Source organism: Longimicrobium sp., from assembly GCA_036389135.1.
Classification (GTDB): domain Bacteria; phylum Gemmatimonadota; class Gemmatimonadetes; order Longimicrobiales; family Longimicrobiaceae; genus Longimicrobium.
In genome coordinates, this window is record DASVQP010000044.1 from 1 (window position 1) to 57671 (window position 57671).

At 70.5% G+C, this 57671-nt stretch carries 47 protein-coding genes (1 of these 47 running past the window's edge); 25 read left to right on the forward strand and 22 right to left on the reverse strand.

Annotated features, from left to right (window positions below; all coding sequences use genetic code 11):
* Positions 1–90: 90 nt before the first annotated feature.
* Complete coding sequence (locus VF584_11275; GenBank protein HEX8210748.1) at positions 91–261, reverse strand: hypothetical protein; 171 nt, start codon at positions 259–261, stop codon at positions 91–93.
* Between the two features lie 129 nt (positions 262–390).
* On the opposite strand from VF584_11275, the gene VF584_11280 reads away from it, so the two are divergent.
* The gene (locus tag VF584_11280) at positions 391–1545 is read left to right on the forward strand and encodes a glycosyltransferase family 2 protein (protein ID HEX8210749.1); all 1155 of its coding nucleotides are present in this window, start codon (positions 391–393) and stop codon (positions 1543–1545) included.
* A gap of 420 nt (positions 1546–1965) precedes the next feature.
* Here the strand turns inward: VF584_11280 and VF584_11285 are convergent, their stop codons facing one another.
* Positions 1966–2322, reverse strand: a complete 357-nt coding sequence (locus VF584_11285) for a hypothetical protein (GenBank protein HEX8210750.1) — start codon at positions 2320–2322, stop codon at positions 1966–1968.
* 3 nt (positions 2323–2325) lie between these two features.
* Positions 2326–2838 (reverse strand): hypothetical protein, encoded by a 513-nt coding sequence (locus VF584_11290; GenBank protein ID HEX8210751.1) that lies wholly within the window; start codon positions 2836–2838, stop codon positions 2326–2328.
* A 378-nt stretch (positions 2839–3216) separates the two neighbouring features.
* Here VF584_11290 and VF584_11295 point away from each other — a divergent pair, with 378 nt between their 5' ends.
* Genes VF584_11295 through VF584_11305 form a run of 3 tightly spaced genes read left to right on the forward strand, consistent with a single transcriptional unit; the run spans position 3217 to position 6575 of the window.
* On the forward strand, positions 3217–4188 hold the full coding sequence (locus VF584_11295; protein ID HEX8210752.1) for an NAD-dependent epimerase/dehydratase family protein: 972 nt from the start codon (positions 3217–3219) through the stop codon (positions 4186–4188).
* Positions 4188–5402 (forward strand): aminotransferase class I/II-fold pyridoxal phosphate-dependent enzyme, encoded by a 1215-nt coding sequence (locus tag VF584_11300; protein HEX8210753.1) that lies wholly within the window; start codon positions 4188–4190, stop codon positions 5400–5402. The genes VF584_11295 and VF584_11300 overlap by 1 nt, the downstream gene beginning before the upstream one ends.
* Before the next feature lie 15 nt (positions 5403–5417).
* Positions 5418–6575 (forward strand): hypothetical protein, encoded by a 1158-nt coding sequence (locus VF584_11305; protein ID HEX8210754.1) that lies wholly within the window; start codon positions 5418–5420, stop codon positions 6573–6575.
* A gap of 404 nt (positions 6576–6979) precedes the next feature.
* Here the strand turns inward: VF584_11305 and VF584_11310 are convergent, their stop codons facing one another.
* The 6 genes from VF584_11310 to VF584_11335 all read right to left on the reverse strand — a co-directional run bounded on the left by VF584_11310 (position 6980) and on the right by VF584_11335 (position 11292).
* Positions 6980–7390: a hypothetical protein gene (locus tag VF584_11310; GenBank protein ID HEX8210755.1), complete on the reverse strand. Its 411-nt coding sequence runs from the start codon at positions 7388–7390 to the stop codon at positions 6980–6982.
* Between the two features lie 383 nt (positions 7391–7773).
* Entirely contained in the window at positions 7774–8466 is a 693-nt protein-coding gene (locus VF584_11315; GenBank protein HEX8210756.1) for an ATP-binding cassette domain-containing protein, read from the reverse strand.
* Positions 8418–9110, reverse strand: coding sequence for a molybdate ABC transporter permease subunit (gene modB / locus VF584_11320; GenBank protein HEX8210757.1), 693 nt, complete (start codon positions 9108–9110; stop codon positions 8418–8420). The genes VF584_11315 and modB overlap by 49 nt, the downstream gene beginning before the upstream one ends.
* Positions 9107–9856, reverse strand: coding sequence for a molybdate ABC transporter substrate-binding protein (modA, locus tag VF584_11325; protein HEX8210758.1), 750 nt, complete (start codon positions 9854–9856; stop codon positions 9107–9109). Before modA ends, modB begins: the two co-directional genes overlap by 4 nt.
* A 144-nt stretch (positions 9857–10000) precedes the next feature.
* Entirely contained in the window at positions 10001–10645 is a 645-nt protein-coding gene (locus VF584_11330; protein ID HEX8210759.1) for a hypothetical protein, read from the reverse strand.
* 35 nt (positions 10646–10680) lie between these two features.
* The gene (locus tag VF584_11335) at positions 10681–11292 is read right to left on the reverse strand and encodes a hypothetical protein (protein HEX8210760.1); all 612 of its coding nucleotides are present in this window, start codon (positions 11290–11292) and stop codon (positions 10681–10683) included.
* Between the two features lie 196 nt (positions 11293–11488).
* Between VF584_11335 and VF584_11340 the strand changes: the two genes are divergently transcribed.
* The 3 genes from VF584_11340 to VF584_11350 all read left to right on the forward strand — a co-directional run bounded on the left by VF584_11340 (position 11489) and on the right by VF584_11350 (position 15070).
* The gene (locus tag VF584_11340; GenBank protein ID HEX8210761.1) at positions 11489–12811 is read left to right on the forward strand and encodes a sigma-54 dependent transcriptional regulator; all 1323 of its coding nucleotides are present in this window, start codon (positions 11489–11491) and stop codon (positions 12809–12811) included.
* A 347-nt stretch (positions 12812–13158) separates the two neighbouring features.
* Positions 13159–14448, forward strand: coding sequence for a tetratricopeptide repeat protein (locus tag VF584_11345; GenBank protein ID HEX8210762.1), 1290 nt, complete (start codon positions 13159–13161; stop codon positions 14446–14448).
* 4 nt (positions 14449–14452) lie between these two features.
* Entirely contained in the window at positions 14453–15070 is a 618-nt protein-coding gene (locus tag VF584_11350; GenBank protein ID HEX8210763.1) for a hypothetical protein, read from the forward strand.
* A 1773-nt stretch (positions 15071–16843) separates the two neighbouring features.
* Here the strand turns inward: VF584_11350 and VF584_11355 are convergent.
* From VF584_11355 to VF584_11365, 3 genes are all read right to left on the reverse strand, one after another.
* Entirely contained in the window at positions 16844–17677 is an 834-nt protein-coding gene (locus VF584_11355; GenBank protein ID HEX8210764.1) for a DUF4344 domain-containing metallopeptidase, read from the reverse strand.
* A gap of 109 nt (positions 17678–17786) precedes the next feature.
* The gene (locus tag VF584_11360) at positions 17787–18803 is read right to left on the reverse strand and encodes a medium chain dehydrogenase/reductase family protein (GenBank protein ID HEX8210765.1); all 1017 of its coding nucleotides are present in this window, start codon (positions 18801–18803) and stop codon (positions 17787–17789) included.
* Between the two features lie 132 nt (positions 18804–18935).
* Positions 18936–19937, reverse strand: a complete 1002-nt coding sequence (locus tag VF584_11365; protein HEX8210766.1) for a hypothetical protein — start codon at positions 19935–19937, stop codon at positions 18936–18938.
* Positions 19938–20111: 174 nt separating this feature from the next.
* Between VF584_11365 and VF584_11370 the strand changes: the two genes are divergently transcribed.
* Complete coding sequence (locus tag VF584_11370) at positions 20112–20591, forward strand: flavin reductase family protein (protein HEX8210767.1); 480 nt, start codon at positions 20112–20114, stop codon at positions 20589–20591.
* A complete protein-coding gene (locus VF584_11375; protein HEX8210768.1) occupies positions 20581–22074 on the forward strand; it encodes a fused MFS/spermidine synthase in 1494 nt (497 codons plus the stop codon). The genes VF584_11370 and VF584_11375 overlap by 11 nt, the downstream gene beginning before the upstream one ends.
* A 334-nt stretch (positions 22075–22408) precedes the next feature.
* On the opposite strand, the gene VF584_11380 is transcribed toward VF584_11375, so the two are convergent.
* Complete coding sequence (locus tag VF584_11380; GenBank protein ID HEX8210769.1) at positions 22409–22738, reverse strand: hypothetical protein; 330 nt, start codon at positions 22736–22738, stop codon at positions 22409–22411.
* Positions 22739–22964: 226 nt separating this feature from the next.
* Between VF584_11380 and VF584_11385 the strand changes: the two genes are divergently transcribed.
* The 11 genes from VF584_11385 (at position 22965) to VF584_11435 (ending at position 41840) form a co-directional block, all read left to right on the forward strand.
* Entirely contained in the window at positions 22965–24119 is a 1155-nt protein-coding gene (locus VF584_11385) for an exonuclease SbcCD subunit D (GenBank protein ID HEX8210770.1), read from the forward strand.
* On the forward strand, positions 24116–26560 hold the full coding sequence (locus VF584_11390) for an SMC family ATPase (protein HEX8210771.1): 2445 nt from the start codon (positions 24116–24118) through the stop codon (positions 26558–26560). Before VF584_11385 ends, VF584_11390 begins: the two co-directional genes overlap by 4 nt.
* Positions 26561–26678: 118 nt before the next feature.
* Positions 26679–28172, forward strand: coding sequence for an anthranilate synthase component I (gene trpE, locus VF584_11395; GenBank protein HEX8210772.1), 1494 nt, complete (start codon positions 26679–26681; stop codon positions 28170–28172).
* A gap of 365 nt (positions 28173–28537) precedes the next feature.
* Positions 28538–31807 carry a SusC/RagA family TonB-linked outer membrane protein gene (locus VF584_11400; GenBank protein ID HEX8210773.1) on the forward strand — a complete coding sequence of 1090 codons (3270 nt, stop codon included), beginning with the start codon at positions 28538–28540 and terminating at the stop codon, positions 31805–31807.
* Between the two features lie 18 nt (positions 31808–31825).
* On the forward strand, positions 31826–33283 hold the full coding sequence (locus VF584_11405; GenBank protein HEX8210774.1) for a SusD/RagB family nutrient-binding outer membrane lipoprotein: 1458 nt from the start codon (positions 31826–31828) through the stop codon (positions 33281–33283).
* A gap of 151 nt (positions 33284–33434) precedes the next feature.
* Positions 33435–33890, forward strand: coding sequence for a hypothetical protein (locus VF584_11410; protein ID HEX8210775.1), 456 nt, complete (start codon positions 33435–33437; stop codon positions 33888–33890).
* Positions 33891–33968: 78 nt separating this feature from the next.
* On the forward strand, positions 33969–35993 hold the full coding sequence (gene ftsH, locus VF584_11415) for an ATP-dependent zinc metalloprotease FtsH (protein ID HEX8210776.1): 2025 nt from the start codon (positions 33969–33971) through the stop codon (positions 35991–35993).
* Between the two features lie 13 nt (positions 35994–36006).
* Positions 36007–36186 (forward strand): hypothetical protein, encoded by a 180-nt coding sequence (locus tag VF584_11420; GenBank protein ID HEX8210777.1) that lies wholly within the window; start codon positions 36007–36009, stop codon positions 36184–36186.
* A gap of 488 nt (positions 36187–36674) precedes the next feature.
* Complete coding sequence (locus VF584_11425) at positions 36675–39833, forward strand: SusC/RagA family TonB-linked outer membrane protein (GenBank protein ID HEX8210778.1); 3159 nt, start codon at positions 36675–36677, stop codon at positions 39831–39833.
* A 24-nt stretch (positions 39834–39857) separates the two neighbouring features.
* Entirely contained in the window at positions 39858–41309 is a 1452-nt protein-coding gene (locus VF584_11430) for a SusD/RagB family nutrient-binding outer membrane lipoprotein (GenBank protein HEX8210779.1), read from the forward strand.
* Between the two features lie 93 nt (positions 41310–41402).
* Positions 41403–41840 carry a hypothetical protein gene (locus VF584_11435; protein HEX8210780.1) on the forward strand — a complete coding sequence of 146 codons (438 nt, stop codon included), beginning with the start codon at positions 41403–41405 and terminating at the stop codon, positions 41838–41840.
* A gap of 291 nt (positions 41841–42131) precedes the next feature.
* Here VF584_11435 and VF584_11440 read toward each other — a convergent pair whose 3' ends face one another.
* Positions 42132–43421: a glycosyltransferase N-terminal domain-containing protein gene (locus VF584_11440; GenBank protein ID HEX8210781.1), complete on the reverse strand. Its 1290-nt coding sequence runs from the start codon at positions 43419–43421 to the stop codon at positions 42132–42134.
* Positions 43422–43523: 102 nt separating this feature from the next.
* A complete protein-coding gene (locus VF584_11445) occupies positions 43524–44378 on the reverse strand; it encodes a type 1 glutamine amidotransferase domain-containing protein (GenBank protein HEX8210782.1) in 855 nt (284 codons plus the stop codon).
* A 365-nt stretch (positions 44379–44743) separates the two neighbouring features.
* On the opposite strand from VF584_11445, the gene VF584_11450 reads away from it, so the two are divergent.
* From VF584_11450 to VF584_11460, 3 genes are all read left to right on the forward strand, one after another.
* Complete coding sequence (locus VF584_11450) at positions 44744–45676, forward strand: M23 family metallopeptidase (GenBank protein HEX8210783.1); 933 nt, start codon at positions 44744–44746, stop codon at positions 45674–45676.
* A 208-nt stretch (positions 45677–45884) separates the two neighbouring features.
* Positions 45885–47066 (forward strand): hypothetical protein, encoded by a 1182-nt coding sequence (locus VF584_11455; protein HEX8210784.1) that lies wholly within the window; start codon positions 45885–45887, stop codon positions 47064–47066.
* Positions 47066–48259, forward strand: coding sequence for a hypothetical protein (locus tag VF584_11460; GenBank protein ID HEX8210785.1), 1194 nt, complete (start codon positions 47066–47068; stop codon positions 48257–48259). The genes VF584_11455 and VF584_11460 overlap by 1 nt, the downstream gene beginning before the upstream one ends.
* Positions 48260–48480: 221 nt before the next feature.
* On the opposite strand, the gene VF584_11465 is transcribed toward VF584_11460, so the two are convergent.
* The 3 genes from VF584_11465 to VF584_11475 all read right to left on the reverse strand — a co-directional run bounded on the left by VF584_11465 (position 48481) and on the right by VF584_11475 (position 50798).
* A complete protein-coding gene (locus tag VF584_11465) occupies positions 48481–49110 on the reverse strand; it encodes a LemA family protein (protein HEX8210786.1) in 630 nt (209 codons plus the stop codon).
* 76 nt (positions 49111–49186) lie between these two features.
* Positions 49187–49912 (reverse strand): nucleotidyltransferase domain-containing protein, encoded by a 726-nt coding sequence (locus VF584_11470; protein HEX8210787.1) that lies wholly within the window; start codon positions 49910–49912, stop codon positions 49187–49189.
* A 22-nt stretch (positions 49913–49934) separates the two neighbouring features.
* Positions 49935–50798, reverse strand: coding sequence for a TPM domain-containing protein (locus VF584_11475; GenBank protein HEX8210788.1), 864 nt, complete (start codon positions 50796–50798; stop codon positions 49935–49937).
* A 38-nt stretch (positions 50799–50836) separates the two neighbouring features.
* On the opposite strand from VF584_11475, the gene VF584_11480 reads away from it, so the two are divergent.
* Positions 50837–51439: a hypothetical protein gene (locus VF584_11480; GenBank protein HEX8210789.1), complete on the forward strand. Its 603-nt coding sequence runs from the start codon at positions 50837–50839 to the stop codon at positions 51437–51439.
* A 317-nt stretch (positions 51440–51756) separates the two neighbouring features.
* On the opposite strand, the gene VF584_11485 is transcribed toward VF584_11480, so the two are convergent.
* Both VF584_11485 and VF584_11490 read right to left on the reverse strand, forming a co-directional pair.
* The gene (locus VF584_11485; GenBank protein ID HEX8210790.1) at positions 51757–53043 is read right to left on the reverse strand and encodes an amidohydrolase family protein; all 1287 of its coding nucleotides are present in this window, start codon (positions 53041–53043) and stop codon (positions 51757–51759) included.
* The gene (locus VF584_11490; protein HEX8210791.1) at positions 53040–54488 is read right to left on the reverse strand and encodes an amidohydrolase; all 1449 of its coding nucleotides are present in this window, start codon (positions 54486–54488) and stop codon (positions 53040–53042) included. Before VF584_11490 ends, VF584_11485 begins: the two co-directional genes overlap by 4 nt.
* A gap of 318 nt (positions 54489–54806) precedes the next feature.
* Between VF584_11490 and VF584_11495 the strand changes: the two genes are divergently transcribed.
* On the forward strand, positions 54807–55388 hold the full coding sequence (locus VF584_11495; protein HEX8210792.1) for a hypothetical protein: 582 nt from the start codon (positions 54807–54809) through the stop codon (positions 55386–55388).
* Between the two features lie 450 nt (positions 55389–55838).
* Here the strand turns inward: VF584_11495 and VF584_11500 are convergent, their stop codons facing one another.
* Both VF584_11500 and VF584_11505 read right to left on the reverse strand, forming a co-directional pair.
* The gene (locus VF584_11500) at positions 55839–57020 is read right to left on the reverse strand and encodes a S8 family serine peptidase (protein HEX8210793.1); all 1182 of its coding nucleotides are present in this window, start codon (positions 57018–57020) and stop codon (positions 55839–55841) included.
* Positions 57021–57403: 383 nt separating this feature from the next.
* On the reverse strand, positions 57404–57671 hold the final stretch of the coding sequence (locus VF584_11505) for a S8 family serine peptidase (GenBank protein HEX8210794.1). It continues 908 nt past the right edge of the window; 268 of the gene's 1176 nt are visible here — the last part of the coding sequence; its start codon lies off the right edge, out of view — the gene reads right to left on this strand; the stop codon is at positions 57404–57406.

A 57671-nucleotide genomic window follows, 5' to 3' on the forward strand; every position in this document is an offset into this window, starting at 1 on the left:
GCCGACGCCGTGGCCGTGCCGGGCCCCGGCGGGCCCGCACGCGATTTCGGGGGAATATAGCGTCTCCCCGGCGCCAGACAAGCGGCCCGCTCAGCTTCCCGCCGCGGGCACCGTCTCCGGCGTGGCCTCGCGGACGCGCACCTCCCCGCCGCCCCCGCTCAGCAAGCTCCAGAGCGCCACGGCGAGCAGCAGCACCGCGAGCCCCCCGATCACCCACGGCCACACGCTACCTCTGTCCCGCTCCACGTCGATGTCGGCCACGCTGCCTCCCTTGTTTGCGCCTTTCCGTAAGTCCCCTGGGTAGCAAGCTCCGCGCCCGTCACGGCTGGCCGCGCCGCCGCGCCCCCGCTAGACTCACCGCCGCCGGCGTGTGAACCCTCTTGGAGCGTGATGAGCACTTTTCTCTTCTGGCTGTCCGTGGTGACGGCGGCGTCCTTCCTCCTGGTGGCGGCGGAGCTGCTGCGCGGGCGCGGGAAGCTGCGCTACCTCGCCGCGGTGGAGCCCCTCCCCCAGGCCGAGCTCCCGCTGGTCTCGGTGGTGGTGGCCGCGCGCGACGAGGAGCGCGACGTGGAGGAGGCGATGGGCTCCATCCTGGCCCAGGACCTCGCCGATATCGAGCTGGTGGTGGTGGACGACCGCTCCGCCGACCGCACGGGCGAGATCCTGGACCGCATGGCCGCCGCCGATCCGCGCCTGCGCGTGGTTCACGTGCGCGAGCTCCCGGCCGGCTGGCTGGGGAAGAACCACGCCCTGGAGCTCGGCGCCGCGGAGGCGGGCGGCGAGCTGATCCTCTTCACCGACGCGGACGTCGTGATGGCGCCGGATACCGTGCGCCTGGCGGCGAGCTACATGGAACGCGAGCGCCTGGACCACCTTACGATGGCGCCGCGCATCGACATGCCCGGCTTCCTGCTGCAGGCGTTCGGCGTGCTGTTTGGGATCTGCTTCCTCCTCTTCTCGCGCCCGTGGAAGGCGCGCGACCCCCGCTCCCCCAGCCACATCGGGATCGGCGCATTCAACCTGGTGCGCGCGCCGTCGTACCGAAGCATCGGCACCCACCGCGCCATCGCCATGCGGCCGGACGACGACATGAAGCTTGGGAAGCTGATGAAGAAGAACGGCCAACGGCAGGACTTCCTGGTCGCGGTGAGCCACGTCTCGGTGGAATGGTACCGCAGCATTCCCGAGGCGGTGCGCGGGCTGCGGAAGAACGGCTTCGCGGGCCTCGACTACCGTGTCTCGATGGTGATCTTCGCCACGCTGACGCAGCTGGCTTTCATGATCTTCCCCTTCATCGCCCTCTTCCTGACCGCGGGCCCCACGCGCTGGATCTACGCATTCTCGGTCGCGATGATCCTGGGCCTGTTCGGCGGCGCCGCGCGCGAGCAGCGGGCGCCGGTCTGGGGCGGCATCGCGGTCCCCGTCGCGAGCCTCCTGTTCATCGTGATCGTCTGGAACGCCACGCTCTACGCCCTGATCCACCGCGGCATCGAGTGGCGCGGCACCCACTATCCGCTCGACGAGCTGCGCGCGAACAGGGTCTGATCCGGCTGCGCCTACTCGGGATTTCCGCGGTTCATAAGAGGTACACGGGAAAATAACGCTCCCCCAATCTAACCACGTTCATCTTCGTGCCAGTGTGGGAACTGGTAGAAACCTTAGAGCCACACGGTCGCACGAGACGATCTCTTTCGGTGCGCTCTCGCAGCTGCCGTCAGCTTTGCAGCACCCGTGGTGTGCATCCGGTTTTTGGCAAAGCCGTGGCTACATGCTTAATGATGGCGGGGCGTTCTGCTTAGATTGCATACAGCGGCGACATCACTCAGGCCAACTCCGCGCGCTTGAGAAAGGATAGAAACCTCACCGCGCTTCTGATGGTGATGAGGCCGGCGAACAGAGATTTCCTCGAGCGCAGGCGGCGTTCCCCCCCAAGGCACAGCAATTCTCGTCGAGTAGATGTGCCACCTAGAATGGTAGATCGTCCGAAAGCTCACTGAGAAGCGCATCCAGCGCCTGTTCAGCACCCATGGCATAACGGCGTGCTAACTCGTGAATACGATGCATCGTCAGGAACGGCTGGAACCCCTCTACGCTAGTGAGTTCAGTATCGTCGAACTCCTCCACTAGGACTCCATCAGCGTTGTAGATAGAAACTACCTCATCCAAACTGCCACTTTCACCGCGGCGCTGGCTGATGGTCAGCGTGTAGCCTGTGAAGTTCGCTTGAAATTCGTTTTCATGTGCAGTTGGTTCCCAGCTGACGCTCCCCTCCTCCGACTTTCGGAGGAGGTTCTTTAGGAGCTGCACTCGCTTATCCGGCATGTCCTAGGCTCCTGTAGCGGTTCGGAGTGAGGTGAGCAACTCTTCTAGTAAGTCAATCTGCTGAGAAACAATCTTATTCAACTTCGGCACGTTAGTAGGAGCACCCCCTGTGTCCAATGCCTTCTCGACAGCTTGTTCGATCGCTGCAAAATGGCGGATCGCGCCCTGAAGCGTCTTTGTGTCCTCGTCCCCAAGGCTCGGGCTGGATGAACGGATCGATATCAACGACCGCCGAAGTATCGAGTAACGATCTAATAACAACGGCCAAGCTCCGATGCGGTGAAGTCGCTTGATTTCCTCCATCACACTCATAACCGTGGCAAGTTCCGCGATATTGCCAGAGCGCAGAAGCGCCTCCCTAGCTCCTGTCGCCGCGCGTTCTGCAGCTTGGGCGGCTGTCGTTGCGCGCCAAAGGCCATATAACGTCGCGGCGAATCCTATAATAGAAAGGAAAAGGTCCGCGACGCCCGCTAGGTTGCCCCAACGATCTGCCCAAGGTAAGAGAGCGTCCATCAAGGGCCATGCGGGTGCAGGTTGCGAAAGGGTTACCTGTGGCGGAAATGGTACTCGAGGTAGCAATACGACACAAGCCCCCTGATTCTGCCCCGGGAGCATTGCCGACGACCCTTGAGACACCATTTCAACAGCCCTTAGCTAACATCCGCAGAGCTCTCCATCATGCGGCCGAAGATCCGGGGCTCAACCCGCGTGTGGCGTTCCGTCCGTAGTGTCAGCCGCGTCGTTGACTTTCCCGCACACCTGCCCTAGCTTCCGGCCCTGCCGAACGACGGCCAGCGAGAGGATCAGGGCGTGAATGCCCGGTCCTCTTTTGTTATACCCACGGCCGAAATCGTTGCATTTCGGCCGGCGCGCGCGCATCTTCACCGGTCATCCATGAGCCGAATCGCGCTGATCACCGGGGCCACCGGCTTCGTGGGCGGGCACCTGGCCAGCTACCTCGCGCAGCAGGGGTGGAAGGTCCGCGCACTGGTCCGCCCCACCAGCCACACGGCCGCCCTGCGCGCCCTGGGAGCCGAGCTCGCCACCGGCGACCTGGACGCCACGGACGCCATCGCGGCGGCCGCGGACGGGGCGGACACGGTCTTCCACCTGGCCGGCGCCACCACGGCCCCCTCCGAGGCGGCGTTCCGCCGCGCCAACACCGAAGGGACCCGAAATGTGGTCACCGGGGTATTGCGGGCTGGTGCGAAGCCGCGGCGCCTGGTGTACGCAAGCTCGTATGCCGCTTGCGGACCCGCGGTGGACGGCCGCCCCCGCCGCATCGACGAAACGCCCGCGCCCATCTCGGCGTACGGCCGGAGCAAGCTGGCCGGCGAGGCCGAAGTCCGCGCGGCGGAGGGGCAGGGGGTGGAGGTGGTGGTGCTGCGAGTACCCGCCGTGTACGGTCCCGGCGACCGTGCCTCCTTTCTCCCCCTCTTCAAGCTGGTGAAGCGACGCCTGGCCCCGCTCCCCGCGGGGGCGGCCCGGCGTGCCCAGCTTGTGTACGTGGCGGACCTGGTGCGCGCCATCGCCCGCGCCGCCGACGTGGCTCCCGGGACGTACGCCGTGGCGGGGCCGCGTGCCCACCCCTTCGGGGAGCTGCTGGACGGGATCGGCGCGGCGCTGGACACGACTCCGCTGCGCATCCCAATATCTCCCGCGCTCTTCCGGGCGGCGGGGACGCTGGCGGGGCGCTGGGGCGGGGCGGGGGTGTTCAACCGCGAAAAGGCGGAGGAGGTGCTGGCGGAGGCGTGGGAGTGCGACCTCTCCGGCTCCGAAGCTCTCCTCTCGGCCGACGAAGCGATGCCGCTGGGCCGGGGTCTGGCCGAGACGGCCCGGTGGTACCGAACTCAGGGATGGCTTTGATGGCTACTGTGGCGACGACCTCGCGGCGCATGGCGGACCTCTTCGACAAGTGCAGCCGCTACACCGCGGCGCGCGAGATGATGGGGCGCGGCCTCTATCCGTACTTCCAGGCCATCGAGGCCTCGGAGGATACGGAGGTGGTGATCCGCGGCGAGCGCAAGGTCATGGTGGGCTCCAACAACTACCTGGGGCTCACGCACGAGCCGTACGTGCTGGAGCGCGCGCGCGAGGCGCTGTACCGCTACGGCACCGGCTGCACGGGGAGCCGCTTCCTGAACGGCACCCTGGATCTGCACGTGGAGCTGGAGCACCGCCTGGCGGCCCTGATGGGCGCCGAGGCGGCGATCGTCTTCAGCACCGGCTACCAGACCAACCTGGGCGTCATCTCGGCGCTGGTGACGCGCGGCAGCGTGGTGGTGCAGGACCGGCTCAACCACGCCTCGCTGGTGGATGGCGCGCAACTGGCCGCCGGCGACCTGGTGCGCTACCCGCACGGCGACATCAAGGGGCTGCGCCGCGCGCTGGAGCGCAACGCGGGCGCCAACGGCGCGCTGGTGGTGACGGACGGCGTCTTCTCCATGGAGGGGAACATCGTCAACCTCCCCGCCGTGGCGGACGTGGTGGAGGAGTTCGGGGCGCGGCTGATGGTGGACGACGCGCACTCCGTGGGCGTGCTGGGGCCCAACGGCGGCGGCACGGCCGAGCACTTCGGAATGCAGGAGCGGGTGGACCTCACCATGGTCACCTTTTCCAAGTCGTTCGCATCCATCGGCGGGGCGGTGGCGGGGCCGGAGAACGTCATCCATTACCTGCGCCACCACGCGCGCCCGCTCATCTTCAGCGCCAGCATGCCGCCCTCCGCGGTGGCCACGGTGCTGGCCTGCCTGGACGTGATGGCGCGCGAGCCGGAGCGCCGCGCCCGCCTCTGGGAGAACGCCGACTACCTGCGCGGCGGCCTGCAGTCGCTGGGCTTCGACACCGCGACCTCGGAGACGCCGATCATCCCCGTGGCTTCGGGGAACATCGAGCAGACCTTCGTCTTCTGGCGCGCGCTGTTCGATGCGGGGGTCTTCACCAACCCGGTGCTCCCGCCCGCCGTGCCCGAGCACTCGTGCCGGCTGCGCACCTCGGTGATGGCGACGCACACCACCGACCAGCTGGACTTCGTGCTGGACGCCTTCGGCCGCGTGGGGCGCCAGCTAGGGCTCCGCTAAAAACCTTCGATCGTCATGACGGCCGCCGTCTCCGCCGCTTCGTCCACCGCCCTGCGGGTCCGTGAGGTCCCGCGGGGCGAGTCGCTTCGCCCCTTCATCGACTTCGCCTGGACGGCCAACGCAGGCGACGCCCACTGGGTGCCGCCGCTTCGTGTTGCTTTGGAGCCGGCGCTGGACCGCGCAAAGCATCCCTTCCACCAGCACGCGGACGTCGCCTACTTCGTCGCCGAGCGCGGCGCGGAGACGGTCGGGCGCATCGCGGCCATCGTCAACCACCGCCACAACGAGTTCCACGAGGACCGCGTAGGCTTCTTCGGGCTCTTCGAGTCGGTGGACGATCCCCGTGTGGCCCGCGCGCTCGCCGACGCGGCCGCGGGGTGGCTCAAGGCGCGCGGGATGGAGACGATGCGCGGCCCCGTGAACCTCTCCACCAACGAGGAGATCTCCTCGCCCGGCGTGCTGGTGGACGGCTTCGATACGCCGCCCACGGTCGCGATGTCGCACAACCCGCCCTATTACGGCGCGCTGCTGGAGGGGGCGGGGCTGGAGAAGGCCAAGGACCTGCTCGCCTACTGGATCGGCAGCCCCATCCCGCCGGAGCGGCTGGTGCGCGGGGTGGAGCGGATGACGCGGCGCGAAGGGGTCACCCTGCGCTCGATGGACATGCGCCGCCTTCCGGAAGAGGTGGCGATCATCGAGGAGATCTACAACTCCGCCTGGGCGCGCAACTGGGGGTTCGTGCCGATGACGCCGGAGGAGTTCGCGTACATGGCCAAGGACCTGAAGTCCGTCGTGGACCCGGCGCTCTGCATCGTCGCGGAGAAGGAGGGGGTTCCGGTGGGCTTCGCCATCTCCCTGCCCAACCTGAACGAGGCGATCCGGCACGTCCCCGACGGCAAGCTCTTCCCCTTCGGCTTCCTCAAGTTCCTCTGGCACAAGCGGAAGATCGGTTCCGCGCGCATCATGACGCTGGGCCTGCGCCCCGAATACCAGAAGTCGTCCGGCATAGGCGCCGCGATGTACCTGCGCACCTTTCAGGCGGCCGGCGAGCGCGGGTACAACAAGGGCGAGGCGTCATGGATTCTGGAGGACAACTTCCTGATGCGCCAGGCGCTGGAGAAAGTGGGATTCGAGCTGTACAAGACGTACCGGGTGTACGAGCGGGGGTTGTAGGGCGGGCCGGATGGTGGGGGCTGGTCCCGGGTCACCGGGGGATGAATCCCCCGGCTGGAACCACGGGAAGGCGGCTGAAGCCGGCTCCAGAAACGCGAGATTGGACCCGGAGTCCGCGGAGGCGGACTTCGTGTTTTTCCAGCGGCGAAATCATTCGCTCCTGGAAGCGGGCCTCGGCGCAACCTCACGGCACGGACAGCCACGCGGGGCTGCCCCTACGGGATTTTCGCGCGGCCGCTCCTGACCGCGCCGAAATCCCGCCGCCCGCGCAGAGCTCGCCCCCGAGTCCGCGAAGGCGGACTTTGTGCTGTTGTTGCAGCGAGTTCACTCGCCGGCCCCCCAGTGCCCAGCCAGAGGCACGGAAACCTCGCGGTTCTCCGTGCCTCTGCGCCGCTGTGCCGGTGTCAGGCCGAGCGCTGGGCGCGGTAGCCGGTGCGCAGCTCGGAGACCCAGCGCGGGCGCTCGCGGCCGCTGGCGTCGTAGCCGCGGGCCAGCGACTCCAGCACCTGGTCCGTGGTCTGGAGACGCGCGCCGGGGTGCAGGTCCTGCGTGAGGAGGGCAAGCGCGTGGCCCACCTCCTCCTCTCCCACGGAGCCCGGGTGCGTGCCGCCGTACTGCAGGTACCACTTGCGCAGCCTCCGCAGGGTGGGCGAGTACGGCGCCGTTCCCAGGAGGAACTTCTTGAGCCCCGTGGGGCTCATCCCGATCTCCCGCGCCACGCGCCGCAGCGACGTCCCCTCCACCCGCGCGGATGCCGTGTCGCGGAGGTGCTGGATGTTGGCTTCGTGCGGGTCCCGCGTCCTCTGGAAATCCATCTCAGCTCCCTCCATGCTGCGGTCCAGGTGCTCACTCGGCGTGTCCTGCTGAATGATGTATAATACCGAAGAAAATCCGAATCAAGGGTCCTGACGCACCTCGTAAAAGTGCACGGGGCGCGCACTTGCGACACTTTGCCCCTGCCGTGGACGCGCTAAGTGGGCCTCCCGCAGCGGCTTCGGCGGGCGGCCACTTTGTCGGGAGGGTGGCTGAATATGTGCGGCGTGGACAGCCCAGAATCAGCACGTCCCCTGTCCACGCTGTCCCCTTCCAATCGCCAGAACCCGAAGAGCCCGGGGCGCGGATCCATGCGCACGCCCCTCCCCCAGGTGGTTTTTGGGGGAGGGGCCGCGAGGTGACGAGCGGGGGAGGGGGCCCGGTCCTACCTTCGCTCCTCTCCCACCTGCCGCCCGTCGCGCAGAAAGAGGATGCGATCCCCCATGCGCTCGGCCTCGGCGCGGTCGTGGGTGACGAAGACGAAGGGGATGCGCCACTCCGCGTGCGCCGCCAGCACCTCGTCCTGCGCGATGCGGCGCGCGTCCTCGTCGAGTGATGTAAAGGGCTCGTCCAGGAGGAGCGCCTCGGGCTCGGCCATCAGGGCGCGGGCGAGCGCCACGCGCTGCGTCTCGCCGCCGGAGAGCTCAGAGGGGTATCGGGCGGCCAGGTGGGTGAGATGAAAGGATTCCAGGAGGCGCGGAAGGCGCGCTCTCGCGCCGGAGGAGCGCGCGCCGAAGAGGACGTTGCCGGAGACGGTGAGGTGCGGGAAGAGGGCGGAGTCCTGGAAGACGAGGCCGCAGCGGCGCTCGCGTGGCGGCACCCACACGCGCGCCTCTCGCGACACCAGCACGCGTCCGCCGAGCCGGATCTCTCCCGCGTCGGGGCGCTCCAGGCCGGCCACCAGGCGCAGCGTCATCGTCTTCCCCGCGCCCGATGGGCCAAAGAGGACGAGCACTTCGTCGCGCACCTGGAAGTCCACCTCCAGCGTGAACTCCGGGAGCCGCCTGGCCGCGCGGACTTCTAGCACCGCTACCGCCCCGCCCTGCGCTGCCAGCGCGGGGTGCGCCGGCGCGTCCACACGTTGAGCCCCACCACCAGGATCATGCTGAGCGCGCTGATCCCCAGCGCGTACAGCCCCGCCGTCCTCAGCTCCCCCGCGTCCGCCAGGAAGTAGATGGCGAGCGGCACCGTCGTCGTCTCGCCGGGGATGTTGCCGGCCACCATCGCCGTCGCGCCGAACTCGCCGAGCGAGCGGGCGAACGCGAGCGCCATCCCCGCGACGACACCGGGCCACGCGAGCGGTAGGGTGACGGCGAGAAAGACGCGCGCCTCTCCGGCCCCCAGCGTGCGCGCGGCGTCCTCCAGCCGTGGATCGACGGACTGGAAGGCGGCCTTGGCGCTCTGGTACATCAGCGGAAAGGCGACCACCGCCGCCGCCAGGATCGCCGCGTGGATGGTGAAGACGACGCGCACGCCGAACGCCGACTCCAGGAAGCGCCCCACGGGACCGTTGCGCCCCAGGAGCACCAGGAGCGCGAAGCCGGTCACCACGGGCGGGAGCACGAGGGGGAGGAGGAAGAGGCCGTCCACCACGTCGCGCCCGGGGAAGGCGTGGCGCGCCGTCCAGCGCGCCGCCAGCGTCCCTAGGACGACGACGATGGCGAGCGCGGAAAGCGCCACCCGCAGCGAGAGCCAGACCGGCGACCAGTCGAACACGCTCACCCCTCCACCCGGAACCCGCGCCGCCGCAGCGCCGCGCGTCCCGCAGGACCCAGGAGGAACGCGAGGTAGGCGTGCGCACCTTCCGTGTTCGGCCCGCCCGTCACGATCGCGACGGGGTACACGATGGCCCGATGCGATCCCGCAGGCGCCACCGCGGCGACACGTACGCGCTTCGTCACCGCCGCGTCGGTGCGGTAGACGATCCCAGCATCCGCGTTGCCGGAGGATACGAAGGCGAGCACCTGCCGCACGTCCTGCGCGTAGACCGCCTTCGCGCGCACCGCGTCCAGCACTCCCGCCGCCCGCAGCGTCTCCTGCGCGTACTCGCCCGCGGGCACGGATGCGGGCGCCCCCAGTGCCACCCGCCGCACCTCCGCCCGCGCGAGGTCGGCGAACCCGCGCACCGGCGAGCCCCGCGCCGGAACGATCAGCACCAGCTCGTTACCGGCCAGCACCCGCCTCGTGGCCGCATCCACCCGCCCCGACTTCGCCAGCGCATCCATCGGCGCGACCGCGGCGGAGACGAACAGGTCCACGGGCGCGCCCTGCTCGATCTGCTGCCGCAGCGCCCCCGATGCCCCGAAGTTGGTCCTCACCTCCACGTCGGGATGCGCGGCCTCGTACTCCGCCTCCAGCTCCGCCATCACCTCCCGCAGCGACGCCGCCGCGGACACGGTGACCGGCGCGTTCCCGCGATCGGGCGCGCACGCGGAGACTGCGAGGGCGAGCAGGAGAATGGGGCGCATGGCGGACAATGTGAGGCCACGGGCGCCGCCAAACAACAAAGCATCACACAGAGGACACAGAGGGAACAGCGAAGCCACAGAGAAAACCTTTTGCGGTTCTCTCTGTGGCTCTGTGTCTCTGTGTGAGGCCAGCCGTTCAGCGGGTCAGGGCAGAATGCTGCCCGTCACGCGTCCGGTGACCGAAGTGCCGGTGCGGAGCACGCCGCCGGTCGCGGTGCTGACCCCGGCGCCGGCCTGCGCGCCCACGCCCAGCCGGGTGATCGACGGATCGCTGGCACCCGCCTGCAGACGTCCCGCGATGGTCGTCGCCGACCGGGCGAAGTCGCCGCTGCGCGTGCCCAGCCGGGCGAGCGCATCCACCGACGCCACCAGCGAGCGGCGGGGCGGGGCGCTGCGGGCCAGCAGGGCCAGCTCGGCGCGCGTGGCGCCCTTTGCCATCGCGTCGGCGCCGGCGGTGATCTCCGCGTTCGACGCCACGCGCCTTCCCTCGTCGCTCAGCGCGTCGCGGGAGGCGATGAGGCGCGCCTGCACCTCCGCCGCGATCCGCGCCGTCTCGGCCTCGGAGTTGCCGCGGGACCGCGACCTCGCCACCGCGCGGCGGACCGGCGCGTCCGGCAGCCCCGCGTCGGCGGTGGCGCGCACCGTCGCGTCCGCGCTCAGCCCACCCTGCGCGGCAGGCGCATCAATGCCGGCCCGCGCGCCCACCGTCGCCTTCGTTTCCACCTGCGCCGCAAGGGCGGCGGGGATCGCCAGGGCCGCCACGGCGGCCATCGTCATCACGAGCTTCATCGTCAGATCTCCGTCAAAAAGAGTTGAGAGGCGCTTCAGCGCGCCGTCACCGCCACGGCCGAGGCGAACTCCGCCTCGCCCACCGTCTTCGTCTGCGCGTTGGCGCGGTTGAGCCACGCGTCCGCGTTGAGGTTCACCAGGAGCCGCGTGGTGGCTGCCGTCTTCGCGGTCACGTTCACCTCGCGCTCCACCACCACCTGATTGTCGCTCTGCAGGTCCACCGACACCGCCCCGGAAAGCAGCCCGGTGCCGATCTGGATGGAGCCGTTCACCTGCGCGTCCACGTCTTCGAACACCACGCGCACCCGGCTGTAGCTGCCGGCCTCGACCCGCTCCGACGCGAACGCGCGGGATTCGCTCTGCCCCGCCGCATCCACCGACACCGACTCCGCGGCGCCGTCCGTCAGCTCCAGCCACGCGCCCGCCGACGTCTGCACGTACACGCGAGCGTCGAAGCTCACCGTCCCCGAAGCGCTCGACTGCTGCGACCGCGCGCCGGACTCGGCCGGCGACACGCTCCGCGCCGCGCTTGCATCCTCCCCGACCGCCGCCACCTCCATCCGCGCGTCGTCGCCCGGACCCGCGGTGTTCTCGCATGCACTCAGCGCCACTGCCGCCGCCGCGATCCACAGTCCCTTGCCGTTCATCGTAGCCTCCCCCGGTTGTCCGTTCTCGTGGTCCGCCGCTCGTCGGCGTCGGGAACTGGTAAGGCAGGGGCAGTGCCGCAGAAGAAACCCGCATGGATGCTGGATTTTTGCTCTTCGCCCTTTCGTTGAAGGGTCTGCGACGCTACAATTTGCAGCAGATCGGAACGGGCGTTCGTCACATTTTGCAAAAGGCGGCATGGCGGAGATACGCCTCCTGGCGATCGGGGTCGCGCTGCCGGATGCGGTGCGCGCGCTGGCGGGTGAGGCGCGCGCCGAAGCGACGCTGGCGGCCGGACTGCGCGCGCTGGCGGAAGGCCCGTGGACCGCCACGATCCTCTCGCTCGACCTGATCGCCGAAGACGACGAGCTGATCCGGCGCGTGGCGCGCGAGCCGAAGACGGGTGCCCTGGTCCTCGCCGCCGCCGCGCCCTCGCTGCGGATGGCGCTCGCCGCGCCGTCGCTGGGCGCCGCGGAGCTGCTGACGCTGCCGCTGCGTGCCGACGAGGTGGCGCGCGTCCTTCGCGCGGGGGAGGGGAGCGCGGACGCCATCCCCCTCCCCGAAGTGCCCGAGGGCGACGACGAGGTGGTGGGGAGCAGCCCGGCGCTGGTGGAGGTCTTCAAGACGGTGGGGCGCGTAGGGCCCAGCGACGCCACCGTGCTGGTGACGGGGGAGAGCGGGACCGGAAAGGAGCTGATCGCACGCGCCGTCCACCGGGTGAGCGCGCGCGCCGGCGGCCCCTTCGTGGCGGTCAATTGCGCCGCCATCCCCGAGGACCTGCTGGAAAGCGAGCTATTCGGCCACGAAAAGGGTGCGTTCACGGGAGCGGTCGCGCGCAAGATCGGCCGCTTCGAGCGCGCGGGGGGCGGGACGCTCTTCCTGGACGAGATCGGCGACATGAGCCTCGTCCTCCAGGCCAAGATCCTTCGCGCGGTGCAGGAGCGCGAGATCGAGCGGCTGGGCGGAGAGGAGCGCATCGCGCTGGACGTGCGCGTGGTGACGGCCACGCACCGCGACCTTCCGGCGCTCATCGCGGCCGGCGACTTCCGCGAGGACCTGTACTACCGGCTGGCCGTGGTGCGGCTCCACCTTCCGCCGCTGCGCGAGAGGCCGGGCGACCTCCGCCCGCTAGCCCTGCACTACGCCGCGCGCTTCGCCCGCGCGTACGGGCGCCCGGTGCGCGCGATCAGCGAGGCTGCGCTGGAGCGGCTGGCGTCGCATCGCTGGCCGGGCAACATCCGCGAGCTGCGCAACGCGCTGGAGCGGGCCGTCCTGATCGCGCCGGGAGAGGTGGTCCTGGGGGAGCACGTGGATCTCGGCGCCACGCCACCCGGAGAGACGCAGGGGATCGCGCTTCCGGGCTACTCCCCCACGTTGTCTTTTGCGGAGATGGAGGCGCTCCATCTGCGCCAGGTGCTCGACCACGCTGAGGGCCAGATCGGCCGCGCCGCGGAGATCCTGGGCGTGCATCGCAACACCGTCACGCGCAAGGCGCTGGAATACGGGATTTTGCCGGGATGACGGGCGGCGGCGCAGTTCTGGGCACGGGCAGCCACGTGGGGCAGCCCCTACGGGTTTGGTGCGATGATGGCGGGGTTCGAGGCGGGGGCGAGGGTGGGCGCGATGAATCGCGCGCCTACCACGGATGTGGAGGCGCGAGTCCGCGAAGGCGGACTTTGTGCTGTTGTTGCTGCGAGTTTACTCGCCCGCCATGCCCCGGCAGCCCGAATGCTGCATTTTCGGGCATGTAGCAGAAAATGCAGCGGCGCCAATGGCGACGGGGCGGGAAACCCCAGTGTTTGCGCGGGGTTGGGGCGGAACGGAGCGTGCCCTGGTGAGATGCGGATGAATCACCTGAGCCCACTGCCGTGAAGCGACCCCTGAAGCTGAGCGATGCGCTGGATGCGCTTCCAAGGGCGGACGACCTGTCCCTCCTGCGCGCCGCGCTCGTGGGTGCGTCGCGCGAGGACGGCGGGCGCGCCTGGACCGCCGCGGACGCGTACGCCACCCTGGGCACCCGCCTGGCCGACGCGGACGCGCTGGAGGCCGGGATCGCCGCGCTGGCCGAGCGCGCCCGCGATCGCGTGGAGCGGGTGATGCGCCACTCCGTCGCCGCCCTGCGCGCGATCGACGCCGGGGACCCCGCCGCGGCCGCGCGCGCCCTGATCGCGGCCGGAGAGGTGGAGGAAGACGAGGGGCGGCTGGAGGAGGCGGAGAGCTTCTTCCTGCGCGCGGCGGCGCTGGGGCGCAAGCCGCGCGACCGGAGCAGCGAGGCGCTCGCGCTGCGGAGGCTGGGGCGCGTAGCCCGCACGCGCGGCGCGCTGAACGACGCGGTGCGCTTCTACACGGAATCCTTCCAGATAGGCTCCGCCCAGCGCGACGCCGAGGGAGCCGTGGTCGCGTGCCTGGGCCTCGGCAACGTGCGGACGGACCAGGGCTTGTGGGCCAAAGCGCGCGGCTGGTACGAGCGCGGGCTGGAGCTCCTGGGCGACGGGGGCTCGCCCGTCCACCGCTGGCAGCTCTACGTCAACATGGCCGTGGTGGAGCTGCGCACCGGCGCCCTGGACGCCTGCGAGCGCTGGCTGGACCGGGCGCACGAGGTCGGCGATCGGGGCGCGGCGGTGCACATCCGCAACGGGCGCGGGCGCCTGGCGATGGCGCGCGGCCGGCTGGACGAGGCCGGCGCGGAGTTTCAGGCTGCCCTGGAGCAGGCGTCCTCGCCCTACGTCGAGGGAACGATCCTGATCAACGTGGCGGAAGTCCATCTCGCGCGCGGCCGGGTTCGCGAGGCGGAGCAGGCGGCGCGCGCGCTGGAGGCGGTGGCGCTCGCGCATTCGCTGATCACACTCCTGCCGTACGTGTACCGCACGTTGGGCGCGGTAGCGCGCGCACGCGGAGACGGGGAGGCCTTCATCTTCTACGAGCAGGCGCTGGGCATCTGCCGCGGCGAGGCCATTCCCGCCATCGAGCTGGCGACTACGCAGCACGAGTACGCGCTGCTGGACGCGGAGCAGGGGAGGACCGAGTCGGCGATCGCCCGGCTGGAGGTGGCGCTGGAGATCTATCGTGAGCTGGGAACGGGCCCGGAAACCGAGCGGGCCGCCGCCGAGCTGGCCCGGATCGTGGGTACTGACGCAGGTTCAACCGAGGAGGGGTGACGATATGAGGAAGCGGAGCTGGATGGCGCTGATCGCCGTGGTGGCGCTGGGCGGGTGTGGCAAGGACCTCGTGGCCGGCGGCGCGCGCGACGTGGAGGTGCACGCCACCGGCGATGCCACCCCCGAGGGCTCCCCGAGCGCCGCGCGGATGTCGCTCGCCCCCGCGGACGGCCACCGCTCGCTGAGCGCCGCCGTGGCGCAGGGAACGATCGCCTTCGACGCGCGCGTCAGCCTGCTGTCGTCGAACCGCGTGGAGGAAGTCAACCGCGCACCTGCATCGGCCTCCGTGCGCATCGAGGGCCGCGACACCGTGCGCCTGACCGGCGGCGAGGTGCGGCGGGGGAACTACGACCGGGTGCGCATCGTCTTCACCCGCGTGGAGGCGGACGTGGCCTCCGGCCTGGTGATCGGCGGCGTCAACATCATCGGCCGTGTCGGCGTCGCCATCGCCCCCGCGGACAGCATCGTCGTGGAGAGACCCGTGTCGCTCGGCGACGAGGACGACGACGTGCGCCTGCTGGTGGACCTGGACGCATCCGCATGGCTCGCGTCCACCAACGTCCTCACGCGCGTCGTGCCGGCGGCGGCCTTCCAAAGCGCGGTCAAGGTTCGCACCCGCTGAATCCAAAAAGGAGGGCGCTCCGGCATCCGAGGCGCCCTCCTTATCTATTGGCGATTGTGTACCTGCGTAAATGGGCCAGAGTGGTCAGCGGTTCAGGACACACGCTGCGCGCCGACCGGATCTTCCGCCAAGGACACACGAGATTAGCGCGTGTTCAACGCGTACGTCACCGTGTTCAGACGGATAGAATGTTCACGCCCGCCCCGTTCGATCTTGAACTCGCCGCCCCAGCCATAGCTCCTGAGCAGGCCCGTGCGCCACGTAACGGTTCCCGCAGCGTAGCTATATTGTCCCTGGCCCTTCAAGTTGTCGCCATTGTCGTAGAACCGATAGTTGTTGCCGGAGAGACTAATCCGGCCCAGTCGAATCGGATTGGTCCCCCTACCATAACTGTAGATGTCGTAGTCTCCGGACCGGGGCGATCCCCCCGCCTGCGCGGGCGCTGGTGCGGGTCGGGCCGGCGGCGGCGTAGGTTGCGCCGGGCGAGGAGCTGCCGGCCCGGTCACCGGGCGCTGGGCGGATTGCGCCTGTCGGGGACGCATGCGATCGAGGTTCACCGCTCGCTCGAAGTACCCGCTGGTGGTGTACGCGTTCTTCTCTCGCACGATCGCCTGGGTCCCACTGGGCGTCAGCCTCACGAATTCGGCATCCGTCCATTCAGCCCCGTCACTATACTGAACCGCCTGCCCTCGCTGATACGGAACCTGTGCGCTGGCAGGTGCCGCAAAACATATCGCGATGGCCAAACTACAGATCGCCAGTCGGGCGCCGGCTCGCAGCTGTACCCCGCTGAATCTTCGCATTGGTTGTCTCCGTTGTGGCAAAGTTTGCACGGGCAGTGGCCGAACCGATCCCCACCGCAAGGTGAGACTCACACGGAGGTGTCGGGTCGGAGTCAGAACCATCCAGCTGCTGTTCCGGCGTCGCAAGTCGTAACCCGCTCGCAACTTTAGCGGCCTGTGGATGGTGTCGCAATAGCTTTATCCCGCTGCGTCGGCGAGCTCCTCGTCATTTCCGAGAACCGCCGCCGGAGTGGCTGAAAGGATGAGCAAAACCCGGGGGGCGGTCCCACACCTTGGGACCGCCCCCCCTCCACCCCCCTGCTACGCCGCCTTGCCGTTCCGTTTGCGACCTCGGTACGCCAGACAGTCCGGGTTGTTACACCACGCCAGCGCCATCCTCCGGATCGGGATGATCTTGTCACCCGACCGCCAGTGCGTGGACCACGCGCGCACCGTCAACGGCTCCTCGCAATCCGGGCACAGCTCGTTCGGCTTTGCGCGCGGTCGGTTTGCATACGCCGTTGCTGGATCTCCACTTCTTCCCGATTCCACCCTTGACTCGCTTGAATCGGTTGTCAAGGGTGGGACAAACCAAGCGGGAGTGGCAAAGGCCACTCCCGCTTGTACTTACCCCCGCTTGCGTTATCCGAAGCCATCCCGTAGAACGCATTAGGGATAGACGAACCGAAGCGCCCCAGCTCGGTGCGAGCCGGGGCGCTTTGTTGTGGAAATCGTACGCCCGCTCGCGTTCCGCGGTTCGCTCCCGAATGTACTTTGCCTACTTTGACGAGTCCGGCGACGAGGGGATGGTAAACGATTCCGCCTCTGTGATCTGTTTCAGGCGCCCGCTTCCATGACGGATCCGGCTACATCCGAGGTGGTCCGGGCATGTCCGGGTTATCGGCGCGCGCCATACTTGGACAGCCGTCCACTCCGGCTAAGCTTAGCCAAGTACACAGTTGCCTATCTATTCACTCTATGTGTTGCGCTGTCAGGGCCGCAGATACGCCTCCAGCAGCCGGTCCCAGCTGCGCGACACGTCCGCGTACTCGGCCTCGCACCCTTCGGCGCGCTCCGCGGGGAGGGTGCCGTCCCTGACCCAATCCGCGTAGCCGTCGGGGTCCTGCCCGTACACCAGGCAGAGGACGTTGTAGAAGCGCTGCGACCCCAGCGCGTGCTCGTCCGCGAAGGCGAGGTCGTCCAGCTCCCCCTCGTCAATCGCGAGCCCCGAGGCGCCGTTGACCGCTGCCTCGCTCCCCTCCTCCGATCCATCCACCAGCATCACGGCGGCGAGCTGGTCCACCGCATCCTCCTCGCGCCCCGCGATGGGGATGTCCAGCACGTCCACCAGCGCGTGCCCCACCTCGTGCAGCGTGGTGAAGAGGAGGGCGTCGCTCACCGCCTGCGCTCCTTCGTCGCCGTCGCCGCCCAGCACCGCGTCCAGGTCGTCCACCAGCTCGTAGCAGAGCGAGACGGCGCGCTTCTCGGGGTCGTAGTAGGCGTTGGGCTCGCCGCACTTCTCGAAGCCGATGGTAACGTCGTTGGGCAGCGCGATCCATCCGTTCAGCCACTCCGCCACCCCCTCCAGGAAGCGCGCCTCCCGGAAGTCGTCCTGCCACCGCGCGTACGTGGAGTCGTCTACGGCCTGGTAGACGACGCGGAACTTCCCCGTCATCGCGGTCGCGGCGGCGGGCTCCGCGCGCAGCGAGCTGATGACGGACGCCACGCCGGCGGGTGCCTGTGCGGCGGGAAGGTCGCACGCGCCCAGCGCCAGGGAGGCGCTCAGCAGCGTGAGCCCGCGCAGCGCGGGAATCGGTGGAAGCATGGGGACCGGCGGCGGGGGCGGGGCGCGGTAGGGGAAGTGGCTACAAAGGTCGGTGCTGCGGGGCCCGTTGTCCAGCCCCGCGTTGTATCGTCTCGAAAGAGGGCGAGGGTCAGGGCGCCAGCAGCACCTTGCCGAAGTTGCCGCGCCCCTGGATGTACGCGTGCGCTTCGCCCGCTTCCTCGAAGGAGAAGACGCGGTCCACCACGGGGTCCAGCGTCCCGGCGCGCACGCCGGCCAGGATCTCGCCGATGCCGCGGGCGAGGAGCTCCGTCTCCTTCCACAGGTGCCCGAGGTTTACGCCGTGGACGCCGCGGTTGGCGTTCATCAGGGGGAAGGGGTGGAAGCGCGGCGTCCGCATCACCCCACGGAGCGCGGACAGCACATTGCGCCGCTCGCCGGTCGCGAATGAACTGACCCCGAACACGTACAGCCGCCCCAGCGGCGCCAGCGAGCGGTAGCTCTTGCCGAACGACTCGCCGCCGATCGCATCCAGCGCGACGTCGACCCCTCGGCCGCCGGTGATGCGCTTCACCTCCGCCTCGAAGTCCTCCGTGCGGTAGTCTATGCAGTGCGCGGCACCCATCTCCCGCAGCCGGTCGTGCTTGGATGCGCTGGCGGTGCCGATCACCTCCGCCCCGCGCGCGCGGCAGATCTGCAGCGCCGCCACCCCCACGCCCCCCGCCGCCGCGTGCACCAGCACCCGGTCCCCCGCGCGGACGCACCCCAGGTGCGCCAGCATGATCCACGCGGTAAGGTAGTTCACGGGGATGGCCGCCGCCTTCTCGAACGAGAGCCCGTCCGGCAGCGGAATCGCCTGCGCCGCAGGGACTACCACTATGCTCGAGTAGCCGCCGAACGGCGTGATCGCGCCCACCCGGTCCCCCTCGCGAACCCCCTGCACCCCGCTCCCCACGCGGTCCACCGTCCCCGCCACCTCGTACCCCACGACGGCGGGGAGTTTGGGCGCGTCGGGATAGAGCCCCATCCGCGCCAGGATGTCCGCGAAGTTGATCCCCGCCGCGGCCACTCGGATGCGCACCTCGCCCGCCCCCGGCTCGGGATCGGGCGCCTCGCGCACCTGGAGGACCTCCGGCCCGCCGCGTTTGGTGATCCAGACCTGGCGCAATGGGGGAATGGGGAATGGGGATGGGGAATGCGATTCGCCGGTTAGCGAGACCACTTCAGTGGTCTTCCCGTGGTTCCAGCCGGGGGCTTCAGCCCCCGGCACCGATGGCCGCGGCCGGGGGGGGTGAAGCCCTTACGGCGCCTCGCCGCGGCAGGGCGTCCCTTCCCACACGCGCGCCCAGCGGTTGCCGCGGTCCTGCGAGACGGCCTCGTACCAGGAGTCCTGCGCGCCGAAGACCTGCACCAGCATCTCCGCGCCGCCGGTGCGGTTCCAGTTGAGGTAGTCCACCAGCTTGGGGGCGCGCTTGCCGCCCTTGCGGTAGTCGGAGACCTCCGTGTAGAACGGGTTGTACCCCGTGCGCTGCTCGTACGAGGCCACGAAGAAGACGCTCCACCCGTCCTCCTCCGGCGGCCCCACGGCGAGCTGGTCGCCCACCAGGAAGGTGGAGGCCATCTCCGGCTGCCCGCCGCGCACCACGTCCAGCGCCTGCAGGTCGCGCTGGGCGCCGGGCCAGCTGCGCGGGCGCGGAAGGCCGTTCTGCAGCACGGCGCGCTCGGCGATCAGCGGCCCGTAGCGGCGGATGGGCCCGGCCACCTGCGGCGGCGAGAACTCGCCCACCACGTCCGGCTCCAGCCCCTTGCGGAAGGCGACGAACTCGCGCTCCGCGGCGGCGGCGGCCACCGTCGTCACCAGGCCGATGGAGCTGGGTACGCCGCAGGTGCTCACCGGGCCATTCCCCTGCACCGTTGCCGTGCCCACGCGGGCGCCGCGGCGGAAGAGGACGAACTGCGAGTTGGGCTCCAGCACCGCGCGGCGGAAGCGCTGCTCGTACGCCTGCGGCGACACCCCCGCCGGGCGGCGCAGCGTGCGCAGCGAATCGCCCGAGATCTCGGCCACGGGAATGATCTGCGCCCCGTTCGCCGTGCGGAGCACGTGGAAGAGCACCGACCCCGTGGGGAGCCCCAGCGACGCCGGCCCCTCGGTGACGGCGGACACCTGCACCACGTCGCTGGCGGGCGGTGGCGGCACCACCTGCATCGACGAACCGCCCCACTGCACGTTGTCGCAGCCGGAGAGAGCGGTTAGAATCAGGAGCGCCGCCGCGCGGGCGCCGCGGTCTGGAAAGTCGCGCATTGCGAGCCGTATGAGTGTGCGTGCGGGCCGGGCCACCATTGCCGGCCCGCGGTCGTTGCGGGCAGCGGCGGATGCGCCGGGCCCGGTGCGTGCGTGGCGAGCGCAAAGAACCGGCCAAGGCCTTGCCGCCCGGCCCGCGGGCCAACCTACCGACCGCCCCGCAGGGGTGCCAGGATGATCGATCCGAGCCATTTCCGCCGCGTCATGGGGCACTTCGCCGCTGGCGTGGCCGTGGTCACCACGCTGCGCGACGACGGGCACCCCGCCGGTCTCACCGCCAGCGCCGTCTGCTCCGTGTCGCTGCAGCCCACGCTGCTGCTGGCCTGCGTGGACCGTGCGAGCGAGACGCACCGCTACGTGAAGGGCTCGGGCGTCTTCGCCGTGAACGTGCTGGAAGAGGGGGAGGGCGAGACGCTGGCGCGGCGCTTCGGCAGCTCCACCACCGGCGACAAGTTCCTGGGCACCGCCTTCCACGCGGAGCGCACGGGCGCGCCGGTGCTGGACGCGGCGCTCGCCTGGCTGGACTGCCGCGTGCGCAACGCCTACGACGGCGGCGATCACACCATCTTCGTGGGCGAGGTGGAGGCGGCGGAGACCCGCGAGGGCACCCCGCTCCTCTACTATCGCGGGGGATATGGACGCTTTGCGCCCTGACCGCGTGCGCTTCGGCGGGCTGGCGGCCCGCGCCGCCCTGGTGGGGATGGCGGCCGGCATCACCCTCTTCGCCGCCGGCAGCCTGATCCTCTACGAGGCCGGCGGTGCGCTGGGCGCGGCCGGCGGGCTGGCGGCCACCTTCGCCGTGGCCCTGGCCGCCGGGATGTGGGCCGGTGCCCCCGGCGCCCGCGGCGACGTCGCGCCCACCGGACGCTGGCTCTTCGCGGGGCTCTCGCTGGCGCTGGGCGGGCTCTTCGCCATCCTCTGGACGGCGGCTGGCGGCGAGCGCTTCGGCGGCCCCGGACGTGCCGCGGCGCTCCTCTTCATGGTCGGCATCCCCGTCTACGCCGCCGGCTTCCTCCTCCCTGCGCTGGTGGCGTGGGAGCGCGCCGCCGCGGGCGACGACGAGGACGAGGACTCCTTCGGCCTCGCGGGTACCGCCGCGATCGCGGTGCTGGTGGGGCTGGCGGTGGGCGCGGCGCTGGCGGGGCTCGTCCTCCTTCCGCGCGTCCTTCCCGGCCCGCTGCTGATGGTGATGGGCGCGATCCTGACCTTGCCCCTCCTCTTCCCGAGCCGCCCGGCGCCCACCACCACCGAGCGCGTCCTCCACGAGACGGAGACGCCGTTCAACACCCTGCGCGTCACCGAGACGGTGTTCGCGGAGGGCCGCCAGCCCGAGCTCAAGCTCTACCAGGACGACGAGATCGAGTCGGGCGAGCTGTCGCGGAGCGGCGCCCCCTCCTTTGCCTACATCGCCGCGGCGGAGCGCTGGCTGGGTGACACGGGGCGCCCGGGGCTGTCGTACCTGTGCCTGGGCGGCGGCGCCTACACCCTGCCGCGCCGCATCGCGGAGAAGGATCCCACCGCCCGCGTCACCGTCGTGGAGCGCGACCCCGAAGTGACGCGCGTGGCCTACCGCTACTTCGGCCTGCGGCCGGAGCACGGCATCGCCACCGTCCACGGCGATGCGCGCGCGGTGGCCGCCGGCCTCCCCCGCGCCTCCTGGGACCGCGTCTTCCTGGACGTCTACGACGGCACCGAGATGACCCCGCTCCACCTCGTGAGCGAGGAAGCGATGCGCGAGCTCGGCGCCCTCCTCACGCCGGGCGGCCTCTTGCTGATGAACGCGATCGGCGTGGCGGAGGGCCCCGGATCGGTGCGTCTCTGGTCGACGGTGCGCACGGTGGCCGAGGTCTTCCCGCGCGTCGTGGTCTACTCGCACATGGGCCGCGACTTCCCCGACCGCCAGAACTTCCTCCTCGCCGCCGCGCTGGAGGACGGCCCCGCCTTCCCCTCGCGCGCCGGCATGTTCGACCTCTGGCCAGCCGCCGAGTGGCCGCGCCTCCCCTCCATCGCCGTCTTCCGTGACCGCGAGGAGCGCTCTGTATCTGCACGGGAGGCGACGCGGGCGAGTGAACTCGCTGCAACAACGGCACAAAGTCCGCCTTCGCGGACTCCGGGGCGGGATCTCGGCGCGTCCTGAATGCCGGCGCGGCAAGGGGTGCCCGTCCAGGAGCGGATGAATTCGCCGCTGGAAAAACGCAAAGTCCGCCTTCGCGGATTCCTGGTCCAATGCCGCGTTTCTCGAGCCGGCTTCAGCCGCCTTCCCGTGGTTCCAGCCGGGGGATTCATCCCCCGGCGAACCAGCCGCCGCACCGTCCTTGCCGCCCCGCACCAACCCCGCCCGCCGGAACCTGCGAAGGCAGGTTTCCCGCGGTTGTTGCAGCGGTTTCAACCGCCGGATGACAGGTTCATCCCCTGGCTACCAGCTTCATCCCCTGTCTCCCGGCTTCATCCCCCGGCTACAGGGGGTCGCCCTACCGCTTCTTCCCCTGCCTCTTGGCCTGCCGCTGCTGCGCCCGCTTCATCTCTCCCTGGTAGAACTCCATCGCCTTCTGGCGCTGCTCCAGGTGGCGCTTCATCTGGTCGGACTGCTTCAGCTTGGAGCCCTCCGGCCCGGCGTAGCGCTGCTTGGACGACATGCGGTGCATGAAGCGCATGATGGGGCCGCGGATGTACTTCAGCAGGAACGCCTGCCCGCGCTTCCCCTCTTTCTCCATCTGCGTGATCGCGTAGGGGAGCGCCTGCACGGTGTCCTGGAGCTGGCGGTGCATCTCCTCGGGCGAGAGCTTCTTCTTCTTGGCCATGGCGCGTAACCTTATAAAGTTCCTGGAAGGAGCGGGCTTGTGCCGCACTCCGCTGTGACGGACGGATCGCCCCGGCGTTGCTCCGGGGGCCCAACCCTTCTACGTTGCCGCTCTAGACCGGCGGATCGGGGTATGAAGAAAGGGGCGGCGCCGCCCTCCCCGCAAGGGGCGCGGCGCACCCCTCCCCGCCCGGCACCGGCCCCCCGACCCGGCTCCATCGACGCCCGTGAGAATCGCACACCTCGCAGACCTTCACCTGGGCTTCCGCGCCTACCACCGCGTCACCCCGCGGGGGATCAACGTGCGCGAGGCGGACGTTGCCGAAGCCTTCCGCCGCGCCGTGGCGCGCGTGTGCGATCTGCGGCCGGACCTGGTGCTGGTGGCGGGCGACATCTTCCACACGGTGCGCCCCTCCAACACCGCCATCGCCGAGGCGTTCCGCCAGTTCAGCATCCTCACGGAGCGCCTGCCGGGGGTGCCGGTGGTGATGCTCGCGGGGAACCACGACTCCCCCCGCTCGTCGGACACGGGGAACATCCTCCGCCTCTTCTGCGAGATCCCGGGGATCAGGGTGGTGACCGAGGAGTGCAGCCACGTGCGGCTGGAGTCGCTCGACACCTCGGTGATGTGCATGCCGCACAACGCCCTGGCGTGCGACCACGAGGCGTCGATGGACCCCGACCCCGCCTCCACCAACAACATCCTGATGCTGCACGGCACGGTGAGCGGCACCGTGGCCGAGCAGAAGATCCGCTACGTCACCGAGTACGGCGGCGCCATGGTGGCCGACACCAGCATCGGGCCGGAGCGGTGGAGCTACGTGGCGCTGGGGCACTACCACCTGGTGACCGAGCTGGCGCCTAACATGTGGTACGCGGGCGCCATCGAGCGCACGTCCACCAACATCTGGATGGAGACGGGGGAGAAGGGCTTCCTCCTGTACGACACCGACCGCCGCGCGGCCGAGTTCCACCCGGTGGAGACGCGCAGCACCGTCGACCTCCCCCGCCTCGACGGCCGTGGGCTGAGCGCGGCGGAGCTGGACGAGGGGATCCGCGCCGCCGTCGAGGGCGTCGCCGGCGGGATCGCGGCGCGCATCGTACGGCTCGTCATCACCGACGTGCCGCGCAACCTGGTGCGCGAGCTGAACCACCGCCGCATCCGCGAGTGGAAGGCCGAGGCGCTCCACTTCCACCTCGACGCGCGTCCCCCCGAGGTGCGGCGCCGCATCGGCTCCGGCGCGCCCATCCGCAGGCAGACGCTGCAGGAGCAGGTGGCGGCGTACCTGCGCGGCTGGAGCCCGCAGAACCCCGGCATCGAGCGCGAGCGGCTGGTGGAGCTCGCCACCTCGTACGTCGACCGGGCGGGGGAGGCCGTATGAGGCTCGTTTCCCTCAAGCTGCGCAACTTCCGCCAGCACGCGCGCACGGACATCGCCTTTCGCCCGGGGCTCACCGGCATCATCGGTCCGAACGGGGCGGGAAAGAGCACGATCCTGGAGGCGATCGCCTGGGCCGTGTACGGCGCGGCGGCGGCGCGCGGCACCAACGACACCATCCGCTTCGCGCGCGCGGGGCAGGGCGCGCGGGTGGAGGTGGAGCTGCAGTTCGAGCTGGGCGGCCACGAGTACCGCGTGGTGCGCACGCTCAGCAAGGCGGAGGTCTTCCTGGATGGCGGCGTGGCCCCGGTGGCGGCCACGCTCGGCGGCGCGACGGCGTACTTGCAGGGGCGCCTGGGGATGTCGCGCGAGGAGTTCTTCAACACCTACTTCACGGGGCAGAAGGAGCTCGCCTTCCTCGCCACCATGGGGCCGGCGGACCGCGGGCGCTTCCTCAGCCAGGTGCTGGGATACGAGAGGCTGCGCCGCGCGCAGGAGCTGGCCCGTCTCCGCCGCAACGAGCTGCGCACCGAGATCCGCGCCCTGCGCGCCGCCCTGGGCGACCGTGGCGAGATCGTGGCCGCCCGACAGGGAGCCGAGCGCCGCGTTGCCGAAGCGCTCGAAGCCCTGCGCGCCGCCGAGCGTGAGGCGGAGGACGCCCGCGCCGCGCTCAAGCTGGTCGCACCGCGCTGGGCCGCCGCGCAGGCCGCCCGCGAGCGCTTCCGCGAGCTGACCCACACCGCCGACGCCGCCCTCCGCGACCGCGACGCCGCCCGCCGCGACGCCGCCCGGGCGGAGGGCGAGCTGGCCGCCGTCGCCGGTGCCGAGACGGATCTCGCACCGCTGCGCGAGCAGCTCGCCGTGCTCCCCGCGCTCACCGAGGAGGGCACCCGCCTCTCCGACCTCGCGCGCCACGCCGAGCGCCGCAAGTCGCTCGTGGCGCAGATCGCGGACGCGGTGGGGGAGACGCAGCGCACCGTCGCGCGGCTGGCCAAGCTGGACACCGCCCCCGAGCTGGAGCGCCGCTACGCCACCGAGCTCGAGCAGCTCCGCGCCCGCCGCGCCGAGGTGGACACGGAGCTGGAGGAGAGCAAGACCACCTGGCTGCGCGACCGGCAGGACGCGGAGACCAAGCTCGGCGGCTACCGCGATCGCGGCGCCGAGCTCAAGGAGCAGATCCGCTCCATCAAGGAGCTGGGCGCTGATGGCACGTGCCCCACGTGCGGGCGCCCCGTCGGAGCGGACTACGAACGCCTCCTGGAAGAGCTCGAAGAGCAGTGGATCTCCGTCGTGCAGGACGGAAAGTGGTGGTCGTCGCGCTTCGACCAGCTCAAGGACAAGCCGGAGGAGGTCGCGGCGCTGGAGGCGCTGACGCACGACCTTTCCCGCCAGGTGGAGGACCGCACGCAGAAGCACACCCGCTGCCAGGCCGCCCTCCAGGAGCGCGAGGGGCTGCTCAAGGAGCGCGCCCAGCGCGAGGCCCGGCACGCGGAGCTGACCGCCGAGCTGGCCGCGACTCCCGCCGGCTACGACGCCGCGCGCCACAAGGAGGTTGAGGCGCGCATGCGCGAGCTGCGCGAGGTGGAGAAGCGTGCCGCGCGGCTGGAGGAGACCGCCCGTCGCCGCGCGGACTGGGAGCGCGACCGCGCCGAAGCCGCCGCCCGCGAGGCCGCCGCCGAAGCGCGCGCAAAGGCCGCCGCGGCGGAGCGCGAAGCCCTCGGCTTCTCCGAAGAGGCGTTCGAGGCCTCCCGCGCCGACTACACCACGGCGGACGGCCGCGCCCGCGCCGCCGACCTGCGCGCCGCCACCCTGCGCGGCGACGTGAACACGGCCGAGCAGGCGTTCCAGGCGGCGCGCCACGCGGAGGACGAGTACAACCGCCGCGCGGCCGAGGTGGAGACGCAGGAGACCGACCTCCGCTACCACGACGAGCTGGACGCCGCCTACACCGACCTCCGCCAGGAGCTCAACGATCAGGTGCGCCCGGAGCTCTCCGAGATCGCCTCCGCCTTCCTCGCGCAGCTCACGGACGGGCGCTACACGGCGATGGAGATCGACGAAGGCTACAACATCATGGTGCTGGACGAGGGCGAGGAGAAGCCGGTGATCTCCGGTGGCGAAGAGGACGTCGCCAACCTGGTCCTGCGCCTCTCGCTCTCGCAGATGATCGCGGAGCGCGCCGGCCACCCGCTCTCGCTGCTGATCCTGGACGAGGTGTTCGGATCGCTGGACGTGGCGCGCCGCGACAACGTCGTGCAGCTCCTGCACGCGCTGGAAGGCCGCTTCGAGCAGGTGATCCTGATCACCCACATCGACGGCATCCGCGAGAGCCTGGACCAGGTGCTCCGCGTGGACTTCGACGAGCGCGCCGCCACCTCCATCGTCCGCGAGGACAACGTCGACGGCAGCGCGGAGATGCCGGAAACCCCGATGGCGGCGGACTGACACCGCGGGGATGAGGGGATGGGGGATGGGGGTGGGAACATCGCGGTGTTCTCTTCACCCCTCGCCCCGCCCTCCCCTCATCCCTCATCCCTTCATCCCTGATCCCTGTAGTCCCCCCATGCCGCTGTCCCCTACGTTCGATGAATTCCGCGCGCACGCACGCGAGGCCACGCTCGTCCCCGTGTCGCTCGACTTCCTGTTCGACACGGAGACGGCGGTCTCGGCCTACCACAAGCTGGCGCGGCCTCCGTTCGGGTTCCTGCTGGAGTCGGTGGTGGGGGGCGAGACGTGGGCGCGGTACACCTTTCTGGGGACGCAGCCGCGTGGCGCGTGGAAGCTGACCGGCGACCGCATCCACCGCTGGACACCCGCAAAGGGGTGGGAAGACACCGGCCCCTCCGACGACCCGCTCGGCGACTTCGACCGCCTCCTGCGCGCGCACGTGCCCGCGCAGGTGCCGGGGCTGCCGCGCTTCTGGGGCGGGGCGGTGGGCTTCTTCGGCTACGACACGGTGCGGCTGATCGAGCGCCTCCCCGCCGCGCCGCCCGGGGACCTGGGGCTGCCGGACGCCCTCTTCATGCTCACCGGCACCGTGGTGGCGGTGGACAACCTCTTCGGCCGCGCGCACTCCATCTCCGCGGTGGAAACGGCGGGGGCGGATGACAAGGAGCTGCGCCGCCGCTACGACGCCGCCGCCGGCGAGGTGCTCGACATCGTCATGCGCCTGCGCGAGGGGCGCGGGCCGGAGCCGCTCACCCTGGCCCCGCCCGCCGCCGCGGACCCGGAGTTCGAGAGCACCATGACGCGCGCCGAGTACGAAGACGGCGTGCGCCGCGTGCAGGAGTACATCCGCGCGGGCGACGCCTTCCAGGTGGTGCTCTCCCAGCGGCTCACCGTGCCGCTCGCCGTGCCCGCTTTTGACCTGTACCGTGCGCTCCGCACCCTCAACCCTTCGCCCTACCTGTTCTACCTGGAGCTGGACGGCTTCCAGCTCGTGGGCTCCTCGCCGGAGACGATGGTGAGGCTGGAGGACGGGCGCGTGACGGTGCGGCCCATCGCCGGCACCCGCCGCCGCGGCCGCGACGCGGAGGAGGACGCGAGGCTGTCGGCGGAGCTGCTGGCGGACACCAAGGAGCAGGCGGAGCACCTGATGCTCCTGGACCTGGGGCGCAACGACGTGGGGCGCGTCGCCCGCTACGGCACCGTGCGCGTGCCGGCGCGCATGGCGGTGGAGCGGTACTCGCACGTCCTCCACCTGGTCTCCACCGTGGAGGGGGAGCTGCGCCCGGGGCTCAGCGCGGTGGACGTCTTCCGCGCCTCCTTTCCCGCGGGAACCGTGAGCGGCGCCCCCAAGGTGCGCGCCATGGAGATCATCGACGAGCTGGAGCGGTCGCGGCGCGGCCCGTACGCGGGCGCGGCCGGCTACTTCGCCTACGGCGGGCACGCCATGGACACCGCCATCGCCATACGCACGGTGGTGGCGCAGGGCGGGCGCGCGCACGTGCAGGCCGGCGCCGGGCTGGTGGCCGACAGCGACCCCGCTGCCGAGTACGAGGAGACCCTCAACAAGGCCCGGGCCCTCCTGCGCGCAATCCAGACCACGGGAGGATGAGAAAGGAGCGCCGCGGGTTGACAGATTCGAACGTCCGTTCTATAACTCAAGCCCGTGGCATCTACTCACCTGCTCCTTAACTGTCCGGAAACCGTAGTCCGCCGCACCCATGAACGACGGGCGGCTCGTGAGAATGCGATCCTGTCGCATCTTCGCGTGTTGATACGTTGTATGGGTGTCTACCCCTCCCCCCAACCCTCCGCCAGGAGGTGCCTTGCCCACGCAGCATGCCCACGCTGGTCCCTCGACGCCCGCCCCAGTGTAGCCGGCGGCGGCACGGGGGAAGTCCCACCGGAGTCCGGCGCGGTGCCGGGCCCGCCCAAACGACTGCCGGCGTCTCGCCGGCAAGTTCCCGGAGGAAGTGCATGAGACAAACTCGTTGGCTGCTCGCGGCGGCTGTCGCCGCGGCCGCGGCGTCCTCACCGGTGGCGGCGCAGGAGCCGGCCACGGTGACCGGACGCGTGACCAACGCGGCAGGCGCTCCGGAGAGCGCCGTGACCGTGCGCATCAGCGCCCTCGCCGCCGGCACCACCACGGCGCCCGACGGCACGTACCGCCTGGTGGTCCCCGCGTCGCGCCTGCAGACGGCGCGCCAGGTCACCATCACCGCTTCGCGCGTGGGGCTCGCCTCCTCGTCCCGCACGGTGACGCTCAGCGCGGGCGCCACCCTCACGCAGAACTTCCAGCTCGGCGCGGACGTGCTGCAGCTGGAGGGGATCGTGGCCACCGGGCAGGGGACCACCACCACCCGCGAGCGCGCCACCACCGCTGTCAGCTCGGTGCGGGCGCAGGAGATCACCCAGTCGCGTGAGACGAACGTCGTCTCGGCGCTGGCCGGCAAGGCGCCCAACGTGCTCGTCAGCAGCACCTCGGGCGACCCGGGCGCGGGCGCGTACATCCAGATCCGCGGCGCCGCGTCGGTCGAGGGCGGCACGCAGCCGCTCTTCGTGGTGGACGGCACGCAGATCGACAACGGCTCGTACAACTTCGGCGGCGAGTCCAACACCGCGGGTACCGTGCTCACCAACCGCGCGGCCGACATCAACCCGGCCGACATCGACCGCGTCGAGATCCTCAAGGGTGCGGCGGCCACCGCGCTGTACGGCGCGCAGGGCGCCAACGGGGTGGTGCTGATCACCACCAAGACCGGCCGCTCCGGCGCCACGCGCGCCACCTTCACCAGCCAGTACTCGAGCGACGACGTCAACCGCGTCCACCCGCTTCAGCAGCAGTACGGGCAGGGGCTGGACGGCGACGCCGTGAACCCGAGCACCGGCGCGCCGGTCGCTCCGGGGCAGCTGCTCTCGCCGGGCAACCGCACCTCGTGGGGCCGCGCGCTTCCCGAGGGGACCGACACGTACGACCACGCGCGCGAGGTGTACCGCCGCGGAAACCGCCTGGAGAACACCATGACGGTGTCCGGCGGCACCGAGCGCACCACCTACTTCCTGTCGCTGGGCCGCCTGGACCAGCAGGGCGTGGTGGTGGGTCCGCAGGGGTACGACCGCACGTCGGTGCGCCTGAAGGCCACCCAGATGCTGCGCGGCGACCTCAAGGTGGGCGGCAACCTGGCCTACACGCGCAGCGGCGGCGACTTCGTGCAGACTGGCTCCAACATCTCGGGGATCCAGCTGGGCGCGCTCCGCACCCCGCCGGAGTTCAACAACTGCCGCAGGGACAGCGGGTTTGACTGCTACCGCAACCCGCTTGGCTTCCACCACGCCTACCGCGGGCAGGGGATCGAGTCGATCAACGAAGCGCCGATCTACGACAACCCGTTCTGGGTGGCCAACGAGCTGACCAACCGGTCGGAAGTGGACCGCAGCTTCGGCAACGTGAACCTGGAGTACACCCCGGCCAGCTGGCTGCGGGTCAACTACATCCTGGGCGCCGACTTCGGGGCCGACGACCGCCTGCAGATCTTCCCGAAGCAGACGGCGGCGCAGCCGGTGGGACAGATCACCCGCGCCACGATCACCAACCGCATCATCGACAGCAACCTGACCGCGACCGCCAGCTGGAACCTGGGCGAGCGGGTGGTCGGGAGCACGACGGTGGGGCAGAGCCTCCAGCAGCAGAGCTTCGCCCGCAACCAGACCATCGGTGTGGGGCTGATCCTTGGCGCGGAGCAGACGGACTACTCCGTTTCGCGCACCGGTGACGAGTTCCGCTACGAGACGCGCAACGACGGATACTTCGGCACCACGCAGGTGACGTTCGCGGACCAGCTCACCCTGAACGCGAGCGGCCGCTTCGACGGCGCCTCGACCTTCGGCGGCGACGGCAAGCGCTTCTTCTACCCGGGCGTCGGCGCGGCGTGGACCTTCTCGCGCCTCCCGATCTTCGACAACGTCGGCTTCCTGGACCAGGGCAAGCTGCGCGTGTCGTACGGCGTCAGCGGCCGCGAGCCCCCGGTGTACTCGAACGTGACCGGCTTCAACGTCGGCACCTTCGACGACTCGTACGTGGGCGACGGCCTGTCCAGCACCTACCTGGGCAACGAGGGCGTCTTCACCAACACGGTGCTCGGCAACACCAACATCCGCCCGGAGCGCAAGTCCGAGCTGGAGGGAGGCTTCGACCTCGCCGTGCTCGACAACCGCGTGGCGTTCGGCTTCACGTACTACACCCGCAAGACCACGGACGCCATCCTCGCGGTGCCGGTGGCCGCGTCTACCGGGTTCGAGTTCAAGTACGAGAACGCGGCCGAGTTCGACAACAGCGGGATCGAGATGACGCTGGACCTGCAGCCGGTGCGGGCCCGCAACTTCTCGTGGTCGGTGAACGCCAACTGGGCCAAGAACAACAGCTGCGTCAAGAACCTGGCTGGCGCGGAGCACCTCTTCCTGGCCGGCTTCAGCGGCGGCAACTCGATCGACGTGGTGGGCCCTGACCACCAGGATCCGCTCAACACCGGATGCCGCCCCTTCGGCCTGATCTTCGGCAGCGACTTCGTGCGCTTCGGCCGCGGGATCCAGCTGAACGGCGTGGACATCGACGAGCAGTTCAAGGGCACGCCGGGCGCGCTTTACATCGGCGCCACCGGCTTCCCCGTGCCGGACCCTGACTACCGCATCCTGGGCGACCCGAACCCGGACTGGACGGCCGGCATCCGCAACTCGCTGCAGATCGGGCAGCACCTTACGATCAGCGGGCTGCTGGACATCAAGCACGGCGGCGACATGTGGAACGGCACGCGCGGCGCCCTCTACACGTTCGGCACGCACGAGGAGACGCTGGCCTGGCGCGGCGCCGGCAAGGACACGTCGTGGGTGGGCGGCGCCGGCCCGGGCTGCCCGAACGGCGTCTGCAAGACGGTGAAGCTCAACCGCTTCTGGGGCAACGGCGTGGGCGGCGGCTTCGAAGGGCCGACCTCGCAGTTCGTGGAAGACGCGGGCTTCGTGAAGCTGCGCGACGTCTCGGTAGGGTACAGCTTCACGCAGCCGTGGGTGCGCCGCCTGGGCACCAGCGCGGTGGACCTCACGGTGAGCGGCCGCAACCTCAAGACCTGGACGGATTACCGGGGCCTGGACCCCGAGTCGAACCTGACGGGGCAGAGCACGGGTCGCGGGATCGATTACTTCAACAACCCGCAGACTCGCTCGTACGTAATCACCGTCAACCTGACTCGCTAACCCGGGAGATTCCGCGATATGACACGCAATAGATGGTTCGGCCGCGCCCTGGGCGCGGCCGCGATCGCCGGCTCGCTCGGGGCGTGCGACTTCATCCAGACGACCGAAGTCGACCCCAACACGGTGCCTACGGCGAACGTCGACCAGCACTTCACCTCGGCGCAGGTTTCGGCGTACTTCTTCACCGAGTCGAACCTGTCGCGCATCTTCTCGATGTGGCTGCAGCAGATGGCCGGCGTCGGGAGCCAGTACGTCGGCAGCGAGAAGTTCGACACGCCGGTGCAGGAAGACGAGTTCGACGCCGAGTTCACCAACCTGTACTCGCGCGGCGGGCTGCTGAACATCCGCCAGGGGATCACCAAGGCCGAGGCCGCGGGTGAGACCTCGTACGCGGGGATACTGCGGGTGATGGAGGCCTTCCACATGGGGCTGGGCGCCAGCATCTGGGGCGACCTGCCGTACTCGGAGGCGGTGAACGCGTCGATCAACACGCCGAAGCTGGACCCGCAGGAGGCGGTGTACGCCCGCGTGCAGGCCGTGCTGGACAGCGCCATCACGCAGATGGCGGCGAACCAGGGGAACGGCCCGGGAACCGCCGACCAGAACTTCGGCGGCAACCTGACGCAGTGGACGGCGGTGGCGCACACGCTGAAGGCGCGCTTCTACCTGCACTGGGAAGAGGCGCAGCGCCCCGGCTCGCCCAACGCGGCGAAGGCGAACGTAGCCTGCGGCGGCAACTGCCTGGACCGCGCGATCGCCTCGGCCAACCTCGGCATCAAGACCGATGCGGGTACGTGGAAGACGATCCACTCGTCGGACGGCAACGAGCGGAACCTGATCTACCGGTTCATCTCCGTGGACCGTCCTGGGTACATCGCGGGCGGCAAGTTCGGAGTGGACCAGCTGAAGCTCCGCAACGATCCGCGCCTTCCGGTGATCTACAGCCCCGCCACTGCCCAGGGGTTGGCGGGCCAGTACGTCGGCTCCACGCCGGGCGAGACGGACAAGAACGACCCGGGCGAGAACGCTTCGTCGCTCAGCGCGTCGGGCTACGGGGCCGCGGACTTCTCGCTGCCGATCGTCTCGTGCGCGGAGAACAACTTCATCCTCGCCGAGGCGCACCAGCGGAAGGGGAGCTTCGGTCCGGCGCAGGCCGCGCTGCTGGCGGGCGTGGCGTGCGAGCAGACGCGCCTTGGCGTGAGCGGCATTCCGGTGAACGGCACGCTCACGGGCGGCGCGCTCCTGGACGAGATCATGTTCCAGAAGTACTACGCGCTGTTCCTCAACCCGGAAGTCTACAACGACTACAAGCGGACGTGCCGTCCGTCCGGGCTGATCAGCACCTCCGACGTGGTGGTGGCGGACATGCCGCGCCGCGTGCCGTACGGCGCGACGGAACGGCAGACCAACGCCGCGAACATTCCGACGACCGACAAGCAGCCGCTGTTCAACTCGAACGATCCGTTCGACTGCTGAGCAGGCCCGCCGCCCTCCCGGCTCTGCCGGGGGTGGCGGCACCGGAACCGCCCACCTGCCACACGCGCTTCGGCGGGCGTGTGGCAGGCTTGTTCCAGGAGGTCCGCGCCACGTGCGCGGCCATCGTCGTCCATTCCAGCACCACGGGACCATGAACCGAGCCTTTGTGCGGCCCGTAGCCACGGCGCTGCTGTGCCTGCCGGTACTGAACGGCTGCTTCGCCTACGCACCGGCCGCGGGCGGCGACCCGCCGGCGCCCAGCCGGGTGCGGGTGCTCCTGACCCGGCCGATGGACGTGCGCCTCACCAACGTCACGGCCAACAACGTCGCGGTGGCCGAGGGCGAGGTGGTCTCCACCACGCGCGACACGCTGACCATCTCCGCGCTCTGGCTCAGGGCGGGGACGGGGTACGAGTTCCCGGGGGCCGGCGAGACGGTGCGGATTCCGCGCGAACAGGTAGGGCGAATCGAGACCCGGCGCTTCTCGGCCGCGCGCTCGGTTGGGGTGGCCGTCCTCTCGGTGGGTCTGGGCGCCCTGCTGTTCGCGGGAGTGGGGAAGCTGACGGGGAGCGGCGACGGCGGCGGAGGACGCCCCAACCCGAGCTGAGCGCCACCCACCTGCCTCACCCCCGCCGCGCGGCTCATTGCGCGGCGGGGTTTTTCGTGCGGTTCGCGAGGCCCGTGGGTGGCCCGCCTCTTGCGCCCGCCCGGCGCCATGGCAACTCCTCCCAACGTTCCCAACGAACGCCGAAAAGCAGGCAACGACCGGCGGACGAAGAGCGGCGGGTTCGATCCGCGGCGCACCCGCTTCGGCATCGGGCCCCTCCTCCTCTTCCTGGCGGCGCTGCTGGCGCTCAACGTCCTGTTCACCAACCGCGGCCCCACCAAATTGGGGTACAGCGAGCTCAAGGGCCGCATCCGCCAGGGCCAGGTGGCGCGCGCCACCCTAAGCACCACCGCCATCACCGCCGTGCCGCGCGACTCCGTGGGCCCCAAGGGGCGCGTGGTGTGGCGCAGCGAGCGCATCGTGGGCGAGGACGCGGCACTGACCGGAATCCTGGACCAGGCGGGGGTGCGCTACGAGTACGAGCAGCCCTCCCGCTGGACCGGGCTGGTGATGCTCTTCCTCCCCCTGCTGGTGCTGGTGGGGCTCTTCACCTTCTTCACCCGCCGCATGAACCCCACGCAGGGTGTGCTCACGGTGGGAAAGAGCCGCGCGCGCATCGTGGGCGAGGAGGGGACGGGCGTCACCTTCGACGACGTGGCGGGGGTGGACGAGGCGAAGCAGGAGACGTACGAGGTGGTGGAGTTCCTCAAGCACCCGGAGAAGTTCGCCAAGCTGGGCGCCAAGATCCCCAAGGGCGTCCTCCTGGTGGGCCCGCCGGGGACGGGGAAGACGCTCCTGGCGCGCGCCGTGGCGGGCGAGGCGGGGGTCACCTTCTTCTCCATCAGCGGCGCCGAGTTCGTGGAGATGTTCGTGGGCGTGGGCGCCGCGCGGGTGCGCGACCTGTTCGCGCAGGCCAAGGCGCAGTCGCCGTGCATCATCTTCATCGACGAGCTGGACGCGCTGGGGAAGGCCCGCGGGCCCGGCGGCGTGCTGGGCGGCAACGACGAGCGCGAGCAGACGCTGAACCAGCTCCTGGTGGAGATGGACGGCTTCGACCCGCGCATGGCCGTCATCATCATGGCCGCCACCAACCGCCCGGAGATCCTGGACCCCGCGCTGCTGCGCCCCGGCCGCTTCGACCGGCAGATCCTGGTGGACCGCCCCGACGTCAACGGCCGGCTGGAGATCCTGCGCATCCACGCCAAGGACGTGCAGCTTGGCGAGGACGTGAACCTGGAAAAGATCGCCCGCCGCACCCCCGGCTTCGTGGGCGCGGACCTGGCGAACCTCCTCAACGAGGCGGCGCTCCTGGCCGCGCGGCGCGACCTGGCCGCGGTGACGCTCAAGGAGATCGACGACGCGGTGGACCGCATCATCGCGGGGCTGGAGAAGAAGAACCGGCTGATCAACGAGAAGGAGCGCACCATCGTGGCCTACCACGAGGCGGGCCACGCCATCGTCGCCGAGCGGGTGCCCACGGCCGACCCGGTGCACAAGATCTCCATCATCCCGCGCGGCGTGGCGGCGCTGGGCTACACGCAGCAGCTCCCCACCGAGGACCGCTACCTGCTCACCAAGCAGGAGCTGATGGACCGCATCGCCGTGCTCCTGGGCGGCCGCGTGGCGGAGGAGATCGTCTTCAACGAGATCTCCACCGGCGCGGGGAACGACCTGGAGCGGGTGACGGAGCTGGCGCGCAGCATGGTGATGGAGTACGGGATGAGCCGCGAGCTGGGCCCGGTGAACCTCGCCGGCCCGCGCCGCAGCCAGTTCCTGCAGGGCTCCGACGGCGGCACCTCGCAACGCTCGTACAGCGAGGAGACCGCCCGCGCAATTGACGCCGAGATCCGCGGCCTGATCGACGGGACGTACGAGCGGGTGCGGCGCATCCTGACGCAGGACCGCGAGGTGCTGGAGGTGCTCTCGCAGCGCCTGCTGGAGGTGGAGGTGGTGGACGAGGCGGACCTGCGGCGGATCATGAACCTTCCGCCGCGCACCCACGAGCCGTCCGAGGACCGCATCGTGGTGCCCCCGCCTCCCAAGGGCGGCCTGATGGACGACGACACCCGCGCCGCCTCGTCGGCGCGCGGCGCGGACCGATAACGGAGGAGGAACGGTGCCCAAGGATCCACGCTACAGCGACAAGAGCCCCCACACGGCCGACGAGCAGGGTGCTCCGGCGCCGGAGCGGCCCACCAACACCGACGAAGCCGCGGGGATGAGCAACCAGGAGGGCCGCGGCCCCTCGCAGGCCGAAGGCGAGCGCGAGGAGGACGGCGACGGGGACGGAAACTAGCGCCCGCCCCGGCGGACCCCCGCTCCCCCACCGAAACGCCCCTCCCCCGAACCACCGGGGGAGGGGCGTCCGGCGTGTCTCTGCACCGCGCGTCAGATCGGGGGAAAGAAGGTTATCTGTCACGCGGGAGAGCCCCGCAGCCTTGACAGTTTTGGGCGGCGCCGCTATTAACGGAGGGTGAAAGTTTCGTTTCACCGATACATAGTTAGCCGGGAAACACGGTCCTGAGACCTCCGGCACCCCCGTTAGCCCGCTGGAATGCGAGCCTCTCGCATACCACGTGCTGACATGTTTTATGTTTGTACAACCTTTTGCTGGGGCCTCCCGCGGGAGGCGCTTTGCCACGCAGCACGCCCACGCAGGTCCCACGATGCCCGCCTGAGGGATCGACCGGCGGAGGCACGAGGGAGTCACAACGGTGCACGGCGCACGCCGGGCCCGTATCAACCGACTGCCGGCAACTGCCGGCAATCTCCCGGAGGACAAGTATGAGAGAAGTCCGTTGGCTTTTCGCGGCGGTCGTCGCCGCGGCCACGGCGTCCACTCCGCTGGCGGCCCAGGAGCCGGCAACGGTGACCGGACGTGTGACCAACGCGGCAGGCGCTCCCGAAAGCGCCGTGACCGTGCGCATCAGCTCCCTTGCGGCCGGCACCACCACGGCGCAGGACGGCACGTACCGCCTGGTGGTTCCCGCGTCGCGCCTGCAGTCGGCGCGCCAGGTCACCATCACCGCTTCGCGCGTGGGCCTCGCCCCGCAGTCGCGCACGGTGACGCTCTCCCCGGGTGCCGCGCTCACGCAGAACTTCCAGCTCGGCGCGCAGGCGCTCGGCCTTGAAGGGCTGGTGGTGACCGCGCTCGGCATCACGCGCGAAGACCGCGCCATGTCGACCTCGGTGCAGAGCGTGCAGGGCTCGGACCTCACGCAGGCCCGCGAGACGAACGTCGTCAACTCGCTCTCCGGCAAGGTGGCCGGCGTGACGGTGACCAACGCCGGCCCGCAGGGCGGCTCGGCGCGCGTGGTGATCCGCGGCGCCAACTCCATCGCCGGCAACAACCAGCCGCTGTTCGTGGTGGACGGCGTGCCGGTGAGCAACGCTTCGCCCAGCTACGGCGCGAACCGCGGCTTCGGCGGCGTGGACTACGGCAATGCCGCCGGCGACATCAACCCGGACCTCATCGAGTCGGTGACGGTCCTCAAGGGGCCCAACGCGGCGGCGCTCTACGGGTCGCGCGCGGCGAACGGCGCCATCGTCATCACCACCAAGCGTGGCCGCCAGGGCCGCAGCCAGCTCACGGTCAGCCAGAACCTGAGCCGCGAGACGCCGCTGCGCCTGCCCACCTACCAGAACGAGTACGGCCAGGGGCTGGGCGGCAAGTTCGCGTACGTGAACGGCAAGGGCGGCGGCACCTGGGACGGCGTGGACGAGAGCTGGGGCCCGCGCCTCGACGGCACGATCCGCCCGCAGTTCTTTGGCGAGGGCCCGTGGGAGGCGCACCCGAACAACGTGCGTGACTTCTTCGACACCGGCCTCACCTCCAACACCAACGTGCAGTTCAGCGCGGGCAACGAGCGCTCGGACGCGCTCATCTCGGCCTCGCACCTGAACCAGGCGGGGATGTACCCGGGGATGGAGCTGCGCCGCACCACCGTGGCGGTCAACGGCGGCACGAGCCTCTCCAACCGGGTGCGCGCCAACGCCTCGGTGCAGTACATCAACTCCGACGGCAACAACCGTCCGGGCGTCGGCTACGAGGGCGACAACCCGATGCTGCAGTTCGTGTGGTTCGGCCGCCAGGTGGACACCAACCGTCTTCGTCAGACGCGCGACGAGAACGGGAACATGTACAACTGGAACCACAACTACCACTCGAACCCGTTCTGGATCGCGCAGGAGAACGAGAACACCGACGCGCGCGACCGCCTCATCGGCAACGTGTCGGGCACGTACAACTTCACCGACTGGCTGAGCGCGACCGTGCGCTCGGGCACGGACTTCTACCAGGACCAGCGCCAGCGCAACTTCGCCGCCGGCACGGTGGGCGTGAACCTGCAGAACGGCTCGGTGGGCAGCAACGGCGCGTTCAACACCTGGGACGTGTTCTTCCAGGAGACGAACACGGACCTCCTGATCCGCGCCGACCGCAGCCTGGGCGACCACTTCACGGTGGACGCGAGCGTCGGCGGCAACCGCCGCGACCAGGAGACGCGCAACGAGTACACCGAGGTGCTCAACCTGACGGCCCCGGACGTGTTCAACCTGGGCAACCGCGCGGAAGACCCGTACTCGGACGTGTACCGCACGGACAAGCGTGTGAACTCGCTGTACGGGCAGGCGAACTTCGGGTACCGCGACATGGTGTTCGTGGACGTGACGGGGCGCAACGACTGGTCCTCCACGCTTCCCGAGGGGAACAACTCGTACTTCTACCCGTCGCTCTCCGGCTCGGTGATCCTGACGGACGTCTTCCCGTCGTTCGACCTGGCCAACACCCTCAGCTTCGCCAAGCTGCGCGCGAGCTGGGCGCGGGTGGGCAACGACGCGGACCCGTACCAGCTGCGCAACACCTACACTTCGCTGGACCCGTTCAACGGCGTTCCCACCTTCACGGTGCCGAACACCATCGCGAACGCGGACCTGAAGCCGGAGCAGACCGAGTCGGTGGAGTTCGGCGCCGAGATGCGCTTCCTGCGCGACCGCGCGGCGCTGGAGGTGACGTACTACGACGCCGCCACCACCAACCAGATCCTGACGGCGCCGGTATCGGCCGCCAGCGGGTTCACGGCCCAGGTGGTGAACGCGGGCCGTGTGACTAACCGCGGCATCGAAGTGCAGGCCAACCTGGTGCCGCTGCGCCTGAGCAACGGCTTCGAGTGGAGCGTGACGACCAACTACGCGCGCAACCGCAACCGCGTCGAGGAGCTGGTCGAGGGGATCAGCACCGTGCAGCTCGGCTCGTACTGGGGCGTGACGTCGGAAGCGCGCGAGGGCGAGAAGTACGGCGCGCTGTTCGGCACCCCCTACCGCCGCGTCACCGACCCGAACAGCCGCTTCTTCGGCCAGAAGATCATCGGCGCGACCGGCGTTCCGCTGCGCGGCTCAGCCAAGGAAGTGCTCGGGCACTACACGCCGGACTGGATCGGCTCGCTGCGCAACGAGTTCCGCTTCCGCGGCGCGCACCTGTCGTTCCTGCTCGACGCGCGCCAGGGCGGCGAGATCTTCTCGGTGACCCACATGTTCGGCCGCTACGCGGGCGTGCTCGAGGAGACGCTTGCGGGGCGCGAGGAAGACCTGGTGATCGAAGGGGTGCGGATCGTGGGCAACGACACGATCGCGAACACCGTGGGTGTGGATGGCGAATCGTACTGGGGCGGGCTCTACAACCTGCACGAGGCGCACATCACCGACGGCTCCTTCGTGAAGCTGCGCGAAGTGGTGCTGGGGTACAACGTCCCCACCTCCATGACCCGCCGGTTCGGCGTCGCGGGGATGAACGTCTCCCTGGTGGGCCGCAACCTGAAGCTGTGGACGGATACCCCGCACATCGACCCTGAGACGGCGTTCGACGCCAGCAACGCCCAGGGCTTCGAGTTCGGGCAGTTCCCGTCCGCCCGGAGCTGGGGCTTCAACATCTCCGTGACCCCCTAAACCGACCCCGGACGCATAAACGATATGAGAACTTCGAAACTCTTTGCCGCCGCGTCCGCGCTGGCGCTCGCCCTTGGGGCGAGCGCCTGCGACGCGGGGCTGACCGAGATCAACGAGAACCCGAACGACCCCGAGGTGGTGCCGGCGGACAACGTGTTCGCCAGCGGTGTATCGGCCGGGGTGAGCCGCGTGTTCGGGGCGAACTTCAACATGACGCTGACGGCCCTGTGGGCGCAGCACATGGCGAAGATCCAGTACATCGACGAGGACCGCTACGACCTGCGCGACCAGGCGGTGAACACCCACTGGACCGCGTTCTACTCGGGGCCGCTCCGCGACTTCCAGGACGTGGTCAACAGCGGCAAGGCGAACACCCGCCCCAACGTGGAAGCGCAGGGGCTGGTGATGCGCTCCTGGCTGTACCAGATCATGACGGACGCGTGGGGCGACATTCCGTACTCCGAGGCCCTTCAGGGCACCGGTGAGGTGCGGATCGTCACGCCCAAGTACGACACCCAGGAGCAGATCTACACCGGGATCCTGGCGGACCTCAAGCGCGCGAACGACATCATCACTCCCGCCGGGCAGGCCGTGACCGCGGGCGACCTGATCTACGGCGGTGACGTCACGCACTGGAAGAAGTTCGCGAACTCGCTGCGGCTGCGCGCGGCCATGCGCCTGTCGCAGGTGAACCCGACCCTGTCGCGCACGGAGGCGGCGGCCGCCATCGCGGCGGGCGTGTTCACGGACAACGACGACAACGCCCTGCTCCACTTCACGGAGTCGGCGCCCAGCCAGAGCCCGCTGTACCTCAACCAACTGGGGTACGGCGGCCAGCGCGACGATCATGGTGTCAGCGCCACCATGGTCAACACGCTGAAGGCGCTCAACGACCCGCGCCTCCCGGTGTACGCGCAGCCCGCACCGTCGGACGCGCAGTACCGCGGCGCCATGAACGGCCCCACGGACGCCAACGCCGCGCAGATCAACACGATCTCGCGTCTGGGCGAGTACTTCCTGGCGGCCGACTGGCCGGCGCCGCTGATGACCTACGCGGAGGTGCTGTTCCTTCGCGCCGAGGCGACCCAGCGCGGCTACGTGGCGGGTGACGCCGCGGCGCTGTACCGGGCGGGCATCCGCGCCTCGATGGAGATGTACGACGTGCCCACGGCGAGCATCAACGCGTACATCGCCCAGCCGTCGGTGGCGTACAACGGGCTGACCTCGATCGCGCAGCAGAAGTGGATCGCGCTGTTCATGAACGGCCCCGAGGCGTACTCCGAAATCCGCCGCCTGAACTCGCCGACCCTCACCCCGGCTTCGGGGAGCGTGATCGGCGCGCGGATCCCGGTGCGGATCTTCTACCCGACCAACGAGGAGTCGTACAACAAGGCGAACCTCGAGGCGGCCGTCGCACGCAACGGCGGCCAGGGCATCCCCGAGGGGCTGCTTACGCCGGTGTGGTGGGACAAGTAGTCTGATGGAGTGAAAGAGCCCCCCGCGTTCCGCGGGGGGCTCTTTTCAGCAGGGTACACCTCCCCTCCCAGCTTTCAACGCGAGGCTTCCATCATGCGGCGAGCGATCGTGCGGCTCGGCTGTCTCTGCTCACTCGCCTTCGTGGCGGGGTGCGCAACGGGCACCGGCGGCAGCCTGCCCGAGCAGTCCCGGGCGCGCCAGGAACAGGATTACATCTCCACCGAGGAAGTGAGGGCAAGCACCGCCGTGAATGCGTACGAGGCGATCAGCTCGATGCGCGCCGCATGGTTGCGCAAGCGCGGCGAGCAGGGTTTCTCGCCCACGGACGTCATCGTCTACTACAACAACGCGCGCATGGGCGGGATCGAGTCGCTGCGCCAGATCTCGCTCGGTACGGTGACCTGGATCCGCTACTTCGACGCCCGGCGTGCCCAGTACCGTTACGGTTCGGGGCACAGCCAGGGCGCGATCCTGGTTTCCAGCGAGATGCAGGAGCAGGCGCCCCCGCCGCCCGCCCAGCGCCGGCCCTAGCGAAGCACGCCCGCAGCGGCCCAGCGACGATCGCGATCAAGGACGCCCCTCCCCCGAACAGCCAGGGGAGGGGCGTTCGCGCAAGCCTGGCGACTGAAGTCGCGGCAACAACCGCGGGAAGTCCCCCTTCGGGGACTCCGGGTCTGATGCCGCGTTTCTCTAGCCGGCTTCAGCCGCCTTCGCGTGGTTCCAGCCGGCGGCTTTAGCCCGGCGATGCGGCACCGGCCCCGCCCCCCCATCCCGCCCCCGCAAACCTGCGAAGGCAGGTTTCCCGCGGTCGTTGCAGCGGTTTCAACCGCCGGCCAGCCCCTCAACGATCTCCGCACCTCGCAGCGCCGCGCCGCGCCCGGCTTCGACGTAGCGGCGGGCGGCGGCGCCGGAGGGCTGGCGCACGGCGGGGTCGGCCAGGCGGCGCAGCGTCTCGATCAGGTGCGGGGTGCCGGCGACCTTGAAGGCCCCACCGGCCGCGATCAGCTCGGCCGCTTCGCGGGCGTTGGCGTGGCGCGGTCCAAAGAGGACCGGCGCCCCGAACGCCGCCGGCTCCAGCACCGAGTGCAGCCCCGCGGTGCCGAAGCCGCCCCCCACGTACGCCAGATCCGCCACCGCGTACAGGTCGCCCAGGATGCCGACGCGGTCCACCAGCGTCACGGCGGGCACCTCCGCGCCCGCTTCCACCGCGGAGAGGCGGACGTGCGGCAGGTCGTAAGCGCGGAGGACGGCTTCGGCGCGGGCGAGGTGCGCCTCCGTGGGCTCGTGCGGTACCAGGAGGAGGCGGAGGGGGAGCCCTTCCGTGCGCAGGCGTGCAAGCGCGGGGATGAGGTGGTCCTCGTCCGCCGGCCAGGTGGAGCCGGCGACCAGGGTAAGGCCGGACCATCCCACGAACGGCGCCAGCAGCGGAGAGCCGCGATCCACACGGGCGGCGCGCTCCCATACCTGGTCGAAGCGCGCGTCACCCATCACCGTGCGCCGTTCGGGAGGGACGCCCAGGGCGGCGAAGCGGTCCGCATCGGACGGAGATATCGCGGCGACGAGGTCCAGGCGTCCGTACGCGGGGGCCAGCACCGCGCGCGCGACGCCGCCCAGCCTGCTGGAGGAGGCGGGGAGGGTAGCGCTCAGGAGCGCCAGCCGCACGCCTCGCGCGCTAGCCTCGCGCGTGAGGACGGGCCACACGTCCGTCTTGGAGAAGGCGAAAACCCGCGGGCGCAGCAGGTCCAGCGCGCGCCCCACGTCGCGCGCCAGGTCGAACGGCAGGTAGTCCGTGAAGTCCGCGGCGACGGTGCGCGCGAACGACTCGGCGGAGGGCGAGAAGTAGGTGTACGCCACCTGGAGCTCGGGGCGGCGGGCACGGAGCGCTTCCACGACGGCACGCGCCTGCAGCCCCTCGCCCACGCTCGGCGCGTGGAACCAGACGAGCGGCCGCGAGGGGTCACGCTCCGCATTCGCCCAGGTGGCCATCCGCTGCAGGATGCCCCGCCGCCCACGGATGCCGCGCGCCAGCTTCCCCTCTCCGCGCGCGGCCAGCGGGAGGAGCGGACGCGCCGCGGCGAGGGCCAGGGTGTAGATGCGTTCCGAGATGGCCATGGACGCAAGCTACCCCGGCCCGCGCTTCGCCCACAACCCGTACGCGAAGCACCCCGCCGCCCTGGCTCGGACGGCGGGGTGCTCGGGCGGACTGATTGAGTGCTACCGGTCCACGACGTCGCCCACGATCACGACGCGCTCCAGCTCCACGTCGCCCGTCGGCGTGACGGCGGGGGTGGAGGGTGGCATCGGCGCGACCTCGGGCATGGGGGTGGCGGCCGTCGCGGGGGTGGGGGCCGGCACGGGGGCAGGCGCGGCCGAGGTGTACTCGCGCGGCGCGGGCGCCTCTTCGTAGCGATCCGCGCGGGCCTGGAGGTAGCGCCAGACCGCGTACCCGGCCGCGGCGGCGGCGACTCCGCCCACCAGCACGCCCAGCGTTCCTCCCTCTTCCTCCTCCTCCACGTGAACCGGGACGTGCTCGGCGAAGAGTTCGGCGACGGCCTGGTTGAACACCGGCAGGTCGTGCGGCGCGCGGCTGGAGACCCAGTTGCGGTCGCGCACCACCGGCTCGTCCGTCCACAGTCCGCCGGCGTTCAGAACGTCGTGCTTGATCCCCGGCCACGAGGTCAGCCGCCTGCCCGACACCATCCCCGCGGAAATCAGCACCCAGGGCGCATGGCAGATCATGGCGATCGGCTTCCCCTGCGAGTTGAAGGCGGAGACGAAGTCCAGCACGCGCTCGTTCTGGCGCAGCGCGTCGGGGTTGGCGAGGCCCCCGGGGAGGAGGAGCGCGTCGTAGTCCTCCACGCCGATCTCGTCCAGCGTGTAGCTCACCTTCACCTTCTTCCCCGGGTACATCCCGTTCACGCCGCGGATGCGCCCCGGGTGGATGGAGATGATCTCCACCTCGGCACCACGGTCCTCCAGATCCTCCACGGGCGAGGTGAGCTCCACCTGCTCGAAGCCGTCCGCCGCGAGCACCGCTACTCTAAGTCCTTCCAGGCTGTCGTTTCGCATCCCATCTCCTCCTGTGTTTACCCATTACTCCGCGCTCGATCGCGGGGGCGCCTGGCCGGTGCAAGACCTTTGCCGAAGGTGATCTGCCCTGAAAAGCATCACACAGAGAACACGGAGGGAACCGAAAAGACACAGAGAACTCTTCCTCCCTTCTTTCCGTGCCCCTCCGTGGCTCTGTGTGATGTGCAGTTCGGGATATTGTCACTAACTCTGTACGTTGCAACGGGTTGCGTCCTGTGAGGCAGGTGGGTCGCACGCGGACAAGGTTGACACCGCGGGAAGGGGGCGTGTATCATAGGCTCCTACACGACTTCAACTTGCAGTTGCGGACCCTCCTGTCCAATAGTCCTCGAAGCCCGAAGTACATGCCTCGATCCCGCTGGACGCTGATGCTCGTTCCTCACGACAACGAGCGCGTTCTCTCCTGGCAGGTCACCCGCCGGACCGTCCGCACCGCCATCTCCGGCGCGGTTGCCCTCGTCCTCCTCTTCGCGATCTTTGGCGTCGGCTTCTTTGCGAAGCAGGGACGCACGCTGCACAACGCCCAGCTTCGCCGCGAGAACCAGCTTCTCGCCGCGGAGGTGGACCAGATGCGCGAGCAGATGGCGGAGCTGAACCAGTCGATCGACCAGCTGGCCCTCAAGGATGAGCAGTACCGCACCATCGCCGGGCTTCCGGAGCTGGACAAGGACGTGAAGAAGGTGGGGATCGGAGGGCCCGGCTCGTCGCTGGCCGACGCGGCGCTGGTGCACCTGAACCCCGGCGTGGGACGGAAGCTGGAGAACGCGGAAGGGAACCTGGGCGTCCTGGCCCGGCGCGCGCGGCTGCTGCAGGCATCGCTGGACGAGGCGCTGGGCGCGCTTCGCAGCAACAACGAGCGGATGGCCCGCACCCCCTCCATCGCCCCCGCCAGCGGCCACCTGTCGTCGCTCTTCTCATCGGCGCGTGCGCACCCGGTGCTCCGCATCACCCGCCCGCACAAGGGGATCGACATCGCCGCCCGTATTGGCGAGCCGATCCTGGCGCCGGGGAAGGGGCGCGTGAGGTTCTCCGGCAACCGCGCCAACGGCTACGGCTACATGGTGGAGATCGACCACGGCTACGGCTACATCACCCGCTTCGCCCACGCATCGCGCCTGCACGTGCGCACCGGCGCGATGGTGCAGCGCGGCGACGTGATCGCCGAGGTGGGCGCCACCGGGCTGACCAGCGGGCCGCACCTTCACTACGAGGTGGAGCAGAACGGGCGCCAGGTGGACCCGCTCAACTTCATCGTCGCGGACGCGATCCCGGACTGACCCGGCGCTGCCGGCTCCGCACGGATACAAGGAGCGCCTCTGGGCGCTCCTTGCTGTATGTGGGGGCTTGGGCGCAGTTTGGGGGAGGGAGTGCTAAGTGCTAAGTCCTGAGCAGCCGTGCGTGAGTGCGTTAGTGCGTGAGTGCGCTTTTTACTCAGCACTTAGCACTTGGGACTTAGCACTTCCGTTTTTCTGATACCTGGCTTCGATGCTGAACCTTCTATTCCTCGCCGCGCTGGCCGCGGATACGACTTCGCCCCCGGCGTCGCAGGAGGGGCCGGCGGTCACGGTGCACCGGCAACCGGCGCTGCCGCTGGTGGCGCTGCGCCTTTCGTTGCTGGCGGATGACCCGCGGGGGTTCGCGGGGGCCGGGCACCTGATCCAGCACCTCCACCTCCCCGCCATGGAGGAGCAGGCGGCGCGGGTGGGAGCGCGCGTGCAGGCTTCGCGCACGTCGGACGCGCTGGTGTACGCGGTGACGGGGCCCGCTTCGGAGCTGGGATACCTGGCGGGGGTCCTGCGGAGCGCACTGCGCGCGCCGCAGCCCGGACAGGGGCAGATGCTGCTGGCGCTGAACGCGCTCTCCGAGGAACGCTCGGCGGAGCGCGAGACGGCGGCGTCGTACGTGCGCGCGGCGCTGCGGCAGGGGATCTTTCCGCAGGAGCTTCCCGCGGCCGGCACTCCATCATCCGCGGCGCGGCTGGAGTCGGCGCCGCTGGACGCGCTCTGGGGGGAGATGTACTCGCCGGAGCGCGTCTCGGTCGTCGCTGTAGGGAACGTGGATGCGGGCGAGGTGGCGCGTGCTCTCCGCTCCCTTCCCGCCGCCGGTGAGGCGCGGCTCCCCGAGACGCCGGTGGACACGGCCCCCGCGCTGGCGGCGGACACCCCGCAGGCGAGCCGCGCGTGGACGGGGTGGGCCGTGGCGGCGCCGGAGGCGGACGCGGCGACGCTTTCGGTGGCCGCGCGGCTGGTGAGGAGCCGGCTGCGGCGGACGATGCCCAACTCCACCGTCGAGGTGGAGCACTGGTGGACGCACCGAGGGCACGCGCTGGCCATCGTCGCGGCGACCACGGGGGAGCGGGCGGCGGCGGCGCGCCGCAGTGTGGCCGGCGCGCTGGCGGCGACCGCGACGGCGCTCGAGGAGGACGCGGTGCGCGACGCGGCGGCCGGGGTGCGGCGCGACCTCCTCTTCTACAGCCGCACCCCGGAGCGCATGGCCGAGGTGCTGGGCGCCTTCGCCGACCGCGGGGAGGGCGGGGAGGCGGCGCAGCGCTTCTTCGCCGCGCTGGACGCGGTGACGGTCGATTCCGTGCGCGCCGCGCTGGAGGGCGCACGCGGCGGCACGCCCGTCACCGTGAGCGTGGCCCCGCAGCGGCTGGTGCCCAACTGATGCGCGCCCTCGCGCTCGCGCTGGCGGCGGCGCTGGTGTGCACCCCGTCGCTCGCGCAGGACCGCATCCTGGTGCGCTCCGAGCCCGGAACGCCGGTGGTGACCGTCGAGGTGCTCCTGGCCGCCGGCCCCGCCGACGAGCCGGAGGGGGAGGAGGGGGTCGCCTACCTCGCCGCGCGTTCCGTGGTCGCGCCGATCCTTTCCGTGCTCGACTCGCTGGGGGCGCGGCTGCGGGTGGAGGGGGGCAAGGACGCCGTCTCCCTGACCCTGACCGCCGCGCCGGACGCCTGGGACGAGGCCACGCGCACCCTCCTCGTCGCACTCTTTCGCGATCCGCTGGAGGCATCGGCCATCACGCGCCAGCGCGCCGCCCTGGTGGCCGAGCTGACGGCACGCGAGACCAGCCCCGCGGACGCCCTGAAGCGAGAGGTGGACGCGGCCGTGTGGGGGCGCGACCACCCGTGGGGGCGCCCGGCCGTGGGGACGGCCGCGACGGTGGGGCGCATCGAGCCCGCCGCGGTGGAGGCCTTTCTGCGCCGCGCCTTCTCGCAGGAGCGCGCCGTGATCGCGGTGGTCGGCCCCGTGGAGCGCGCCGACGTGGACGCGCGGGTGCTGGCGTTCCTGGAGCCCGGCCCCCTTCGCGCCGGCGAGGTGCCGCCGCCCACCCGCGGTGACACGGCGGTGCACACGGAGTACAACGCCATCACCGCCTGGGTCGCCGCCAGCTACCGCTTCGGCGCCGGCGCGGACGTGGAGTCGATCCGCATGCTGGGGGGCCTGGTGCTGGACCAGGTCGGCTTCGGCCCCAGCCGCCGCTCCGTCTACGACCAGGGCGCGGAGGTCGTGCGCCACGCGGGCGGTGGCGAGCTGCGCATCCACCTGGTCGTCCCCCCGCGCGAGGCGGAGGCGTGGGGCACGCGCATCCGCGAGGCGGTGGCCGGGTACGCCGGCGCGCCGGTCTCGGAGGCGGCGTTCACGGAGCGGGCGCGGCGCTTCCGCGGGCGACGGCTGCTGGAGCTGGACTCGCCCGAGGCGCGGGCGGATGCCCTGGCGCGCGGCGCGCTGGTGGGCGAGCGCGGGGATCCGCTGGCCGCGGTGCAGCGCGTGACGTCCGAGCGCCTCCACGCCGCCGCCCGATCGCTGAACGCGCCGGTGATGGTGTACCTGGGGCCGTTCGAAAAGGATCGCGAGTAAGCGCGGGCACCGGTGCCGCATCGCCGGGGGATGAAGCCCCCGGCTGGAACCACGGGAAGCCCACTGAAGCGGGCTCGAGAAACACGGCACTGGACCCCGAGTCCGCGAAGGCGGACTTTGTGCTGTTGTTGCCGCGAGTTTACTCGCCCCCCAGGGCACCGGACAGAACGGGGCCGCGTCCATGCCGGACGCGGCCCCGTTGTTGTCGGTCGGGAAGACGGTTACGGCGCCTTGGGCGCCCCGCCGAAGTCGACCTTGGGGGCCTCGTTGGAGCCGGCGGGCTCGCGGTAGGGCTCCTTGCGCGTGGCGCCGCTGAAGCGGGCCGTCATCGCCTGCGGGAACTGGCGGATGTACGTGTTGTACTCGCGCACCGCCCCGTTGTAGTCGCGCCGCGCCACCGCGATCCGGTTCTCGCTCTCGGCGAGCTGGTCCTGCAGGCCGCGGAAGTTCTGCGTGGCGTTGAGCTGCGGGTACGCCTCGCGCGAGATGTTGATGAAGGTGCCGATCTGCCGCGTCACCTGCTCGTCCGCCGCCGCCATCGCGGCCACGTCGCCCGCCTGCACGGCCTGGTTCAGCTTCTGGGCCGACTGCTGGAGGCCCTGCTCCGCCTGCGCGACCGCCTGGCCGCTGCGGGCCTTGGCCACATCGGTAAAGGTGCCGCGCTCGAACTCGGAGGCGCCCTTGACGGTGGCCACCAGGTTGGGGATGAGCTGGTTGCGGGCCGTCAGCTCCACGCCCACGTTGGCGCGGGCCTGCTCGACCGTCTCGTCCAGCTGCTGGATGCGGTTGTAGCCGCACCCGGAAAGCGACGCACCCAGCGCCGCCACTGCCACAATGTTCGCGAGCCGCATCGGATCTCGTCCTTTCAGGAAACTGTTTCGGGGCGGTGCCCGTGCACCGCGCCCGTTTCTATCTGCAAAAAGCGTCCTACGCGCCGTGCGTCAGCCGGTCCACCCACACGGCGACGCGCTCCACCGCGTCCAGGTACCCCGCTACGACCGGCGAGTCGGCCGCGGGGCTCAGCTTGGCGCCGCCGGAACGCGCCCGCCAGATCTCCAGGAGCGGCGCGGGATCGAACCCCACGCGCGCCGCCGTCGCCCGCACCGTCTCTTCAGGGTCGCGCGGCACGGGGTCGCCGGCCAGGCGCAGCACCGTCCGAAAGAGCACCAGAAAGGTGGGGAACGACTTCACCAGCAGCGTGCCCAGCTCCGCCGGCTCCCCGGCCGCCAGCATGAAGTGCTCGCGGAGCTGGATGTGCTTCCCCTTGATCTCGCGCTCGCACTGGCGGCGCAGGTCCTCCGTGTGCACCTCCATCCCCTGCACCGGGTCGGTGCCCGCCAGCACGAGGTGCGCGTCGCGGATGTCCGAGTACTCGATGGGGAAGACGTCCGCCGAGCGGTGCCACTCCTCCTCGCCCAGGATCATGGGGGGCGGGTTGCGCTCCGCCACCCAGCGCCGCGCCAGCGCCGATCCGCGCCGCAGCGACGCCGCCCCCGTGCCGCGCAGCAGCACCAGCACGTTGAGGTCCGACACGCCCTCGCGGTACTCCCCGCGCGCCGCCGATCCGTACAGGACCACCGACACCAGGTCGTCGCCGAAGGCCTTCTTCAGCTCCGCCGCGAAGGCGTTCGCCCGCTCCATCGCATCTGCCATCAGTGCCGCTCCGCCGTCGGGTTCACCATTCGCCTCCCGCGCCACCACCGCCGCCGCCGCCTCCTCCGAACCCACCGAAGCCGCCGCCGCCCCATCCGCCGCCCCCGCCGAAGCCCCCTCCGCCCCACCCGCCGCCGATGGGGAAGGGGATGATGACGGGCCCGCCGTAGCCGCGCCTTCGCCGTCCGCCGCCCCCTCCGCCACCGCGCCCGCGCAGGAAGAGGAAGAAGAAGATCAGCAGCATGATTACGAAGCCGGAGCTCATCCCGCCGCCCCGCCGCCCCGTCCCCGTGGCGGGGCGCTGCTGCTCCGCGGGGACGACGCCGGTGAGCTGGAAGCCGAATCGCCCGGCGTACTGCTGCGCGATCGCCCCCACCCCGGCCTCGATACCGGGCCCGAACCGCCCCTGGCGGAAGGCGGGGAGGATGACCTCGTCGCGAACGCGCCCCGCCTCCGCGGCGGTGATGAAGGTGTTGGTGCCGTAGCCCAGCTCGATCCTCACCTGCCGCTCGCTCACCGCCACCAGCAGCAGCGTCCCCGTATTGGCCGTGGAGTCGCCCACCCCCTGCGCGCGCTTGCCGATCCCCCACTCGCGCAGGATCTGCAGCCCCACCTCGTCGCGCGTGCGCCCCTGCAGCGACGGCAGAGTCACGACCACGATCTCGCCGCCGGACTTGAGGCGCACCTCGTCGGCGATGCGGGTGATGGCCGCCTCGCTCTCCGCGTCGATGATGTTCGCGAAGTCGTTGACGTAGCCGGTGGGCTTCGGGATCTGGAGCGGCTGCGCCCCGGCCCCGTTCGCGGCCATCAGCAGGAACGCGCCGGCGACGAATGCCAGGTGCCGCGCGGTTCCTTGCCCCGCCAGGGGGGCATCCGTACGTTGCATCCGCCCGATGTTCAGTCCAACCTCCGGAGCTCGTTCTGATGAAGCGACAGTTCGTGGTGCTGGCCCTGCTCGCGTGCGCCGCGGCGTGCGGCACCGACCCGAAAGTGGTGGTTCGCGCATCGCTCACACCCGGAGGGGAGCCCATCGCGGACCTCCCCGTCCAGCTCCTGCCCTACGACCGCGAGGAGCTTCTGGATTCACTCGCCGAGGCCGCGGACGATCCTGAGCCCACCCTTCCGCAGGAAGTGCTCCAACAGCAGCAGGATCTCCAGGCCGAGTCCGCATCGGTGCGCCTGAAGGGGGACACGGCGGTCGCACGCTGGAACGCGCAGCGGCGCGCGATCGCCGCGCAGGTGGCCGCCAACCAGCGTGCCCGCGCCGCCTGGAGGGACAGCGCCTACAAGGACTTCCCGGAGGCCGCCCGCGCCGCCGCCGTCGCCCGCGAGCTCTCCGAAGCCATCGACACCACCGACGCCACGGGCCGCGCCGTGCTCCCCGCGGAGGAGGGCCAGTACTGGATCTACGCCCGCTACATCCTCCCCGACACGGAGCTGGAGTGGAACGTGAAGATGACCCTCACCGGCGACAGCACCATCGTTCCGCTGACCCGCTCGAACGCGAAGGAGAAGCCGCTGTTCTGAGGTGGCTCGCCCGGGTTGCTGTGGCCTGCCGGGATTGCCGGGCTTGCCGGGCGAGTGAACTCGCTGCAACAACAGCACAAAGTCCGCCTCCGCGGACTCCGGGTCCAATGCCGGTTTTCTTGAGCCTGCTTTAGCCGCCTTCCCGTCGTTCCAGCCGGGGGATTCATCTCCCGGCGACGCGGGCCCCGGACGCCCGCCGCAGACCGCCCACAGAAAACCGGCCCGCCGCGAACCTCTCGCGGCGGGCCGGTTTTCTTGATCCCTCATCCCTCATCCCTCATCCCTAATCCCTGATCCCTATTCCCTATTCCCTCCCGTCACGGATACGTCCGCCGCGTCTCGTCCAGCGACTTGTACCGGTCGCGCAGCAGCGTCTCGCGGCTGACGAGGGGGACCTCCTGGCCGCGGATGAAGACGTGGTTCACGTTGGTCAGCAGCTCCAGCGGGTCGCCGTCCCACACCACCACGTTGGCCACCTTGCCCGCCTCCAGCGAGCCGTAGCGGTCCGCCACGCCCCAGATCTGCGCGGGGTACAGGGTGACGGCGCGGAACGCCTCGGCCCAGGGGAGGCCGTAGGCGACGGCGTTGCCCGCCTCCTGGCGGAGGGTGTACGCACGCCACGTCTCGCCGCTGGTGAGGGCCAGCTGCACCCCCGCCCTGCGCAGCCGTGCCGCGTTCTCGTACGTGGCGCCCAGCGACTCGAAGCTGCCGGGCAGGTTGTTGAGCACCTTGACCAGAACCGGCACCCGCGCCCGCGCCAGCTCCTCCGCCACCATCCACGCCTCGGTGCCGCCGGTGATGATGAGCCGCAGGTTGTACTCGCGGGCGATGCGCAGCGCGAGCTGGATGTCGCTGGCGCGGTGCGCCTCCACCACGAGCGGCTCCCGCCCGGCGAGCACCGGCTGCAGCGCCTCCAGGTCCAGCCTGCTCACCGAAAAGTCGCGCGTTTCGCCACGCTCGAAGCCCTGCCGGTTGCGGGCGTAGGCGCGGGCGTCCTCCAGCACCTCGCGCAGACGCATGGAGAGCGCGCCGCGCGGCCCGCCCACCGCGCCCCGGGCGTTCTCGCTCAGGCTGGCGTACATCCCGATCGGCGAGACCACCGTCATGTCCTCCACCCGGTTGCCGGCCAGGTCGATCATCGCGCCCCGCCCGGAGATCAGGCTCCCGGACGGCCGGGTGATCGCCGTGGTGACGCCCATGATCCGTACGATGGGAACCACCATGCTGCGCGGGTTCAGCCCCTCGGTCACCGTGAACGCGGCCTGCACCTGGTCGTCCGAGTCGCGCCGGGAGGTGACGTCGCGGATCTCCGCGTCGTTGCTCTCGCTGATGGAGCCCACCTCTGTGATCCCCAGGGTGGTGCTGCTCTCGATGAAGCCCGGGGTCACCCACTTCCCGCGAGCATCGATGCGGCGAGCCCCGGCGGGGATGGCGACGTTCGCCCCCACCGCGGTGATGCGCCCGTTCTGGATGACGACCGTGCCGCCACGGATGGGAGTGCCGTTCGCCATGTACACGTCGCCGCCCACGATGGCGACGGTCTGGGCGGCGGCCCCGGAGGCGGCGAAGCAGAGCGCCGCCGCGCTGAGAAGGATGCGGTTCATCGTACGGCCTCCGCCGGAAAGAGACCCACCTCGAAGTCGGTCCGCGGCTGGCGGTTCCGGTTCATGCGGTCGTAGATCAGCGCGCCATCGATGAAGACCTGGTCCGCCCGCGCGTAGACGCTGAACGGGTTGTGGCTCCAGACCACCACGTCGGCGTTCTTCCCCGTCTCCAGCGTGCCCACCCGGTCGTGGATGCCGAGCGCCCACGCGGCGTTGTAGGTGATCCAGCGCAGCGCGTCGTTCTCCGACACCTGGATCCCGGCGGCGCGGCCGGCCTGCATCGCCTTGGCCGCTTCCTGGTTCAGCTTCTGAATCCCCGTGGGGTCGTCCGAGTGGACGATGGCGATGCCGCCCGCCTGGTGCACCATGGCGACGTTGGCGCGGGTGAAGTCCAGCGCCTCCAGCTTGAAGCCGCCCCAGTCCGCCCACAGCGAGCCGCTGATGCTGTCGCGCGCCATCAGGTCGCGCACCTTGTACGCCTCCACGCCGTGGTGGAAGGAGCGGATGCGGTAGCCGAACTCGCGCGCCAGGTCGATCATCTGCGCCATCTCGTCGCCCCGGTAGCAGTGGTTGTGCACCAGGATCTCGCCGCGCAGCACCCCCGCCAGCGTCTCCAGCTCCAGGTCGCGCGTGGTGCCGCCCGCGGGGCCGCCGGGAGCCGAGCCCTGCCGCCCCGCCGCGGCGCCGGTGCCCGACGCCGTGCCCTCGCGCGCCTCCGAGTCCGTCTTGCGGCGGTACTCGGCGGCCCGGATCCAGGCGGCGCGGTAGCCCGCCATGTTCCCCATGCGCGTGGCGGGGCCGCCGCGGGTGCCGTACACGCGCTTGGGGTTCTCGCCGCACGCCATCTTCAGCCCGTACGGCGCGCCGGGAAACTTCATCCCCTGCACCGTGCGCGACGGCACGTTCTTGAGCGTCACGCTCCGCCCGCCGAACAGGTTGGCCGAGCCGGGAAGGATCTGCATCGTGGTGACGCCGCCCTCCAGCGCGCGCGTGAAGCCGGGGTCGTGCGGCCACACCGAGTGCTCGGCCCACACCTCGGCGGTGTTGGGCTGCGTCGCCTCGTTGCCGTCCGAGTGGGCCTGCACGCCGGGCGAGGCGTAGACGCCCAGGTGCGAGTGCGTGTCGATGACGCCGGGGGTTACCCAGCGCCCCGTCACGTCCACCACCGTCGCGTTGGCGGGGGCGTCGACGGTGGCGCCCACCGCGGCGATGCGGCCGTCCACCATCAGCACCTGGCCATTGGGGATCACCTGCCCGGCGGCGGTCATCACCGTGCCGCCGCGCAGCAGGGTGGCGGTGGAGGGGAAGGGCCGATAGGTGGAGGGGTAGGCCTGCGCCGTCCGGGCGGCCTGGGTTTGCGCTTGCGGGGCGGGCTGCTGGGCCGCCCGCCCGGTGGCGCACCCCGCGGCCGTCACTAGGACGAGCGCGGACAGGGCACGTTTCATCGCATCCACTCCTTCAACGGGAAGCGAACAGGTGCGGCCTCGGTGGGCCGCGGGACCGGCGCGGAGCCGGGGTTGTCTGGTCTGGCGAAGATTTAGCAGGCGCGCCGCACACGCGGCAAGGGCGAGCGGGTGTCCTCCGCCGCGGTACGGGGGCGTCCCCCCGCGCGGACAGGGGTGCGGGGACGCGACGGTGCAGTTGAGGGCAAAAGCATGATTCTGCTTAACTATTTGGGATTTCGGGAGTTGGCGGCCGTTGTGGCATCGTGCTTGCCTTACACCGGGCCAAGCGGTGGACCGATCCCGAACCGGAGCATCAAGATGAAGAGCAGCAAGCTGAACCTGTCGGCCTTTGTGGCGCTGGCCGCCATCCTTACGGCGTCGCCGGTGCTGGCGCAGGGGAAGGGGCACGGCAACGACAAGCGCAACGACCGTCCGCGCCAGGAGGCCCGCCGCGACCGTGACGACGACCGCTACGAGCGCGAGCGGCGCGACGAGACCCGCTTCGAGCGGCGTGAGGGCCGCGCCGTACCGCGCGGCTGGTGCCAGGGGCGCGGCAACCCGCACAACACCGCCCGCAACTGCGGCTACCGCGGCGACCTGAACCGCGTGTGGCGTGATGGCGGCGGCGTGCTGCGCGACCGCAACGGCCGCGTGATCCTGAGCGACGGCCGCGTGTACGACGACCGCAACCGCTCCAACACCAGCTACGGCACGAACGGCAGCTACGGCTCCAACAACGGCTCGTACGAGGCCCGCCACGCGGACTTCCACCGCTGGCACGACCAGCAGTGCCGCGATCGCGCCGCCCAGTCGAGCGGCATCAGCGGACGCATCCGCGTTGCCGCCGCCTGCAAGGCCGAGCACGACCAGTGGCACAACCAGCAGGGCACCCGCCACTAAGCGGAAAGCCCTGAACGAAAGAGGCCCGGGCGCTCAGCGCCCGGGCCTCTTTCGTATTGCCTGTGCCCACATGATCGTAGGGGCGTGATTCATCACGCCCACCTTCTCCCCCACCTCGACCACCGCCCCTCCCACCGAACCGGTAGGGGCGGACCTGCGTGTCCGCCCGCCCTCGCCCCCGCCTACCCCCTCGTAGGGGCCGCCCCACGTGGCTGCCCGTGTCACGCAGGCGCGCCGCCGCCACTCTCCAGGAGCGAATGAGTTCGCCGCTGGAACCACGCGAAGTCCGCCTCCGCGGGTCAACGCCGCGTTTCTCGAGCCGGCTTCAGCCGCCTTCCCGTCGTTCCAGCCGGGGGCTTCAGCCTCCGGTGTGCCCCGCACCCATCTACGCAAGCTGCCCCTCCCCAGCAGTTTGGGGAGGGGCAGCGAGGAACGAGCGGGGAGAGGGTCTCAGTACGCCGAGAACAGCAGGTGGTTGTTGGTGGTGTTGGCGCTCTTCACCACGCTCTTGGTGGTGGCGGCGAACAGCGCGTCACGCACCTGCTGCGGCGTGGAGAGCGGGTTGCTCTGGAGGTACAGCGCCGCCACACCGGCCACGTGCGGAGTCGCCATCGAGGTGCCGCTGATCGTGTTCGTCTCCGTGGTTCCGGCGCCGATCCACGACGACGTGATCCCCGAGCCCGGCGCAAAGAAGTCCACGCAGGAGCCGTAGTTGGAGTACGAAGCCTTGGTGTCCGTGTTGGTGGTGGCGCCGATGGTGATCGCCTCCGGCACGCGGGCCGGCGAGTAGTTGCAGGCGTTCTGCGCCATGCCCAGGAGGTTGCCGTTGCCGGCCGCCACCGCGGTCGCCACGCCGTCGGCGATCAGCCGCTTCACCGCGTCGTCCACCACCGTGCTGGCGCCGCCGCCGAGCGACATGTTCGCCGTGGCGGGCGTGCCCGCGACGTGGTTGGCCGCCGCCCAGTCGATCCCCGCCACCACGCCGCTCCACGCGCCGGAGCCGCCGCAGTCAAGCACGCGCACCGCCACCAGCGTCACGCCCTTGGCGATCCCGTAGTTGGTGCCGCCCACCGTGCCGGCCACGTGCGTGCCGTGCCCGTTGCAGTCGTTGCTGTTCTGGCCGTCGGTGAAGGCGTCGAAGCCGGCCAGCGCGCGGCCGCCGAACTCCGAGTGCGCCCGGTCGATGCCGGTGTCGATGATGTACGCCGTGACGCCCACGCCGGTGTTGGTGTAGCTGTACGTGGTGCTGAGCGGTAGCGCGCGCTGGTCCGTGCGGTCGATTCCCCAGGTGGCGCCCGTCTGCGTGGTGCTGGCGGTCGCGATGCCGTCCTGCTCGATGTACCGCACGTTCGGGTTGTGCTGCAGGGCGTTGAGCTGCCCCGCGTTCAGCGTTCCCGCGAAGCCGTTGAGCGCCGCGCTGTAGACGTAGCGCGGGTTGACCCCGGCCACCGCCGCCACCGAGCGGGCGTCGGCCCCCTCGTTGAGTACCACCATGTACGATCCTTCGATGCTCTTGCCGCCCGCGGCCGAGAACACCGGGGCCTCGGGAGCACGGGCGCTGGTAACCACGTCGGAGCCGTCCGAGCAGGCGGCGAGAGTCAGGAACGGAAGGAGGGCCAGGCTGCGCTTCATGGGAACGACCTCTTATTGGGGAGTGTGTATCTGCGCGCGCTGCACCAGAATGGGCGGCGCTCGCACTACACCGTCGATGGACGGCACCCCATAAGGCACGGTCGGTGCCACATTTGTTTGCTGGTTAAGTGCTTGTAGCGAAGTTACTTACGGTTATTGTACGTTCGGGCTTCCGCACCATTGTGGTGCGCGGTCGCCCCACCATGCAGCACCTGGCCGCCGCCTCCCCGAACTGCACCCATGCAAAACGCGGAGACGCGGAGAAGCCTTCTCCGCGCCCCCGCGTGACACCGCCGTGAAGTGCCGCACCCGCCTGCGCAAGCCGCCCCTCCCCCAGCGGTGTTGGGAGAGGGGCGGCGAGGGCGCGCGGGGTGAAGCCCGGCTCAGTACGCCGTGAACAGCAGGTGGTTGTTCGTCGTCTTGGAGCTGGTCACCACGCCCTTGGTGGTGGCGGCGAAGAGCGCGTCACGCACCTGCTGCGGGGTGGCGAGCGGGTTGCTCTGCAGGTAGAGCGCCGCCACGCCGGCCACGTGCGGCGTCGCCATCGACGTGCCGCTGATCGTGTTGGTCTCCGAGTTGCCGCCGCCGATCCACGCCGAGGTGATTCCCGAGCCCGGCGCGAAGAAGTCCACGCAGCTGCCGTAGTTCGAC

Bases quoted from the DNA above. Each gene is read 5' to 3' on its own strand.
- VF584_11280 (HEX8210749.1), top strand. From the start codon at position 391: ATGAGCACTTTTCTCTTCTGGCTGTCCGTGGTGACGGCGGCGTCCTTC.
- VF584_11285 (HEX8210750.1), bottom strand. From the start codon at position 2,322: ATGCCGGATAAGCGAGTGCAGCTCCTAAAGAACCTCCTCCGAAAGTCG.
- VF584_11295 (HEX8210752.1), top strand. From the start codon at position 3,217: ATGAGCCGAATCGCGCTGATCACCGGGGCCACCGGCTTCGTGGGCGGG.
- VF584_11300 (HEX8210753.1), top strand. From the start codon at position 4,188: ATGGCTACTGTGGCGACGACCTCGCGGCGCATGGCGGACCTCTTCGAC.
- VF584_11305 (HEX8210754.1), top strand. From the start codon at position 5,418: ATGACGGCCGCCGTCTCCGCCGCTTCGTCCACCGCCCTGCGGGTCCGT.
- VF584_11310 (HEX8210755.1), bottom strand. From the start codon at position 7,390: ATGGATTTCCAGAGGACGCGGGACCCGCACGAAGCCAACATCCAGCAC.
- modA (HEX8210758.1), bottom strand. From the start codon at position 9,856: ATGCGCCCCATTCTCCTGCTCGCCCTCGCAGTCTCCGCGTGCGCGCCC.
- VF584_11330 (HEX8210759.1), bottom strand. From the start codon at position 10,645: ATGAAGCTCGTGATGACGATGGCCGCCGTGGCGGCCCTGGCGATCCCC.
- VF584_11335 (HEX8210760.1), bottom strand. From the start codon at position 11,292: ATGAACGGCAAGGGACTGTGGATCGCGGCGGCGGCAGTGGCGCTGAGT.
- VF584_11340 (HEX8210761.1), top strand. From the start codon at position 11,489: ATGGCGGAGATACGCCTCCTGGCGATCGGGGTCGCGCTGCCGGATGCG.
- VF584_11350 (HEX8210763.1), top strand. From the start codon at position 14,453: ATGAGGAAGCGGAGCTGGATGGCGCTGATCGCCGTGGTGGCGCTGGGC.
- VF584_11355 (HEX8210764.1), bottom strand. From the start codon at position 17,677: ATGCTTCCACCGATTCCCGCGCTGCGCGGGCTCACGCTGCTGAGCGCC.
- VF584_11365 (HEX8210766.1), bottom strand. From the start codon at position 19,937: ATGCGCGACTTTCCAGACCGCGGCGCCCGCGCGGCGGCGCTCCTGATT.
- VF584_11370 (HEX8210767.1), top strand. From the start codon at position 20,112: ATGATCGATCCGAGCCATTTCCGCCGCGTCATGGGGCACTTCGCCGCT.
- VF584_11380 (HEX8210769.1), bottom strand. From the start codon at position 22,738: ATGGCCAAGAAGAAGAAGCTCTCGCCCGAGGAGATGCACCGCCAGCTC.
- VF584_11390 (HEX8210771.1), top strand. From the start codon at position 24,116: ATGAGGCTCGTTTCCCTCAAGCTGCGCAACTTCCGCCAGCACGCGCGC.
- trpE (HEX8210772.1), top strand. From the start codon at position 26,679: ATGCCGCTGTCCCCTACGTTCGATGAATTCCGCGCGCACGCACGCGAG.
- VF584_11400 (HEX8210773.1), top strand. From the start codon at position 28,538: ATGAGACAAACTCGTTGGCTGCTCGCGGCGGCTGTCGCCGCGGCCGCG.
- VF584_11405 (HEX8210774.1), top strand. From the start codon at position 31,826: ATGACACGCAATAGATGGTTCGGCCGCGCCCTGGGCGCGGCCGCGATC.
- VF584_11410 (HEX8210775.1), top strand. From the start codon at position 33,435: ATGAACCGAGCCTTTGTGCGGCCCGTAGCCACGGCGCTGCTGTGCCTG.
- VF584_11425 (HEX8210778.1), top strand. From the start codon at position 36,675: ATGAGAGAAGTCCGTTGGCTTTTCGCGGCGGTCGTCGCCGCGGCCACG.
- VF584_11430 (HEX8210779.1), top strand. From the start codon at position 39,858: ATGAGAACTTCGAAACTCTTTGCCGCCGCGTCCGCGCTGGCGCTCGCC.
- VF584_11435 (HEX8210780.1), top strand. From the start codon at position 41,403: ATGCGGCGAGCGATCGTGCGGCTCGGCTGTCTCTGCTCACTCGCCTTC.
- VF584_11440 (HEX8210781.1), bottom strand. From the start codon at position 43,421: ATGGCCATCTCGGAACGCATCTACACCCTGGCCCTCGCCGCGGCGCGT.
- VF584_11445 (HEX8210782.1), bottom strand. From the start codon at position 44,378: ATGCGAAACGACAGCCTGGAAGGACTTAGAGTAGCGGTGCTCGCGGCG.
- VF584_11450 (HEX8210783.1), top strand. From the start codon at position 44,744: ATGCCTCGATCCCGCTGGACGCTGATGCTCGTTCCTCACGACAACGAG.
- VF584_11455 (HEX8210784.1), top strand. From the start codon at position 45,885: ATGCTGAACCTTCTATTCCTCGCCGCGCTGGCCGCGGATACGACTTCG.
- VF584_11460 (HEX8210785.1), top strand. From the start codon at position 47,066: ATGCGCGCCCTCGCGCTCGCGCTGGCGGCGGCGCTGGTGTGCACCCCG.
- VF584_11465 (HEX8210786.1), bottom strand. From the start codon at position 49,110: ATGCGGCTCGCGAACATTGTGGCAGTGGCGGCGCTGGGTGCGTCGCTT.
- VF584_11470 (HEX8210787.1), bottom strand. From the start codon at position 49,912: ATGGCAGATGCGATGGAGCGGGCGAACGCCTTCGCGGCGGAGCTGAAG.
- VF584_11475 (HEX8210788.1), bottom strand. From the start codon at position 50,798: ATGCAACGTACGGATGCCCCCCTGGCGGGGCAAGGAACCGCGCGGCAC.
- VF584_11480 (HEX8210789.1), top strand. From the start codon at position 50,837: ATGAAGCGACAGTTCGTGGTGCTGGCCCTGCTCGCGTGCGCCGCGGCG.
- VF584_11485 (HEX8210790.1), bottom strand. From the start codon at position 53,043: ATGAACCGCATCCTTCTCAGCGCGGCGGCGCTCTGCTTCGCCGCCTCC.
- VF584_11490 (HEX8210791.1), bottom strand. From the start codon at position 54,488: ATGAAACGTGCCCTGTCCGCGCTCGTCCTAGTGACGGCCGCGGGGTGC.
- VF584_11495 (HEX8210792.1), top strand. From the start codon at position 54,807: ATGAAGAGCAGCAAGCTGAACCTGTCGGCCTTTGTGGCGCTGGCCGCC.
- VF584_11500 (HEX8210793.1), bottom strand. From the start codon at position 57,020: ATGAAGCGCAGCCTGGCCCTCCTTCCGTTCCTGACTCTCGCCGCCTGC.